The sequence below is a fragment of the Geodermatophilus sp. SYSU D00079 genome, from assembly GCF_054050635.1.
The window spans coordinates 1-56,900 of the sequence record NZ_JBJGZS010000029.1; the positions used below are offsets into that span (position 1 = coordinate 1).

Here is a 56,900-nt window from a genome sequence, read left to right on the forward strand (position 1 = left end):
CGCCCCCCGCCCCCCCCGGGCGCCCCCCCCCCCCCCCCCCCCCCCCCCCCCCCCCCCCCCCCCCCTCGACGAGGACGAGCAGCGGGCCTGGCGCGCGTGGCTCTACAGCTCGCTGCTGCTGCAGGACCGGCTCGACCGGGAGCTCACCCGCGAGACCGGCATCTCCCATGCCTACTACGAGATCCTCGTCGCACTCTCGGAGGCCCCCGAGCGGCAGATGCGGATGAGCGAGCTCGCCGACAGCTGCCTGTCCTCCCGCAGCCGCCTGTCGCACGCGGTCTCCCGGCTGGAGGAGCGCGGCTGGGTGCGCCGCCAGGTCTGCGCGGAGGACGGGCGCGGCCTGCTCGCCGTCCTGACCGACGAGGGGTTCGCCGCACTGGAGGCCGCCGCGCCGGTGCACGTCGAGGGCGTGCGCACGCACCTGTTCGACCAGCTCACCCCCGAGCAGGTCGCCGCGATGCGCGACCTCGGTGAGACCCTGCTGCGCCACCTCGGCCCGCGCTGAGCCTCGCCCCCCGGTCGGACGCGCGGGTCATCCCCGGGGTGGACGACGGCCGCGACACCGCTGCCTAGGGTCGGCGTGATGGACGGCCGGCCACCCCTCGAACGCCTGGAGGCCCTCCTCCGCGACCACCCGTTCGGCGTCGACGTCGTGATCGCGGCGCTGGTCTGGTTCCTGACCGTGCTGCTCCCCTACCGGTCGTACTGGCCGGCGGAGGCCACCGCCCTCGTCGTCGGCACGCTGCTGGTGGCGCCGCTGGCCTGGCGGCGGCGCCGTCCGGTCCGGGCCGCCGGCGTGGTCATCGCGGCGGGGTTGCTCGAGCTGGTGGTCGTCGAGGACTTCCTGGCCGCGAACGTCGCCGCGCTGCTCACGGTGTACGCGCTCGCCGCCTACGCCCCGCGCTGGGCCGGGCGCGCCGGCCTGGCGGTGGGCCTGCTCGGGGCGGTGCTCGCCGCCCTGCGCTACTTCTCCCTCGGCGCCAGCGACGCGCTCCTCCCCACCGCCGGGTCGATCGGGGTGGCGGTCGTCGCCGCGTGGGCCCTGGGCGACCTCCGCCGCGCCCGCGTGCGGCGGCTGGGCGACCTCCGGGAGCGCGCGCGGCTGCTGGAGCTGGAGCGGGACCAGGAGATGCGGCTGGCCGCCACCGCCGAGCGGGCACGCATCGCCCGCGAGATGCACGACGTCGTCGCCCACTCGCTGTCGGTGGTGATCGCCCAGGCCGACGGCGGGCGCTACGCCGGGCGCAGCGATCCCGCGGCCGCCACCACCGCGCTGGAGGCGATCGCCGCGACCGGCCGCCAGGCGCTGTCGGACATGCGTGGCCTGCTGGGCGTGCTGCGGGAGGACGGCGGCGAGGCCTACGCGCCGCAGCCGGACGTCGCCGCGATCCCCGGCCTGGTCGCGGACGTGCGGACCAGCGGCCTGGACGTCGACCTGCTCGTCGAGGGCTCGCCCCGGGACCTGCCCGCCGGCCCCCAGCTGGCCGCCTACCGGATCGTGCAGGAGTCGCTCACCAACGTGCTCAAGCACGCCGGCCCGGCCAGCCGGGCCTGGGTGCGGCTGCACTGGCGGCCCGACGCCCTGGAGCTGTCGGTGCTCGACGACGGCCGGGGCGCGTCGGCCGCGGTCATGCAGGAGGGCGGCGGGTCCGCCGCCGACGGCCGGGGGCAGGGGGTGCTCGGCATGCGCGAGCGGGCCCAGCTGCACGGCGGGCGCCTGGACGCCGGCCCCCGCCCGGGCGGCGGCTTCGGGGTGCACGCGGTGCTCCCCTACCCTGCGCGTCGATGAGTGGGCAGATCCGGGTCGTGCTCGTCGACGACCAGCAGATGGTCCGGGCCGGCTTCCGGATGGTCATCGACTCCCAGCCCGACCTGACCGTCGTCGGCGAGGCCGGCACCGGCGCCGACGCGGTGGAGCTGCTGGCCCGCACCCGCGCCGACGTCGTCCTCATGGACGTCCGCATGCCGGGGATGGACGGCATCGAGGCCACGCGGGAGGTCACCGCGCAGCCGGAGCCCCCGCGCGTGGTGGTGCTCACGACGTTCGACCTCGACGAGTACGTGGTCGCCGCGATCGGCGCCGGGGCCAGCGGCTTCCTCCTCAAGGACGCCCCGCCCGAGGAGATGCTCGCCGCCGTCCGGACGGTGCACGCCGGGGACTCGGTGATCGCCGCCAGCTCCACCCGCCGGCTGCTGCAGCACGTGGCGCCGATGCTGCGCGGCAGCGGGGTGGCCCGGCCGGGGGCCCCGGTCGGGGGCGGCGAGCTGGCCGAGCTGACCCCGCGGGAGCGGGAGGTGCTCGAGCTGATGGCCTTCGGCGCCACCAACACCGAGATCGCCGGGAGGCTGTTCGTCAGCGAGGCGACGGTGAAGACCCACGTCGGCCGGGTGCTGGCCAAAACCGGATCCCGCGACCGCGTGCAGGCCGTCGTCCTCGCCTTCCGCACCGGCCTGGTGCAGCCGGCCGACCTGCTGCGCGACGCGTAGACCCGCGGTCGTCAGCCCCCGGGCGGACGCCGGGTCGCACCGGGGTCGGACGCCGGGATCAGCTCCCGCTCCGACGCGCGGGACCTCCCCCGACCGGCAGCGTGGTCGCCGTTCCCGACCACTCCCGGAGGTTGCCCGTGTCCGCTCCCGTCCCCGTCATGACCGTCCCCGGTGAGCCGCCGTCCTCGGCCGCCGCCGTGCGGGCCCGTGGCCTGACGAAGACCCACGGCAGCGGGGAGACCGCCGTGCACGCCCTCGCCGGGGTGGACGTCGACTTCGACCGCGGGGCCTTCACCGCGATCATGGGCCCGTCCGGGTCGGGCAAGTCGACGCTCATGCACTGCCTGGCGGGGCTGGACGCGGCCACCGGCGGTGCCGTGTGGCTGGGTGACACCGAGCTGACCGGCCTGCGCGACGACGAGCTGACCCGGCTGCGCCGCGAGCGGATCGGCTTCGTCTTCCAGGCGTTCAACCTGCTGCCCGTCCTCGACGCCCGGGAGAACATCGTGCTGCCGCTGCAGCTGGCCGGCCGGCGTCCGGACCCGGCCTGGTTCGACGCGGTGGTGGCCCGCCTGGGGCTGCGGGAGCGGTTGCGGCACCGCCCGCACGAGCTCTCCGGCGGACAGCAGCAGCGGGTCGCCGTCGCCCGGGCGCTGCTCCCCCGCCCCGACGTCGTCTTCGCCGACGAGCCGACCGGCAACCTGGACTCCCGCGCCGGCGCGGAGGTCCTGGACCTGCTGCGCAGCAGCGTCCGGGAGACCGGCCAGACCGTCGTGATGGTCACCCACGACCCGATCGCCGCCGCCTACGCCGACCGCGTGGTCCTGCTCGCCGACGGCCGGCTGGCCGGCGAGGTGCAGCGCCCCACCGCCGACTCCGTCGTCGCCGCCCTGCGCGGCCTGGGGGTCTGAGGTGCGACCGGTCGTCCTCGCCCAGCTCCGCGCGCACGCCGCGCGGCTGGTCGCCTCGACGCTGGCCGTGGTCATCGCGGTCGGCTTCGTCGTGGCCACCCTCGTCCTCAACGAGACCGCCCGCAGCACCGTGCTGCAGGCGGTCGGCGCCCAGTACGTCGACACCGCCGCCGTCGTCACCTCCGACGACGGCAGCCCCCTGGACGACGACGTCGCCACCCTGGCCGTCCTGCGCTCGGTGCGTGCGGTCGCGCCGACGTGGGAGACGTCGGTGCAGGCGGCCGTCCCCGACCGCACCGGGTCGCAGTTCCTGGTCATCGGCACCGTCGCCGACGACCCCGCCCTGCGCTGGCAGCACCTGTCCGCGGGCCGCCTGCCCGACCGCCCCGGCCAGGTGGCGGTCACCGACCGCGCGCGGGCCGAGGTGGGCGACGTCCTCACCGTCACCTCCACCGACGCCGACGGGCAGCAGTCGGCCACGCAGGTCACCGTGACCGGCATCGTCGACCTGCGCGGTGACCCCGAGGCCGGCCTCTACGGCCGCGGCTTCGTCGTCCCGGAGCAGGCGCGGGCCTGGGGCGCGGTCGCCCCCGTCGAGCTGCGGGTCGCCGCGGCCCCCGGGGTCTCCGACGACCAGGTGCGCCTCGACGTCGCCACGGCGCTGCGGGACTCGGCGGTCACCGTCCGCACCGGCGAGCAGCAGTCGGTCCGGGCCGCCGCCGCGATGATGGGCAACGCCTCGGCGCTGGCGGCCGTGCTGCTGGTGTTCGGCACCGTCGCGGTCCTCGTGGCCGGGCTGGTCATCGCCAACACCTTCGCGGTGCTGCTGGCCCAGCGGACCCGCGAGCTGGCCCTGCTGCGCTGCGTGGGTGCCACCGCCCGGCAGGTGCGGCGCAGCGTGCTCGGCGAGGCACTGGTGACCGGGCTGGCCGCCTCCGCCCTCGGTGCGGTCGCCGGCGTCGGACTGGCCGCCGCGGTGTCGGCCGCGGTCGGCGACCTGGACTCCCCCATCCCGCTCGCCGGGGTGTCGGTGCCCTGGTACGCCGTGGTCGTCGGGGTCGGCGTCGGCACGCTGACCACGCTGCTGGCCGCCCTCGCCCCGGCCCGCGCGGCCACCCGCGTCGCCCCGCTGGCGGCCCTGCGGCCGGCCGACCAGGCGCCGCTGCGCTCGCGGCCGGGGGTGCTGCGGCTGCTGCTCGGGCTGGCGCTGCTGCTGCCGGGCGTCGCGCTGCTGGCGCTCGGGGTGGTCATGGCGTCGGTCCTGGTCGCGCTGCCCGGCGGGGTGCTGAGCTTCCTCGGCGTCGTGCTCCTCGCGCAGCGCGGCGTCCCCCCGGTGGTCGCGGCGGCCGGCCGGCTGGCCGCGTGGTCCGGCGGGGTGCCGGCGCGGCTGGCCGCGGGCAACGCGACCCGCAACCCCCGGCGGACGGCGGCGACCGCGACCGCGCTGCTCATCGGCGTCACGCTGACCACGGCGATGGTCGTCGGCGCGGCCTCCACCAAGGCCTCGGCGACCGCCGGGCTGGAGGCGGAGTTCCCCGCCGACGTCGTGGTCGAGGGCCTCTCCTCGCCCCTGCCGGCCGGCCTGCTGGCCGACCTGCGGGCGCTGGACGGCGTCGCGACCGGCACCGTGCTGACCGCCGCCGAGGTCACCGGTCCCGACGGCGAGGTGTGGGAGGCCACCGGCGTGGACCGCACGACCGCGCTGCCGGCGCTGCGCTCGACCGACGACCTGGTGCTGCCCGACCCCGGCGAGGTGCTGCTGCCGGAGTGGCTGGCGGAGACCTGGGCGGTCGCCGACGGCGACCGGGTGCAGCTCACCGCGGGCGGGCGCACCGGCTCCTTCCTCGTCCAGGTCGCGGGCGGGGTGCCGCTGCTCGTGACCGCCGCGGACCTGGCCACCCTCGCGCCCGACGCCGGGGTCGGCACCCTCTGGCTGCGGCTGGAGGACGTCGGCGACGAGGCGCAGACCACCGCCGTCGACGCGGTCACCGACACGGTGGGGACGACGGCCTCCGACGCCTCGGTCACCGGCATCGTCACGGTGCGCGCCCAGGTCGCCCAGGTGCTCGACACCCTGCTGCTGGTCGTGACCGGCCTGCTCGGCATCGCCGTGGTCATCGCGCTGATCGGCGTGGGCAACACCCTGGCGCTGTCGGTGGTCGAGCGGCGGCAGGAGAACGGGCTGCTGCGGGCGCTGGGCCTCACCCGGCGGCAGCTGCGCGGGCTGCTGGCGTGGGAGGCGGTGCTGGTCGCCGGGGTGGCCGCGGTCCTCGGGGTCGTGCTGGGCGGCGCGTACGGGCTGATCGGGTCGGCGTCGGTGCTGGGGCAGGTCGCCGACACCGTGCTGGTCGTCCCGTGGCTGCAGGTGGCTGCGATCGTCGTCGTCGCCACGGTGGCCGGGCTGCTCGCCTCGGTGCTGCCGGCCCGCCGCGCCGCCCGCACCTCGCCCGTGGCCGCCATCGCGGGCTGAGCGCAGCCGGGTGGAGTGGGAGGGCGCGGGATCCGCTCCCCTCCCACTCCACTCACGGGCGGGGCTTGGCGCGACGGGTGGGCACCGCGGTCGCCGGGTCCTCCGGCCAGGGGTGTCGCGGGTAGCGGCCGCGGAGCTCGGCCCGGACGCCCGGGTAGCCGGTTCCCCAGAAGCCGGCGAGGTCGGCCGTGGTCGCCACCACCCGGCCGGCCGGGGAGAGCAGCTGCAGCCGCAGCGGCCGGCCCGCCACCACGGGCGCGGCCGCCCAGCCGAACACCTCCTGCACCCGGACCGACAGGGTGGGCACCGCGGGATCGGTGTAGTCCACCCGCACCCGCGAGCCGGTCGGCACCTCGACCCGCTCGGGCACCAGCTCGTCGAGCCGCCCGGCCACCTGCCACGGCACCAGCCCCCGCAGCGCCGCGACGAGGTCGATCCGGGTCAGGTCGGCGCGGTTGCGGGCGGCGGAGAGGGCCGGGGTGGCGGCCAGCGCGGCGCCCAGGGCGTCGTCGTCCACCGCGGGCCAGGGGTCCCCGAGGCCGGCGTGCGCGGCGGCCAGCCGGTCGCGCAGCGCCCGGGCGGCGGGGGTCCAGCGCAGCAGGGCCAGCCCCTCCCGGCGCAGCCCCTCGGCGACCGCGGCGGCGACCGCGGCCGGATCGGGGTCGGGCAGCGGGCGCTCGGTGAGCACGATCGCGCCCAGCCGCTCGACGCGGGCCGCCACCACGTCGCCGTCCCGCCAGGCCACCTCCGGCCCGTCGACGACGGCACCCACCTCCCGCGCGGTGGCCTCGCCGACCACCACGGCCGAGCGCACCCGCGCGTCCCGCCGGCCGGGCTGCCGGTCGGCGGCGGCCACCGCCAGCCAGGACGCCCCCGCGAGCGCGGTGCCCGGGGACAGCTCCGCGCCGGTGCCGGCGGCCAGCAGGTAGGTGCGCTCGGTGCCCGGACGCCGGCGGGCCAGCCACTCCGGGTGGGCGAGGCCGACGACCAGGCCCGCGGCGACGTCGTCGGGCACGCCGGGGTCGGGGGTGGGCGGCACCGCGCGGGCCAGCCGGGTGGCCTCCTCCCGCCAGCGGGCGGCCGCCCCGCCACGGCCCCCGCGCAGCGCCCGCCACTCGGCGACCAGGTCGTCGGAGCCGGCCGGCAGGTCCGCCGACAGCAGCGCCACCACCTCCGCGGCACGGCGGGCACCCACCAGCCCGGCCCCGTCGAGCAGCGCCCGGGCCAGGCGCGGGTGCGCACCGACGGCGGTGAGCGACCGGCCGCGGGCGGTGACCCGACCGGCGTCGTCCACCGCCCCCAGGTCGTGCAGCGCGGCCCGGGCGACGGCGAACGCAGCGGTCGGTGGCGGGTCGGGCAACGCCAGCCCGGTGCCCTCCGGCGCGCCCCAGCAGGCCAGCTCCAGGGCCAGGCCGGTCAGGTCGGCGACGGCGATCTCCGGTTCCGGGGCGGCCGGCAGGCGGGCGTGCTCGGCCTCCGACCACAGCCGGTACACCCTCCCCGGGCCCTCCCGCCCGGCCCGGCCCGCCCGCTGGGTCGCCGACGAGCGGGAGACCCGCACGGTGGCCAGCGCCCCCAGCCCCCGGGACACGTCGAACCGCGGCACCCGGGCCAGCCCCGCGTCGACGACCGTGCGCACCCCGGGCACGGTCAGGCTGCTCTCGGCGACGTCGGTGGCCAGCACCACCCGCCGCCCCGGACCGGGGGTCAGCGCGGCGTCCTGGTCGGCGGCGGGCAGCCGCCCGTGCAGGGGACGGACGTCGGCGTCCAGCCCGCGCAGCCGGCCGGCGACACCGGCGATCTCGGCCGCGCCGGGGAGGAAGACCAGCACGTCCCCCTCGGTCTCGGCCAGCGCCCGCCGGGTGGTGGCGGCGACGGCGTCGAGCAGCCGGGGGTCGACCCGGCTGCCGTGCGGGGGCGGCAGCGCGGGCTCCGGCGGGCACCACTCCGCCGCGACGTCGTGCAGCATGCCGGTCGCCTCCACCACCGGCGCCGGGTCGGCCCCGCCCAGCAGGAGCGCCAGCCGGCCGGCCTGGGCGGTGGCCGACATCGCCAGCAGGTGCAGGTCCGGGCGCAGCGCGGCCCGCGCGTCGAGGGTGAAGGCCAGGGCGAGGTCGGTGTCCAGGTGCCGCTCGTGGCACTCGTCGAGGACGACGGCGGCCACCCCGGCCAGTTCCGGATCGGCCTGCAGCCGGCGCACCAGCAGCCCGGTGGTGACGACCTCGACGCGGGTGTCCTCGCTGCGCCGGCTGTCCCCGCGGACGCTGTAGCCGACCGAGCGGCCCACCGGCTCCCCGAGCAGCGCGGCCATCCGGCGGGCGGCGGCGCGGGTGGCGACTCTGCGCGGTTCGGCCACCAGCACCCGTCCCGGCAGCGTCCCGGCCAGCGCCAGCGGCACCAGGGTCGTCTTCCCGGTGCCCGGCGGGGCGACCAGCACCGCGCTGCCGGTCCCGCTCAGCGCGGCGTCCAGGGCCGGCAGCACCGCGCGGACCGGGAGGTCGGTGCCCGGCGTCCCCGGCGGTGGCAGCACGCCGCCAGTCTGTCGGAGTGGGAGGGCGCGGATCCCGCGTCCCTCCCACTCCGCTACGGCCGGAAGAACTTGTCGGGGGTGATCGGCAGGTCGCGGACCCGCCTGCCCGTCGCGTGCCAGTAGCCGTTGGCGACGGCGGCCGCGGCCCCGGTGATGCCGATCTCGCCGATGCCCTTGAGGCCGAGCTCGTTGACGTACGGGTCGTCCTCGTCGAGCCAGGAGATGTCGATCTCGCCGACGTCGGCGTTGGTCGCGATGTGGTACTCGGCGAGGTCGTGGTTGGCGTAGTGGCCGAACACCTCGTCCTGCACCGACTCCTCGTGCAGCGCCATCGACAGGCCCATGCAGAAGCCGCCGAGGAACTGGGAGCGGGCGGTCTTGGCGTTCACGATCGTGCCCGCGGCGTACACGCTGGTCGCCCGCGGCACCCGCACCTCGCCGGTGTCGGCGTCGACCCGCACCTCCCCGAAGTGGGCGCCGAAGGAGTGCATCGACCGCTCCTGCGCGTGCGGCGACGGGCCCGGGACGCCGCCGTCCACGGTGACCCCGTCCGGCGGCAGCTGGCCGCCGTAGGACTCCTCGAGCCGGCGCTGCAGGTCGCGGGCGGTCAGCACGATCGCCGACCCCCACGACGCCAGGCCGGTGGAGCCACCCGCGCCACCGGCGAAGGGCAGCCGGCTGTCGCCGATCCGCAGCTCGACGTCGGCCATGCCCACCCCCAGCGCGTCGGCGGCGATCTGGGTCAGCGCCGTCCAGGCACCGGTGCCGATGTCCGAGCCGTCGATCTCCACCGTGTAGCGACCGCGCCCGTCCACGGAGATCCGGCAGTCGGCCTTGCGCCGCCGCGCCGGGTAGGTGGCCGCGGCGACGCCGGTGCCGACCAGCCAGCGGCCGTCGAGGCGGACGCCGGGTCGCGGGTCGCGCCCGGCCCAGCCGAACCGCTCGGCCCCGGTGCGCAGGCACTCCACCAGCGACCGCGACGACCACGGGATCCCCCGCTCGGGGTCCTCGGCCGGCTCGTTGCGCAGGCGCAGCTCGACCGGGTCGATGCCGAGCTCGGCGGCCAGCTCGTCCATCGCCGACTCCAGCGCGAACATGCCCGGGGTCTCCCCCGGCGCCCGCATGATCGTCGGCGGTGGGACGTCGAGCCGGGCCAGCCGGTGCGTCGTCCGCCGGTTCGGCGCGGCGTACATGACCCGCGTCGGCGTGGCCGTCTGCTCGGCGAACTCGTTGACCCGCGAGGTGTGCTCGACGACCTCGTGGCTGATCGCGGTCAGCCGGCCCTCGGGGTCCGCCCCCAGCCGCAGCCGCTGGATGGTCGGCGTCCGGTGACCGACCAGGCTGAACATCTGCTGCCGGGTCAGCTCCAGGACGACGGTGCGGCCCACCACCCGCGCGGCCATCGCGGCCACGATCTGGTGGGGGTGGGTGAACGCCTTGGACCCGAACGCGCCGCCGACGTAGGGCGAGATGATCCGCACCTGCTCCCCGCCGGACAGGCCGAAGCCGGTGACCAGGTCGTTGACGATGTTGTGCGGGCCCTGGTTGGCGTCCCACATGGTCAGCTCGTCGCCGTCCCACCGGGCCATGGACGTGTGCATCTCGATGGGGTTGTTGTGCTGGGTCGGCGTCTCGTAGGTGGCGTCGACGGTGACCGCCGCGGCGGCCAGCGCGGCGTCGACGTCCCCGATCACCGAGTCGGTCTCGTAGCCGGCCATGATCTTCTCCGGCGCGTAGAGGTCCGGCCGGTCCACGGCCAGCCGCACGTCCGGCGGCTCGGCGGCGTACTCGACGGACACCTCCCCCACCGCCGCCTTGGCGACCTCCGGGGTCTCGGCCACGACCACCGCGACCACCTGCCCGTGGTAGTGCACGTCGAGGGACTGCAGCACCGGGAGGTCGGAGGCCAGCTCGCCGGACAGCCGCGGGGCGTTGGCCGGGGTGAGGACGGCGAGCACGCCCGCCGTCGCCTCGGCGCGGGTGGGGTCCAGCTGCGTGATCCGGCCGCGGTTGACGGTGCTCTGCACCAGCGCGACGTGGGCGATCGGCTCGCCGGGGTCCTGCTCGTAGGCGTAGGGCGCGGTGCCGCGGACCTTGGCCGGCCCGTCGATGCGGTCGATCCCGGCGCCGACGACGCGGTCGACGGTGGTCATGCGGGGGCTCCCGTCAGCTGGGCCAGCGTGCGGACGACGACGTTGCGGGCCAGCGGCACCTTGTAGCCGTTGTCGGGCAGCGGGGTGGCCGCGGCCAGCTCGGCGTCGGCGGCCGCGGCGAAGGACTCCTCCGTGGCCGGCCGCCCGCGCAGCGCCTCCTCCGCGGCGGTCGCCCGCCACGGCTTGTGCGCGACCCCGCCGAGGGCCAGGCGCACGTCGGCGACCACGCCGTCCTCCACCCGGAGCGCGGCCGCCACGCTGACCAGTGCGAAGGCGAACGAGGCCCGGTCGCGCACCTTGCGGTAGCGGGAGGGCATCCCCAGCGGCGGGAGGTCCACGGCGGTGACCAGCTCGCCGTGCCGCAGCGTGGTGTCGCGGGAGGCGTCGTCCCCGGGCAGGCGGTGCAGCTCGCCGATCGGGATGCTGCGCTCGCCGTCGGGCCCGAGCACCTGGACCACGGCGTCGAGGGCCACCATCGCCACCGCCATGTCCGAGGGCTGGGTGGCCACGCAGGTGCCCGGGCCCTCGAGGGTCTGCCCCAGCACCGCGTGGTTGCGGTGCAGGCCGCGCAGGGCGCCGCAGCCGCTGCCGGGGCTGCGCTTGTTGCACGGCTTGGTGACGTCGGTGAAGTAGCTGCAGCGGGTGCGCTGCAGCAGGTTGCCGGCGGTGGTCGCGCGGTTGCGCAGCTGCCCGGAGGCGGCGGCCAGCAGCGCCTGGGCGAGCACCGGGTAGCGCTCACGCACCCGGCGGTCGGCGGCGAGGTCGGCGTTCGGGACGCCGGCGCCGATGCGCAGGCCACCGTCGGGCAGGCCGGTCACCTCGCGGGAGGTGAGCGTGCGGACGTCGACCAGCAGGCTCGGTGTGGCGACGCCGAGCTTCATGAGGTCGACCAGGTTCGTGCCCCCGCCGAGGAAGGCGCCCGACCGCTCCCCCGCCATCAGCGCGACCGCGGCGGCGGGGTCGGCCGCGGCCTCGTAGCGGAACTCCCTCACCGGCGCACCCCGCTCGCCCGCGCCACGTCGGCCACCGCCGGGACGATGTGGGCGTAGGCCGCGCAGCGGCAGAGGTTGCCGCTCATCCGCTCGCGGATCTCGGCGTCGGTGAGCTCGGCGCCGTCCGCGGTGAGGTCTGCGGTGACCGCGCTGGGCCAGCCGGCCCGGGCCTCCTCTATGACGCCCGCGGCCGAGCAGACCTGGCCGGGCGTGCAGTAGCCGCACTGGAAGGCGTCCCGCTCGACGAACGAGCGGTGCAGCGGGTGCGGCTCGCCGTCGGCGGCCAGCCCGTCGGAGGTGGTCACCTCCGCGCCCCCCACGGTGACGGCCAGCACCAGGCAGCTGTTCACCCGGCGGCCGTCGAGCAGCACCGTGCAGGCGCCGCACTGGCCGTGGTCGCACCCCTTCTTTGGGCTGGTGTTGCGCAGCCGGTCGCGCAGGGCGTCCAGCAGCGTGGTGCGGGTGTCGACCGTCAGCGGGTGCGCCGCCCCGTCGACCCGCAGCGTGATCTCGGTGTCCACACCGACGCTCCTGCCCGGGCGACCGGTGTGGCCAAACCGGGGCCGCCGGAGCGGCGCGCGACCCCTACGGCGTCACGTCGGGCGGGGGCTGCGGCCAGCGGGGGACGCCGGCGACCGCGCCGTCCCCCAGCGGGGCGGCGAACCGCGGCGGCCGCTTGGCGAGGAACGAGGCGACCCCCTCCGCGGCGTCCGGCCCGGCGCCGAGCTCGAGCAGGGCCCGGGACTCGGCACGGTGGGCGTCCCACGGTGAGGCCGCGCCGAGCATCGACCACAGCAGCTGCCGGCTCGCGGCCACCGCGACCCCGGAGGTGTTGTCGGCGATCTCCCGCGCCAGCTCCCGCGCGGTGGGCAGCAGGTCGGCGTCCGGGACGACGCGGGAGACCAGCCGCCCGCGCAGCGCCTCGGCGGCGTCGAACACCCGGCCGGTCGCCACCCACTCCATCGCCTGGCTGATGCCGACCACCCGCGGGAGGAACCACGTCGAGGCCGCCTCCGGCACGATGCCGCGGCGGGCGAAGACGAACCCGAAGCGCGCGGACTCCGCGGCGATCCGGACGTCCATCGGCAGGGTCATGGTCGCGCCGATGCCGACCGCCGGGCCGTTGACCGCGGCGACCACCGGCTTGCGCAGCGCGGCGAAGGGCAGCGACGCGATGCCGCCCCAGTCCCGCGGGACGCCGTCCACCGTCCCGCGGGCCACCGGGTCGGGGCGGCCCCGGTCGCGGAACGTGCCCTCCCCGCCGCCGAGGTCGGCGCCGGCGCAGAACGCCCGCCCGGCCCCGGTCACGACGACGACCCGGACGGCGTCGTCGGCGTCGGCCGCGGCGGCCGCGGCGGCCAGCTCGGTGGCCATGACGGCGGTGAACGCGTTCATCCGGTCGGGCCGGTCGAGGGTGATCGTGGCGACGCCGTCGGCCACCTCGTACCGCAGCTGGGTGGGGGTCATCCGAGCGCGCCGGCCACCGCGAGCCGCGCGACGGCGTCGAGGTGCTCGGCCGCGTCGCCGAGCAGCAGCCGGTCCACCTTCGCCCGCCGCCAGTACAGGTGGGCGTCGTGCTCCCAGGTGAAGCCGATGCCGCCGTGCACCTGGATGCAGGTCTCGGCGGCCCGCTCCAGGACCTCGGCCGCGCACGCCTTGGCCGCCGACGCCGCCAGCGGCAGCTCGTCGGGCGCCGCGTCGGCGGCCCACGCCGCCCACCACACCAGCGAGCGCAGCTGGTCCACGCCCACCCACGCGTCGACCAGCAGGTGCTTGACCGCCTGGTAGGAGCCGATGCGGCGGCCGAACGCCTCGCGCTGCTGGGCGTAGGCGACGGCCAGCTGCACCGCGCGGTCGGCGGCGCCGAGGTCCTCGGCGGCGAGCACGACGGTGGCCACCTGGCGGGCGCGGGCCCACAGCGCGCCGGCGTCCTCGGCGAGCACCCGGCGGGAGGTGAGCCGGACCGAGGCCAGCCCGCGGGTGGCGTCCAGCGGGGGGCCGGCCGTCGCCTCGCCGTCGCCGACCACCAGCGCCCCGTCGTCCAGGCCGAGGAACAGCGTCGCCCCGGCCGCGTCGATCGACGGCGCCGAGCCGGTGACCGGGCCGTCGAGGACGGCGAACCGCGCCGACCCGTCGGCCAGCCGGGCGACGAGGTCGGGGTGGTCGGCGAGCAGGACCGCGGCGCGCGCCGCGGGGACCAGCGACGGGCCGGCCAGCACCGCACCGCCCTGCTCGGCGACGACGGCCAGGTCCAGCAGGCTGCTCCCGGCGCCGCCCGCGGCCTCGGGCACGGTGATGCCCAGGAAGCCGATCGTCGCCAGCGCCTCGTGGCCGGGCTCCACCGGGCCGCCCTCGAGCGCGGCCCGGGCCGCGGCCGGCGACGCCGAGCCGCGGTAGAACTCGCGCGCACCGGCGGCGGCGTCACGCTGGTCGGGGCCCAGGTCGAAGTTCACCGCCGACCTCCCGAGAAGGGCGCGTCCTTGTCGCCGCGCGGTTCCGGCGGCAGCCCCAGCACCCGCTCGCCGAGGATGTTGCGCAGCACCTGGTCGGTGCCGCCGGCGATCGCCAGGCCCGGCAGGTACCCCTGGCTGCGCTGCCAGGTGTCGTCACCGTCGGCGGTGGCGGCGTAGACCGCGTCGTCGCCCAGCAGCCGGACGCCGGCGTCGGCGACCAGCTTCGCCGCGGCCGTGCCGGCCAGCTTGCCGGCGCTGGCCTCCGGCCCCGGCAGCCCGCCCTGGCTGAGCACGGTGAACCGGCGGTAGCCGGTGTAGCGGGTGGCCAGCGAGGCGACGACGGCGCGGCCCACCGCCTGCCGGGCCAGCACCTGCCGCTCGGCGTCCAGCTGCGGCAGCCGCGCGCGGGCCAGTGCGGCGAGCTGCTCCACCGGGACGCCGAGGTCGCTGCCGGCCCCGCCGATGGTCACCCGCTCGTTCATCAGCGTGGTGATCGCGACCCGCCAGCCCTCGCCGGGCTCGCCCAGCCGCTCCTCGTCGGGGATGCGGACCTCGTCGAGGAACACCTCGTTGAACCCGGCCGACCCGACCATCTGCCGCAGCGGCCGGACGGTCACCCCGGGGGCGTGCATGTCGACGACGAACATGGTCAGCCCGGCGTGCTTGGGGCGGTCGGGGTCGGTGCGGGTCAGCAGGATCCCGAGGTCGGCGACGTGCGCCAGCGTCGTCCACACCTTCTGCCCGGTGACCACCCACTCGTCGCCGTCGCGCACCGCGGTGGTGCGCAGGGCCGCGAGGTCCGAGCCCGAGGCGGGCTCGCTGAACAGCTGGCACCAGACGTCGTCGGCGCGCAGCAGCCGGGCCAGGTGGCGGCGCTTCTGGTCCTCGCTGCCGTGCGCGATGACCGTCGGTCCGCACATCCCCAGGCCGATGTGGTTGATGAGGGTGGGCACCCCGGCGCGGGCCAGCTCCTGCTGCACGATCGCCTGCTGCACCAGCGTGCCGCCCTGCCCGCCGTACTCGCGCGGCCAGGTCACGCCCACCAGGCCGGCCTCGGCGAGGACCCGCTGGGTGCGCCGCAGCCCGGCCTCGTGCGTGCGGGCGTCGACCGCCTCCTGCCCCGCGCCGACGTGCAGCAGGTCGGCCGCCCGCTTCTCGAGCACCTGCCGGACCGAGGCCCGGTAGGCCGCTTCGTCGGGGGTGTCGTCGAAGTCCACGGGCGTCGCCTCTCTGCGGTGGGCGGGTCGGCGGCAGCGTGGCAGCGGCCCCCCGGAACGGTCAACGGTGACTGTTCGGCGGTCCGCACCGCCCCTACGCTCGCGCGGTGACCGCCGACCCCGCGGCGCCCGGCGCGCCCCGGTCCCGCTCCGCGCGGAGCGCCGACAGCCGGGCGCTCATCCTCGACGCGGCGGTCGCCTGCCTGGTCGAAGACGGCTACGCCGGCGCCTCCACCCTGGCCGTCCAGGCGCGGGCGGGGGTCTCGCGGGGGCGTCTGCTGCACCACTTCCCGTCGCGGGCCGAGCTGCTGGTGGCCGCCGCCGAGCACCTGTCGACCACCGTGCTCGCGGGTGTGCGCCGGCGCGCGGCGGCGCTCATGGCCGACCAGCCGGCCGGCCGCGAGCGGGTGGACCGGGCGATCGACCTCATGTGGGCGACGTTCCAGGAGCCCCCGTTCTGGGCGGCGGTCGAGCTGTGGACGGCGGCCCGCACCGACCCCGGGCTGCGGGTGGCGCTGCGGGACGGCGAGCGCCGGCTGCGGGCCGCGATCCGGGCCGTGGCCGACGGGATCTGGGGCCCGGAGATCGCCGCCGCCGAGCTGTACGCCGAGACCTGCGAGCTGCTGTTCACCAGCATGCGCGGGGTGGCGATCGTCTACGCCTTCGAGGACCGGCCGCCGGTCACGGACCCGCACCTGGCGCTCTGGAAGCGGGTCGCCGAGCGGATGCTGTCCAGCTGACCACCCGCCCCGCCGTCGTCTTCGGCACGCGACGCGAGGACGGCGACGGTGCGCCGGGGACGGCGACCACGGGCGCCGGCAGGCGGGGTTGACCGCTCCGGAGGGCCCGGCCAGCATGACGCGCGTCACACCCGACGCGCGGCAGGAGACCTCCGTGAGTGTCGAGATCCCCCGACTCCTGGGCCGCGGCATGACGATGGCCGACCAGCTGGCCCGCTGGGCGCGGCGCACCCCGGAGGCGCTGGCACTGGTCGTCGAGGGCACGCGGCGCAGCTACGCCGAGCTGGACGAGCGGGTGACCCGGCTGGCCCGCGCCCTGGCTGAGCGCGGGGTGGCGGCCGGCGACCGGGTGGCCGTCCTCGGGCTCAACGGCCCGGAGGTGTGGGAGGCCTACCTCGCCGGGGTGCGGCTGGGCGCGGTCGTCGTCCCGGTCAACTTCCGGCTGGTCGCCGACGAGGTCGCCTACGTGCTCACCGACAGCGGCGCCACCGCCCTGGTCGTCGACGGCGCCATGGCGGGGCTCGCGGCCAAGGCCCGCGAGCAGGCGCCCGGCGTGCACACCGTGCTGACCGTCGGCGAGGAGTACGAGGCGGCGCTCGCCGCGGCGGGCGGCGGGCCGCTCGACGTCGAGGTGGACGAGGACGCCGCCGCCTTCATCATGTACACCTCGGGCACGACCGGCCGTCCCAAGGGCGCGGTGCTCACCCACCGCAACCTGCTCATGCACGTGTTCAGCATGGTGGTCCACCTCGGTGCCGACCCCGGCGACCGGGTGGGCTGCCCGGGCGCCCCGCTGTTCCACATCGCCGGGCTGGCCGGGGGCCTGCCGCCGCTGCTGCTCGGCGGCACCCACGTGGTCCTCCGCTCCGGCGGGTTCGACCCGGTGGCCACCCTGGACCTGATCGAGCGGGAGGGGATCACCAACATCTTCCTCGTGCCGGCGATGTGGGCGGCGGTGGTCGCGGTGCCCGACATCGCCCGGCGGGACCTCTCCTCCCTCCGGCGCATCTCCTGGGGCGCGGCGCCGGCGTCGACCACGCTGCTGCGCACGCTGATCGACACCTTCCCGCAGGCGGAGGTGGTGACCGCGTTCGGGCAGACCGAGTGCAGCCCGGTCACCTGCTTCCTCCGCGGCGAGGACTCGGTGCGCAAGATCGGCTCGATCGGGACCCCGATGCTCAACGTCGAGGTCCGCATCGTGGACGACGCGATGCACGACGTCCCCCGGGGTGGGGTGGGCGAGATCGTCTACCGCAGCCCGATGGTGATGAAGGAGTACTGGGGCCGGCCGGAGGCCACCGCCGAGGCGTTCGCCGGCGGCTGGTTCCACTCCGGCGACCTGGTCCGCGAGGACGAGGACGGCTACCTCTACGTCGTCGACCGCAAGAAGGACATGATCATCACCGGCGGGGAGAACGTGTACTGCGCCGAGGTCGAGGACGTCCTGGCCGGGCACCCCAAGGTCGGCGAGGTGGCGCTCATCGGCGTGCCGGACAGCCGCTACGGCGAGGCACCCCTGGCCGTCGTCGCCCCGCGGGACCCCGCCGCCCCGCCCACCCCGGCCGAGCTCGCCGCCTGGTGCCGGGAACGGCTGGCGCACTACAAGAACCCGCGGGAGTACTCGCTCGTGGACGTCCTCCCGCGCAACCCCAGCGGCAAGGTGCTCAAGACCCGCCTGCGCGAGGAGCACTCGGCCGGGTCGCTGGTCGCCGACCCCGCCGTCTGAGGCCGGACTCAGCCCCGCCAGGCCTCGGCGACCTCCGCGGCGACGCCGGCGGCCTGCGCGCGCCCGGCGCGGGCGGACCCGGCGCGGGCGGCCGGGTCGAGCACGTTGCGGCCGATGGCGGCGCGGCTGCCCTCGTCGGGCGAGACGACCGCGACGCGCGCGACCATCCCGGTCACCTGCGCGTCGACGCTGGCCATCGGACCGAACCCCCGGGGGATCGGCGCGAGGACCACGACCCGCTCGTACCCCTCGGCCAGGTCGGCGTTGGCCGCCGAGCGCATGCCGCCGTCGACGTAGCGGCGGCCGTCGATCGTCACCGGCGGGTACACGCCGGGCACCGCGCAGCTGGCCGCCACGGCCAGCAGCAGCGGGACGCCGGAGTCCCGGTCGAGGGCGCGGAACTCGCCGGTGTGCGCGTCGACCGCGGTGACGGTCAGCGCCCGGTCCGGCCACTCGGTGCTGACCAGCCGGCTGCCGATGACCTCGAGCCGCTCCTGCTCCGACGGGGTCAGCCCCGCCTGCTCGGCGGCCAGCGCCAGCGCGCCGACCCGCCGGCGGAACTCGACGTCCCGGCTGCGGCTGCGCAGCGCCGCCCAGGCGTACCGGGCCAGCGCGGCGCGGGTCATGCGGGCGACCCTTTCGTCGGCGGGCGGCTCGAGCTGGCGGGCGAACAGCGCCTCGAGGTCCGCGCCGCTGGTGACCTGCGCGCCGACCACCGAGCCCGCCGACGTGCCGACGACGAGGTCCGCGCCGGTCAGGTCGACGCCGGCCTCCGCCAGGCCGGCGAGGACGCCGATCTCCCACGCGATGCCGGTGATCCCGCCGCCGCCGAGCACGAGGGCCGCGCGCTGGTCGCTCATGCCGCCATCCTCACCCACGGTGGGGCCTCGACACCGGTTGTGACCTGCGCCACGCTGGGACCCCCGGACAGGAAGGCCCCGCATGCCCGCGACGCAGGCTCCGCCGACCCCCGCAGCCACCAGCTGGCCGCCCGGCCTGCCGCGCTCGCTGGAGTACCCGAACGTGCCGGCCGGCTCGATCCTGCGCGCGGCGGTGCGCCGCTGGGGCGACCGCGAGGCGTTCGTGGACCACGACGTCCCGCTGACCTTCACCGAGCTCGGCGCGCGGGCGCACGCGGTGGCGAACTGGCTGGCTGACGCCGGGATCGGCCGCGGGGACGTCGTCGCGGTGCACATCCCGAACTGCCGGCAGTACCCGGCGGTCTACTACGGGATCCTGCTGGCCGGGGCGACCTTCTCCCCCACCAACCCGCTGCTGCCCGCCGCCGACCTCGCCGCCCAGCTGACCGACGCCGGCGCCCGCGCGCTCGTCACCTGGGACCAGGTGCTGCCGCTGGTCCGGACGGCGCTGGCCGGCACGCCGGTACAGACCGTCGTCGTCACCGGGGAGGCGCACACCCTCGACCTCGCCGCCCGTCTCGACGGCCTGGCCGACGGCGACGTCGACCTCGCCGACCTGCTGGCCGCCGACCCCACCGACCGGCACCACGACGCCGCCGTCGACCCGGCGACGGACCTCGCCCACCTGGCCTACACCGGCGGCACCACCGGGGTGAGCAAGGGCGTGGAGCTGCTCCACCGCAACGTCGTCACCAACGTGCTGCAGTCGGCGTGCTGGACGTCGGGGTCGGTGCCGGAGCTCGACGCGGCCGGCGACGTGACGCTGCGCCAGGTCCTCGGCCCCGAGGAGCACCCGACCCGGCTCGGCGAGGCCCGCATCATCAACCTCACCCCCTGGTTCCACGCCATGGGCGCGATCGGCTACCTCAACGGCCTGGTCATGAGCGGGACGACGACCGTGGTGCACATGCGCTTCGACCCCGTGCGGTACGTGGAGGACGCCGTGCGGTACCGGGTGACGTCGATCGGCGGGGCGCCCCCGGTGTTCGTCGCGCTGCTCCAGGTCCCCGGCATCGCCGAGGCCGACCTGTCGTCGGTGCGCGGCATCTCCAGCGGCGCGGCGCCGCTCCCGGTCCCGCTGATCGAGAAGCTGACCGCCCTGCTGCCGGACGCGGTGATCGGCGAGGGGTACGGCCTGACCGAGGTCACCATGCAGGCCACCGGCAACCCGTCGTTCCGCTCCGGCACCCGCAAGGCCGGCACCGTGGGGGTGCCGGTCTTCGACACCGAGATCACCATCCGCCCGCTCGGCGGGGGCGACCCGCTGCCGCCCGGGGAGCGGGGCGAGGTCTGCATCCGGGGGCCGCAGGTCATGCGCGGCTACGCGCACCGGCCGGAGGCCACCGCGGAGGCGATCGACGCCGAGGGCTGGTTCCACACCGGCGACGTCGGCGTCCTCGACGGTGACGGCTACCTGGCCATCGTCGACCGGACCAAGGACATGCTGCTCTACAAGGGCTACAACGTCTTCCCGCGCGAGCTGGAGGAGGTCCTGTTCGGCGTCCCCGGGGTGGCGGGCGCGGCGGTGGTCGGCCGGCCGGACGAGGAGGCCGGCGAGCTGCCGGTCGCCTACGTCGTCCGCCGGGCCGACGACGCCGGCGCCGCACTCACCGCGGAGTCGGTGATGGCCGCGGTCAACGAGCGGGTGACGCCCTACAAGCGGCTGCGCGACGTCGTGTTCATCGACGCGATCCCGGTCTCGGCGGCGGGCAAGGTGCTCAAGCGGGAGCTCGCCGCGCGGGAACGGGCCGCGGCACCCGGGAGCTGACTCACCCCGACGGGTGCGGCGCGGACGCGGGAGTGGCGGCGGCTCACTATCGTCCCGCGGGTGGAGAGCGACAGCGGCCTCTCGGAGACCGAGCACACCGGCGTACGGATCGCCCACGTCGAGCAGTCGCCGGTGCGGCAGGTCTGGCAGCGGGTGCTCCTCGCCGCCTTCTTCCTGTCGCTCACCGTGCTCATCGTCTGGCTGGACCGCGACGCGTACCGCGACGGCGACGAGGTCGGCATCTCGCTGCTCGACGCGATCTACTACTCGACGGTCACGCTCTCCACGACCGGCTACGGCGACATCACGCCGCTGACCGACGGCGCGCGGCTGGTGAACATCCTGTTCATCACGCCGCTGCGCATCATGTTCCTGATCGTCCTCATCGGGACCACCCTCGAGGCGCTGACCGCGCGCTCGCGGGAGGAGTTCCGCATCCGTCGCTGGAGGTCCCGCGTGCGCCAGCACGTCATCGTGTGCGGCTACGGCACCAAGGGCCGCAGCGCGATCCGCTCGCTGCAGGCCACCGGTACGCCGCTGGAGCAGATCGTCGTCGTCGACCCCGAGCCGCGGGCCATCGACGAGGCCAACTCCGTGGGGCTCACCGGCATCGTCGGCGACGCCGGCCGCACCGAGGTGCTGCGGCGGGCCTCGGTGGAGCGGGCCCGGGCGGTGATCGTCGCGGCGAACCGGGACGACGCCTCGGTGCTGATCACCCTGACCGTCCGCCAGCTCAACCCGAGCGTCCCGATCACCACCTCGGTGCGGGAGGAGGAGAACGCCAACCTGCTGCGCCAGTCCGGCGCGGACACGGTCATCACCACGTCGGCGACCTCCGGGCGGCTGCTGGGCCTGTCCACCGACAGCCCGCGCGTGGTGGCCGTGGTCGAGGACCTCGTCACCGGCGGCCAGGGGCTGGACCTCGCGCAGCGGCGGGTCACCGCCGGCGAGGTGGGGCTGGGCCCGCGGCAGCTGCGCGACATCGTGCTGTCGGTGACCCGCGGCGGGCGCACGCTGCGGTTCGACGACCCGCTGATCGGCACCCTGCAGGCCGACGACGTCCTCGTGGTGGTCAAGTCCCACGCGAAGGGGCCGGTGCAGACCGGCGGCCAGGCCGCCACGGTCTGACGGCGGACCCCGTCCTCACCGCCCGCAGGCTCGCGGCGAACCCCTGGACGGGGCCGGCCGGGGACCGTGGGTGGCGGGGTCCTCCCTCAGCCGACGGTCAGCACCCAGGTCTGCGTCGGCTCGTCCCGGCCGCGCAGCTCGACCACCGTGCCGGGCGCCCAGTGCTGCGCCTCGTGGCCACGGGCGGCCCGGATCACGTTGTTCGACACCACGGCCCGGCCGGGGTGGTCCTTGGCCAGGTCGGTGAGCCGGGCCGCCTCGTTCACCGGGTCGCCGATCACCGTGTACTCCAGCCGGCTGGCCGCGCCCACCTGACCGGCCCACACCGGCCCGCAGGCGCCCCCCACGCCGACGTCGACCTCCCCCGCGGCGGCGACGGCGGTGCAGATGCGCCGGGCCGTCCGCAGCGCCGCACCGGCCGGGTCCGGGTGGTCGGCGGGGGCGCCGAAGACGCACAGCGCGGCGTCCCCCTCGAACTTGTTCACCAGGCCGCCCTCCTCCTCGACGGCGGCGACGACGATCGTGAAGAAGCGGTTGAGCAGGCCCACCATCTCCTCCGGCCCGGTGCGCCGCACCAGCATCGTCGAACCGGCGATGTCGACGAACAGCGCGGCCACCGTGCGCACCTCGCCACCCAGCGAGACGCCGGTGTCGAGGACCCGCTCGGCGACCGTCGTCCCGACGTGCCGGCCGAACAGGTCGCGCAGCCGCGCCCGCTCGGCGAGCCCGTCGACCATGGAGTTGACGCCCTCCTGCAGCAGGCCGATCTCCCCGGCGTCGTCCACCGGGACGCGCACGTCGTGGTCCCCGAGGCCCACCCGCTGCACGGCACGGCGCAGTTCCCGCAGGGGCATCCCGACCGAGCGTCCGGCCTGGTTGGTCGTGTACAGCCCCACCACCAGCGCGACGAGGACGAGGAACACCAGCGCGTCCTCGGGCGGGCCCTCGGGGTTGCTGGGGTCGAGGAACAGCAGCGCCAGCCCCATCAGCGGGACGCCGCTGGTCAGCGACCAGGACAGCAGCAGCCGCGGCCGGACGCCGAGGACCAGTGCGCCGGCCGGCGGGTGGGCGGCCAGCGCCCGGGTGGTGAGCCCGCGGGCCAGCCGGATGGTGAGCAGGTAGCAGTGACCGGCCGCGGCCACCCCGCCGAGCAGGGCGGCCAGCGCCACGCGCAGCCCGACCAGGGACAGGTTCGAGGCGACGGCGCCGACGATCCCCACGAGCACGCCACCGGCCAGCCAGCCGACCCCGACGACGAGGGCGACGTCGGCCGGCAGCCGGAGCGCCTGGGCCGCCTCCTCGGCGGTCGGTGACCGCCCGGCGCGCAGCCAGGCCGTGGTCAGCCGCTGGCGGCGCAGCACGGCGAGGACGCCGAGCGGGAGGGCCGCGACGAGGTAGCCCGCCGCACTCAGCACGATGGCCGCGCGGCCGGCGGGGTCGCGCGCACCGGCCGAGAGCCCCCACAGGAGCAGCGACACGACGCCGAGGGCGACCAGGTTGGCGCCCAGGACGTGCAGGACGATGTACGGCACCGCCCGGCGCCCCCGCGGTGCGAACTCCAGCGCCGCGTCCACCCGCCGCAGCGCGGCCCCGTTCACGACTCCCCCGGCCGGCCGGCGCGACCGGGGGTCACCACCGGGCCCGCCGGGCGGTCTCGGTCATCTCCGCCGCGTCGGCGCCGGCCTGACCGGGGTCGTCGGGCCACTGCTCCACCTGGTTCGTCGCCCAGTCCGCCCAGTCGGCCACCAGCCGGTAGAAGTCGGTGAGGAACCGGCCCACCAGCAGGTGCTCGGCCGACCGCTCGGGGAAGGGCCCGTCGCCGGCCGCGTACGCCTCGGCCGCCGCGCGGTTGGCCACGTTGCGCTCCTCGGCCCAGCGGCGAGCGGCGGCGAGGGTGGCCAGGGCGTCGGCCGTCGTCCCGTGCTCGGCGAAGGCCAGCTTGAGCAGCTGCTCGAACTCCAGCACCGGCCCGCTGCCGGGCTCCCGGTGCCAGGCGGCCAGTGCCGTGCGCCCCTCGTCGGTGATCGCGTAGATCGTCCGCGAGCGCTGCCCGACCGGCTCCGACCGGGACGTGGCCAGACCGTGGGCGACCAGCTTCTTGGGCTCCTCGTAGAGCTTGCTCTGCGCGCGGGGCCACATGCGCCCGATGCTGCGGTCCATCTGCCGGGTCAGCTCGTAGGTGCTCCACGAGGGCCGCACCGCGAGCAGGCTGAGGATGGCGTAGGAGGTGGTGGTCAGCGCCCCCGGGGTTGACATCTTCCTCCCTATGGGAGTAGGCCGTGCGACATGGTCCCCAAGGGAGCAGACTAGCTGCCGAGAAGGTGAGCGCGATGACGGAGACCCCACTCCGGATCGACCCCGGGAACACCGAGCAGGCCCGCGCCTGGGACGGCGGCGAGGGCGCGTACTGGGCTGCGAACGCCGACCGGTACGACGACGCCGTGCGCGCCCACCACCCGCTGGTCATGGCCGCGGCGCGGATCACCGCCTCCGACGAGGTCCTCGACGTCGGCTGCGGTGCCGGGCGCACGACGCTGGACGCCGCGCGCGCCGCCGTCGACGGGCACGCGCACGGGGTCGACCTGTCCGCGCCGATGCTCGAGGTGGCCCGCGCCCGGGCCCGGGCGGAGGGGCTCTCCAACGTCACCTTCACCCAGGCCGACGCCCAGGTGCTGCCCTTCCCGCCGGCCGCCTACGACGTGGCACTCAGCCGCAGCGGGGCGATGTTCTTCGCCGACCCCGTCGCCGCACTGGGGAACGTCGCGGGCGCGCTGCACCCCGGCGGCCGGCTGGTGCTGATGACCTGGCAGCCGTACGAGCGCAACGAGTGGATCGCCGCGTTGACGTCCGCCCTCGCCGCGGGCCGCGAGCTGCCGCTCCCCCCACCCGGCCGGCCGGGCCCCTTCGGGCTCAGCGACCCGGACCACATCCGCGCCGTCCTGCCCGCCGCCGGCTTCACCGACGTGCGCCTGGAGTCGCTGGAGCTGCCGGTGCACCTCGGCCGGGACGCCGCGCAGTCCGAGGAGTTCGTGCTCGGGCAGCTGGGCTGGCTGCTCGAGGGCCTGGACGCCGCGGACCGCGAGCGGGCCCGGGAGTCGCTGCGGGCGTCGCTCACCGCGCACGAGACCGGTGACGGCGTCGCCTACGGGTCGGCCGCCTGGCTGGTCACCGCGCGTCGGGCCGGGTGAGCCGGCGGGTCAGCCGGGCCCGCGGCCGTCGTCCCGGGGCGCGACGCCGGTGTTCATGACCTCCAGGATCGTGTGCGCGTCGAGGTGCCGGCCGGTCAGGCGGGCGCAGATCCGGCCGTCGTAGAACACGACGACCTCGTCGCAGACCGCGGCCAGCTCCCGCGGGTCCGACGACGCGACGATCTGCACCGCACCGCGCTCGGACAGCCCGCGCAGCAGGTTGTAGATCTCCGCCTTGGCGCCGACGTCGATGCCCCGCGTCGGGTCGTCGAGCAGCAGGACCGACGGCGCGGCCTCCAGCCACTTGGCGAAGACCACCTTCTGCTGGTTGCCACCCGAGAGCAGGCCGACCTCCTGGTCGACCGACGGCGTCTTGATGCCCAGCCGCGCCACGTGCTCCTGGGCCCGCTCCCGCAGCCGGCCGGACCGGACGAACGCCCCGTCGCGGCGCAGCGCCACGGACCCGACCTGGCCGACGTTGTCCCAGATGGGCTTGTCCAGCATCACGCCGAAGCGCTTGCGGTCCCCGGAGACGATGGCGACGCCCTGGCTGATCGCGCCGCGGATGGTGGGCTTGAGCGGCGCACCGTCCGGCAGCACCACCCGACCCTCGTCGGGCCGGACGACCCCGGCGGCGACGCTGAGGACGGCGCGGTGCCCGGAGCCGGCCACCCCCGCGAGCCCCACGACGCGGCCGCACGGGACGGCCAGGTCCACCTCCCGCAGCTGCCCCGCGACGGTGACCCCCTCGAGCCGCAGCGCCGGCCCGGTCTCGTCGACCGACTGCCCCTGGTGGGAGCGCTCCTCCACGATCGCCGCGACCTTGTCACCGAGCATGTGCGCGACGATCCGGTCGACGGTCAGCGTGTGCGCCGGCACCGAGGGCACCGCGACCCGGCCGTCCCGCATGATCGTGACCTCGTCGCTGACCGCGAGGACGTCCTCCAGGTGGTGGGACACGTAGAGGACGGCGACGTCGCGGTCCCGCAGCCGCCGCACCACGTCGTGCAGCCGGTCGGCCTCCTCGGCGTGCAGGGCCGAGGTGGGCTCGTCGAGGATCAGCACCCGCGGCTCGGTCACCAGCGCCCGGGCGATCTCCAGGAGCTGGCGCTGGTCGAGCGGCAGGTGCTCGACCGGCTCGTCCAGGGCGACGTCGAGGCCCAGCTCGGCCAGCACCGGCCGGGCCCGCTCGGCCATCCGGCGCCGGTCCACCAGCGGGCCGCGGCGCAGCTCCCGCATCGGGAACAGGTTGGACAGCACGTCGAGGTCGGGGAACAGGCTCAGTTCCTGCGACACCACCGCGATGCCCTGGTCGACGGCGTCGGCCGTCGTGCCGGACCGCAGTTCGCGCCCGTCGAGGCGCAGGACACCCGCGTCCGGCCGGACGGCGCCGACGAGCACCTTGATCAGCGTCGACTTCCCGGCACCGTTCTCCCCCAGCAGCGCGTGCACGCGCCCCGGCCGGACGGTGAGGTCGACGCCGGCCAGGGCGACGACCCCGCCGTAGGCCTTGCGGATGTCCTGCGCCTCGAGCACGGCTAGTTCACCTCGGAGAGGTCGCGGATCGGCGGGTCGGCCAGCTGCTCCTCGACGAGGTCGGCGTAGTACTCCACCTTCGCGTCGTTGCCGCCCTCCTGGCGGGCCTGGATGTCGGCCACGTTCTCCTGGGTGACCAGCTCCGCGGTGCTGACCCACCAGCCCTCGAACAGCTCCCGCTCGCCGAGGGCGTTCTCGATGAGCATGCGGGTGGCCAGGTAGCCCTTGAGGAAGTGCTGCGGATCGGCGGCGGCGAAGTTCGTGCCGTCGGCCACCGCCTCGAGGCCGGCCTCGTTGAGGTCGAAGGCGCCGGTGAGGAACTGCCCGCCGTTGTCGCGGTTGATCCGGGCCAGCGAGGCGAGCGCGGCGTCGCCGGCGTCGAGGAACACCGAGGCCCCGCTGTTGGCCTGCACCAGGTTGTTCCACGCGGCGAAGTTGCCCGTGGGGTCCGGGGCGCTGGCCACCGGGCCGACGACCTGGAAGCCGGGCAGGTTCTCCTCGAACGCCTGCTTCATCCCCAGGGCCCGGTTGTCGAGGGTGGGGATGCCCGGGATGGGGCTGGCGACGACGGCCGAGCCCTCGGTGGTCCCCGCCTCCTCCAGCCGGCGGATCGCCTCCTCGGCGAGCATCGAGCCCGCGGCGATGTTGTCGTTGCCGATGTAGGCGGTGACCTCGGACCCGGGCAACGGCGGGGTGTCCACGGAGATCACCGGGATGCCCTGCTGCACCGCGCGGGCCTGGGCGCGCACGAGCAGGTCGGGGGTCAGGGTCTCGACCGCGATGCCGTCGGTGGCCGTGCGGATCGCGTCCTCGAGCATGCGCACCTGCGCCGGCCCGTCGAGGGTCGTGGGCGCGATGACCTGGACGTCGACGCCGAACTCCTCACCGGCCGCCTCGGCGCCGGCCATCATCTCCTGGGCGAAGTTCTGGCTGCCGTCGGCACCGATGAACGCGATGTTCAGGTCGGCGGCGTCACCGCCGCCACCTCCGCCTCCGCCTCCGCCGCCGCCCCCGCCTCCGTCGTCGGTGCCGCCGCACGCGGCGACCAGAACGACCATGGCGGTGGCGACCAGCGCGCGGGGGACCCGCGACGCCGGACCGGTGCGACCGGTCCCCGCCGAACGTGTGCGCACGATGTTCCTCCTGGGGGAGAGTGCCCGTTCCCGGGCAGGGTGGGGGCACCCCGGGTGGCGGACCGACGGCCCGCCCCCCGGGGAGTCGGGGGTGATCTGGGTGGGGCGCTCTAGAGCTGGGGAGCCCGGGCGCGGCTGGCCTGGCGTCTCCGGCGGACGACGCTGTCGAGGGAGACCGCGGCGAGGATGACCGCGCCCGTCGCGAACTGGTTCCAGTTGATCGGGACGCTGAAGTAGGCCAGGCCGCTGCCGACCACGCCGAGCAGGACCGCGCCCAGCGCGGCGCCGACGATGGTGGCCTTGCCACCGGCCAGCGACGTGCCGCCGATGACCGCGGCCGCGATGGCCAGCAACTCGTAGCCGGTGCCGGTGTTGGGGTCGGAGGCGCCCAGGTAGCCGATGGTCAGGACGCCGGCCAGGCCGCCGAGCGCGCCGCTGAGCACGAAGGCCTGCATCCGGACCCGGTTGACGGGGATGCCGCTGAACGCCGCGGCGTCCGGGTTGGACCCGATCGACCGGACCCGGTAGCCGAACGGCGTGGCCCGCAGGACCACGGTGAGCAGCAGCGCCACCAGGACCAGCACGATGCCGGGCACCGGGACGCCGGCCACGTCGCCACCGATGACCTGCGAGAAGGAGTCGTCGATGGGCGGCCCGAGCACCTGGGTCCCGTCGCTGAGCGCGAGGGTCAGGCCGCGGAACATGGCCAGGGTCGCGAGGGTGGCGACGATCGACGGCAGCTTGAAGTACTGGATCAGCAGCGCGTTGAACAGCCCCAGCAGCCCGCCGACGACGATGGCCAGCAGTGCGCTCAGCCACGAGTCGACCCCGCTCTGCACGAACATCGCGCAGGCCAGCGCGGTCAGCGCGTAGATCGAGCCGACCGACAGGTCCAGCTCGCGCATGGCCAGCAGGAACGCCATGCCGCAGGCCAGGATCCCGATGTAGGTCGCCTGGTTGAGGATCGACATCAGCTGGTCGAACTGCAGGAACCGCGGGTAGAACGCGCCGATCGCCAGGATCAGCACGACCGTGGCGATGAGCACCCCGAGGTACTCCTGGGAGAGCACCGCCCGACCCGCGCGGCGCAGCGAGCGGCTCTGGCCGGGGCCGCTCCCCGCGGGTCCGGGCTCGGCGCCGGCCGCCGGCTGCGGCGACAGCGCGGCCTGGCTCACGGTCGCGGAGTGGCCGGGAGCGGCCGGTCGCTGGCGAGGTCCACGTGGTTCTCCTCCGTCGTCCCCGGGTGGGGTGGTCGGCGGTACGGCGGTCCCGGGCACGCCGCCCGGTTCGCACTGCGAACACTTGTCCGCGTTTGGTGGAGGACCCTGAGCGAGCTCCGGTGTGTTGTCAAGCACAGGTGTGAGACGCGTCTCGGGATCGTTATCGACGCCTCCGAGGGGCCCCGACGGGTCGCGCGATCCGGACAGCGACCCCGCGATCGGGATAGCCGGGCACGCGGTCAGGCCCTAGTTTCCGCGGGTCAGCCGGGGGCGCGACCGCCTCCGCGACCGGCGACCAGGAGGCGACGTGGCCGACTACAACCCGTTCTCCAGCGGCGTGGACCCCGCTCCGACGACGCGGAAGGTGCGCCGCCTGGTCACCGGGCTCGACGCCGAGGGCCGGTCGACGATCGTCATGGAGGACGTCGGGCGGCACGCGGCCGCCGGCCACGGCGTGCCGACCTACGTGGCCACCCAGCTCTGGCGGACCGAGGACTCCCCCGCGGACAACACCGGCCCGCTGCGCGACCCCTACGACACCGACCAGCCGCTGAGCGTCGGGCCGCCGCAGCGGGGCACGATCTTCCGCACCCTCGAACTGCCGCCGGACCGCGAGTGGCGCTTCGACGCCGACGGCAACGAGATCCGCCCGCTGGCGTTCCACACGACCCGCTCCATCGACTACGCGATCGTGCTCAGCGGTGAGATCTGGGCGGTGCTGGACGCGACCGAGGTCCGGATGACCGCGGGCGACGTGCTGGTGCAGCGCGGCACCGCGCACGCCTGGTCCAACCGGTCCGACGAGCCCTGCCTCCTGGCCTTCGTGCTGGTCGGGGGCAACCTCCCCGACGAGGGCTGAGCGGACCCTCAGCCGGCGCGCGTCCGCGAGGGCAGCTCCCCGAAGCGGGCCCGGTAGGCGGCCGAGAAGCGGCCGAGGTGGGTGAACCCGCAGGCCAGCGCCACGTCGGTGACGCTCTCGTCCCCTCCCGCCAGCCGCCGTCGCACCTCGTCGAGCCGGACGTCGCGCAGGTAGGTCATCGGCGAGACGCCGAACGCGGCGCCGAAGGCCTCCTGGAGCCTGCGCGCGCTCGACCCGGCCGCGGCCGCCACGTCGGTCACCGTCAACGGCTCGGCGTAGTGGTCGTGGATGAACTGCTGCGCCCGCCGGACGGTGCGCGGCCGCAACGGGCTCGCGGCGTCGGCGAGGGCCGCCGAGTAGCTGTGCGGCTGCGTGGCGAGGAGGCCGGCCACCAGGGTGCGGACCTGCCGCCGACGCACGTGCGGTGAGTCCATCAGCCCGGGCCGGTCGAGCTCGGCCAGGGTGAACTGGACCAGCGAGAGCCAGGAGCGGCCGGCGCCGGAGCGCAGGTCGAAGGCGGCCGTCCACCGGACCGGGCCGGTGACGGGGCGCCCGAGCATGCCCTCCAGCTCCCCCTCCACGAGAGCGCGCCCGAACTTCATCCCGACCAGGGCGCTCCCGGCCCGTGCGCGCAGCTCGTGCCGCTCCCCGGCGCCGTGCACCGCCGCCAGCCCCGGCTGCACGAGGACCTCGTCACGACCGCTGACCGCGACCACCGCGCCGGAGAGGGCCAGGTTGACGTGGTACGTGGTCGACCCCTGGTCCGGGACCACGTGCACGCCGCCACCGGGACGGATGTAGCCGAGCGTGAAGTCCGGCTCGTGCAGCGCCTGCAGCACCGAGGGGGCCGGGAAGCGGCCGGTCGCCTCGGGCTCCACCCGCGCCGGGTAGTAGACGGCGTTGAGCCGTGCGGTGAACTCGGAGACGTCGCTCGAGCGGCAGAGCGGGAAGCGCTGCAACGGCGGTGCCGAGGTCATCGGGCCCCTTGCGACGTGACGGTGGACACAGTGGCGACCCACGGTAGATGGCCGTCCGCCGACACGACAGGTCCGGCGTCTGACACCGGCCCGTGTCGCCCGGTCGTGTCATCCCCCAGGGCCTCGCGGTTTCCGGCCACCCCTCGCGCTGACCGGACAGGACCGGCCCCCCGCCGCGGCTAGCGTGACCGGGCTCACGCCACCGAGGAAGGGTGTCGCCCGCTGATGTCGCCGCTGCCGCCGTCCCCCGAGCACGTCCCGCCCGGCTACGACCGACCGCCCCAGTACGAGGGGATGGTCGTCGAGAAGGACGTGTACGTGCCGATGCGGGACGGCGTCTCCCTGTGCGTCGACGTCCACCGGCCCGACACCGACGAGCCGCTGCCGGCGCTGCTCGCGTTCGCGATCTACAACAAGGACATCCAGGGGCCCGACACGGCCGCGGCGGTCCCGCCGCAGCCGGCCTGGTCACCGCTGTGGAGCGGACCGATGGAGGCCGGCGACACCCGCTTCCTGGTCTCCCGCGGCTACGTCCACGTCATCGGGATGCCGCGTGGGGTGGGCAAGTCCGAGAGCGGCGGCTCCCGCACCTGGGACTCCTACGACCTCATCGAGTGGATCGCGCAGCAGCCCTGGTGCGACGGCAACGTCGGCATGGTGGGCATCTCCGGCTTCGGCGCGGAGCAGATGCACGTCGCCCGCCAGCGGCCGCCGTCCCTGAAGGCGGTGTTCCCGTTCGACCCGCGCGGGGCCTACGGCGAGCTCGGCGGCTTCCGCGAGGAGTACCCCGGCGGCGTCGTCCACCTGTTCCGCTACCTGGTGGGGCACTTCGGCACGTTCCACCAGAACCGGACGGCGCCCGGGGAGCTGTCGCCCGAGCGTGAGGCGCTGTGGCGCGAGGCGATGGCGAACCCCGACTACAAGATCCACCCGCACCTCTACAACGTGGTGACGATGAAGGGCCAGCTGATGCCGGCCTTCTTCAACGTGCTCATCGACCCGTACGAGGCCGAGGGCGTGCTCGAGCAGAGCGAGGCGGAGTTCGGGCAGATCGACCTGCCCGTCTACACCGGCTCCGGCTGGTACGGCTACACGTACAAGACGCACCTGCAGGGCGCGCAGACCTACTGGCGGCACATCCCCAGCACCGACAAGAAGCTGCTCTTCGCCGGCCCGGCGCACCTGGAGCGGCCCTTCCACGGGCTGCACTCGGAGATCCTGCGCTGGTACGACCACTGGCTGAAGGGCATCGACACCGGCGTCCTCGACGAGCCGCCGGTGCGCTACTGGGTGACCGGCGCCAACGAGTGGCGCACCGGCACCGACTGGCCGCTCCCCGAGACGCAGTGGACGCCGTTCTACCTCAACAGCTGGGAGCGGCTGCGGCCGCAGCCGTTCGTGCCGTCGTCGGTCGACGACACGATCCCGCCGGACGCGTTCGTGCAGATGCCGCTCACCCACACCCGCAAGGTGACCGGGCTGCGGTACGTCAGCGAGCCGCTGAGCGAGCCGATGCTCGTCGCCGGGCCGGCCGTGCTGCGGCTGTTCGCCGCGATCGACCAGGACGACACCACCTGGATCGTGTCGCTCAAGGACATCGGGCCCGACCCGCACGTGATGACCGTGCGCGAGGGCGAGCGCGAGCTGCGCACCGACCTGCCCGAGCGGGAGCTCACCCGTGGCTGGCTCAAGGCGTCCAACCGCGCGCTGGACCCCGAGCGCAGCACCGAGTGGAAGCCGTTCCACAAGCTGACCCGCGCCGCGGCCGAGCCGGTACCGCCCGGCGAGGTCGTCGAGTACGAGATCGAGATCCTCGCGACGGCCAACCTGTTCGAGCGGGGCCACCGGATCTGCGTGGAGATCAGCAGCATGGACGTGCCCACGGGGGTGGCCGGGGCGACCAACGCCGAGTACGTCCCCTACCACGTGACCAGTTCACGGACGACGCTGCACTCCGTCTACCACGACACGGCGCGGCCCTCGGCCCTGCTGCTGCCCGTCATCCCGCTCGACGCGGCGTCCACCGGAGGTACCAACCCGTGACCGACCTGCACAGCGCCCACCGCGACCCGGCCGTCGAGCCGGAGGACATCACCGAGGAGACCGTCACCGACGCCACCGTCGACAGCTTCGCCGGGACCCCGGACCCACGGCTGCGGGAGCTGCTGTCCGCGGTCGTCCGCGGCCTGCACGCCGCGGTCCGCGAGGTGGAGCCCACGCTCGCCGAGTGGGAGACGGCGATCGACTTCCTCACCCGCACCGGCCAGAAGTGCGACGACGTCCGGCAGGAGTTCGTGCTGCTCTCCGACGTCCTGGGGGTGTCGGCACTGGTGGAGAACATCAACCACCGCAAGGTCGCCGGCGCCACCGAGGCCACCGTGCTCGGGCCCTTCCACATGACCGTCTCCCCGCGCCGCGACAACGGCGACTCCATCGACGAGGTGGGCGGCGCGGAGCCGTGCGTCGTCGAGGGGCGGGTGCTGTCGGTCTCCGGGCAGCCGCTGGCCGGCGCCACGGTCGACGTGTGGCAGGCCGACGAGGAGGGCTTCTACGACGTCCAACAGCCCGACGTGCAGCCGCCGGGCAACGGCCGCGGGCTGTTCACCACCGACGACGAGGGCCGCTTCTGGTTCCGCACCGTCGTCCCGGCGCCCTACCCCATCCCCACCGACGGCCCGGTCGGGGAGCTCCTGGCGGCCACGGGCCGGCACGCCTACCGACCGGCGCACATCCACTTCATCGCCGCGGCGGCCGGGCACGTGCCGGTGACGACGCACATCTTCGTGGCGGGCAGCCCGTACCTGGACTCCGACGCGGTGTTCGCGGTGAAGCACAGCCTGGTGCGGGACTTCGCCCCGGTCGACGACCCGGACCAGGCCGCCCGCCTCGGGGTGACCAACCCGTTCCGGCACGCGGTGATCGACCTGGTCGTCCAGCCGGAGGGAGCGCCACACCCGTGACGACGACGGTGCCCGACCGGCTCGTCGGGCAGCCGGTGCGCCGGCAGGACGGCGACCTGTACCTGACGGGGCGGGCGGTCTACACCGCGGACGTCGCCCTGCCCGGCACCACGTACGCGGTGCTGGTGCGCTCGCCGCACGCACACGCGCGCATCGTCTCCGTCGACACGGCCGCGGCCCGCGCGCTGCCCGGGGTGGTCGCCGTCGTCACGGGGGCCGAGGCCGCCCGGCACTGCGAGGAGATCCCGCACGGGCTGGACGCCGGGCACCTGGGCGGCCACCACGCCGTCGTCCGTCCCCTGGCCGAGGGCACCGTCGTGTACGCCGGCGAACCCGTGGCCGCGGTCGTCGCCGAGACCGCCGCCGACGCCGTCGCGGCGGCCGCCGCGGTGGCGGTCGGCTACGAGCCGCTGCCCGCGGTGCTCGACGCCGAGGCGGCGCTGCGCCCCGGGGCGCCCCTGCTCTACCCGGAGTGGGGCGACAACCTGCTCATCGAGCGGGAGGTGGGCCCCGACGACTTCGCCGCCGCCTCGGCCGGCGCGGCGCACCTGCTGGAGGGCGAGGTGCGCGCGCACCGCGGCACCGCCGCGCCGATGGAGCCCCGCGCCTCGGTGGCCTCCTGGGACGCGGCCACCGGTCGGCTGACCGTGCACGCCACCACGCAGAACCCGCACGTGCTGCGCACCGTGCTGGCGGCCTGCCTGCGCCTGGACGAGGAGCAGATCCGGGTGGTCACGCCGCGGCTGGGCGGGTCGTTCGGGTTGAAGATGTACGGCAACCGGGAGGACTTCCTGGCCCCGCTGCTCACCCTCCTGGTCGGCCGACCGGTGACCTGGGTGGAGGAGCGCTCGGCGACGCTGCAGGCGGGCACCCGCGAACAGGTGCTGCGCTACCGGGTGGCCTTCGACGACGACGGCCGGCTGCGTGCGGTGGACGTGCACGCGATCTCCGACCACGGCGCGGCCGCGGCCACCCACGGGTGGGGCATGGCGCACGTGGGCGCCCTGGCCACGGGGCTGGGCTACGCGCTGACCTCCTGCCACGTGCGCTACCAGGTCGTCGTCACCAACAAGACGCCGTGGGTGGGCACCAAGCCGTTCGGCAAGGACGGGGCGACCCTGCTGCTCGAGCGCATCCTCGAGCGGGTGGCCGCCACGACCGGCCTCGACCCCGCCGAGGTCCGCCGCCGCAACTTCGTGCCGCCCGGCGCGTTCCCCCACGCGCACACCTCCGGCCTGGAGCTCGACAGCGGCGACTACGCCGCGGCCCTCGACCTGACCCTGCGCCGGCTGGACCTCCCCGCCGTGCGCGCGCAGCAGGCGGCGGCCCGCCGCGAGGGACGGCTGCTCGGCGTCGGCCTGGCCTTCGAGCTCATGCCCGAGAGCGCGGACATCCCGGGGGCCATGGTCGCCGCGTTCGACACCTCCACGGTGCGGGTCTCCCCCACCGGGCGGGTCACCGTCCTCACCGGGGTGACCTCGCCGGGCACCGGCAACGACACCGCCATCGCCCAGCTGGTGGCCGACGAGCTCGGCGTCCCCCTCGACGCGGTGACCGTCGTCCAGGGCGACACCGACCGGTGCCCCTACGGGTTCGGCAACATCTCCAGCCGGTCGATCATCACCGGCGGCAACGCCGCCGTGCTCGCCGCCCGCGACGTGGCCGCGAAGCTGCGCACCGCGGCGCGGGCGCTGCTCGGGGCGGGGCCGGAGGAGCCGGTGCGGTTGGCCGGCGGGACGGCCGAGGTGGCGCCGGGGCGGGCGGTGCCGATCAGCGCGGTCGCGCACGCCGTCGCGACGTCGACCTACCGCCTCGGCCTCGACCTCGAGCCGCACCTGGAGGCCACCCGCACCTACCGGCCGGGCAACGTCTCCCAGCAGCCCGACGCCCTGGGCCGGATGCAGACGTACACGACCTACCCGTACGCGGTGCACGCGTCGGTGCTCGAGGTCGACGCCGAGACCGGGGTGGTCACCCTGCTGCGGCACGTGGTCACCCACGACTGCGGCACCGTGGTCAACCCGATGTTCGTCGACGGCCAGGTCACCGGCGGGGTGGCGATGGGGATCGGGGCGGCCCTCGGCGAGGAGCTGCGCTACGACCCCTCGGGGGTCCCGCTCAGCACCGGCTTCAAGACCTACCTGCTCCCCCGCGCGGCCGACCTGCCGCGGGTCGAGCTCGAGCACCTGAGCACCCCCGCCCCCGGCACGCCGCTGGGGGCGAAGGGGGTCGGCGAGGCCGGCTTCTCGGGCGCGCTGGCCGCGGTGGTCAACGCCGTGAACGACGCACTGGCACCCCGGGGCGCGGCGCTGGAGTCCACGCCGGTGAGCCCGCCGCGCGTGCTGGCGGCCCTCGCGGAGGCCGGCGCGTGATCCCGGCCCGGTTCGACTACGTCGCCCCGCCGGACCTCGCCGGCTGCCTGACCGCCCTGGCCGGCGGCGGCCGGGTCCTCGCCGGCGGGACCTGGGTGCTGCCGGAGATGGACCGCGGCGAGTCCGCCCCCGCCCGGCTGGTCGACCTGCGCCGGGCCGGCCTGGGCGGGGTCACCGCGACCGCGACCGGGCTGTGGCTCGGTGCCACCTGCACCTACGCCGACCTGCTCGCCAGTGCCGAGGTGGCCGCGCACGCGCCGCTGCTGCGCACGATGGCCGGCGGCATCACCGGCGGCTGGGCGCTGCGCAACCAGGCCACGGTGGGCGGTGCCGCGGTCGCCGCCCGCCCGCAGTCCGACGTCCCGGCCGCGCTGGTCGCCTCCGGCGCGGTCGCCCTGGTGGCCGGTCCCGACGGTGAGCGCGCCGTTCCCGCGCACGAGCTCTTCACCGGGGCGATGCGGTCCAGCGTGGGCCCCGGTGAGCTGCTGGCCGGGTTCGACCTGCCGTCCGCGGCCGGCGCCGGGCACGGCTACGTGAAGCTCAAGCGCGGCGCCAGCAGCTGGCCGATCGCCACCGCGGCCGCGCTGGTGCGGCTCGACACCGCGGGGGTCTGCACCGCGGCCACGCTGGTGCTCGGCGGGGTGGCCGCCGTCCCGGTGCGGGCGGACGTGTCGCCGCTGGTGGGGGCGGTCCCCGGCGAGCCGGAGCTGCGGGCCACGGCGGAGCGGGCCGCGGCCGCGGTGACCGATGCGTGGGAGGACGTGCTGGCGCCGGCGTCCTACCGGGTCGCGGTGGCCGCCCCGGTGGCCCGGCGCGCACTGGCGGCGGCGGTGGCCACCGCCCGGGAGACCACCGCGCGGGAGAGCACCGTCCGGGGAGAGGGAGGACGACCGTGACCGGGGACGACCGGGTGGAGCTGACGCTCACGGTGGACGGCAGGCGGCGCACCGCCGCGGTCGACCCCCGCGCGCTGCTGCTCGACGCGCTGCGCGACACCTTCGGGGCGACCGCCCCCAAGGCCGGCTGCCGCACCGGGGACTGCGGCGCCTGCAGCGTGCGGGTGGACGGCGCGATCGCCAAGTCCTGCCTGCGGCTCGCCGTCGCCGAGGACGGCGCCGAGGTGACGACGATCGCGTCCATGGCCGACGGCGACCGGCTCACCGCGCTGCAGCAGGCCTTCTGGGACGCCAACGCCTTCCAGTGCGGCTTCTGCCTGTCCGGGATGCTGCTCGCCGCCGAGGACCTGCTCGAGCGGGTGCCCTCGCCGGGCGAGGCAGAGGTCCGCGAGGCCCTCAGCGGCAACCTGTGCCGGTGCACCGGCTACGACGCGATCGTCGACGCGGTGCTGCGCTGCCGCCCCGACGGCGGCTGACCGCGCCGGTCGGACCGGCCCGCGGACGGGCCGGAGGGACTCAGGCCAGGACGGCGTCGGCGGCCTCGGCCTGCAGGACGAGGTCCGCCGCGGTCGTGAGCCAGCCCGCGACCAGCAGCAACGGCCACGGCCGCTCGTCGTCCAGGGACGCCGTCCCCGCGCTCAACCCCGCCTGCGCCACCGCCCGGCACGCCGTGTTCCTCATGCCAGAGGGATCGGCACCCCTGTAGCCGGATCCAGCCGCGACACACGAACGTCATCCCGAAGGGGCAGGCGGCGTCGCCTCCGCGGCCTCCAGTCGCTCGGCCAGCGCCGCCAGCCCGCCCCTGACCATCGCGCCGTAGGCGTCGTCCCCGAGCGCCGACGCGGCCTGCCTGCCCAGCTCGAGGTGGCGCCGCGCCGCGGTGAGGTCGCCGAGCTTGCGGTGGTCCTCCGCGAGGTTCAGGTGCAGCGACGGGTAGAACGCGGCCACCGGGCCGGTGGCGCCGGCCGCGGCGGCCCGCTCCTCGGTGATCGTCTCCGCGGCGGCCAGGGCCCGGAGGTCCCAGGCGAGCTCCTCCCAGGGGTCGTCCTGCACGTCGGCCATGTGGTGGGCCAGCGTGCAGCGGTGCAGCGGGTCGCCGCCGGCGTAGACCTCCGCCCAGATCTCGGCGAACGCCGCGCGCGCCTCGCCCCGGCGGCCCTGCTGGCCCAGGGCGATCGCCCGCCCGATGCGGGCCATGGTCTCGTCGCCGTCCGGTGGGGTCGATGCCATGGCCGGACGGTAGGGGCGGGGTACGACAGCCCGGCGCCGTCCGGACCCGTTGACCTCCCCGGCCGGCGCGCGCAGCATCGGACGGTGCTGCTCCTCCGCCACCGGGACGTCGCGGAGCTCCTCGACGTCCCCCAGCTGGTCGACACGCTCGCGACCGCGATGGTCGAGCTCTCCGCGGGCCGGGCGTCGGTCCCGCCGCGGGTCGCCGCACAGGTGCCGGACCGCGAGGCCGTGCTGGCGGCGATGCCCGGGTACAGCCCCGGCCTCGGCGCGCTGACGGTGAAGGTCCTGTCCGTCTTCCCGGGCAACCAGGCGCTCGAGGCCCCGACGCACCAGGCACTGGTCGTCCTCCTCGACCCCGACGCCGGGACCCCCCGGGCGCTCATGGACGGCAACGCGATCACCGCCGCGCGGACCGCCGCCGGCTCCGCGCTGTCCATCCGGCTGCTCGCCCACCCCGAGGCCTCGGTGCTCGCCGTCCTGGGCACCGGCGTCCAGGCCCGCGCCCACGCGCTGGCCGCCCGCCTCGTCCGGGACCTCGAGGACGTCCGCGTCGCGGGGCGCCGTCCCGAACGCGCCGAGGCCCTGGCCGCTGAGCTGCGGCAGCACGGGCTCCCGGCGCGGGCCGTGGGGAGCTGGGAGGAGGCGACCCGCGGCGCCTCCGTCGTGTGCGCCGCGACCGCGTCCGAGGAGCCGGTGGTCCGGCGCGAGTGGCTGGACGACGGCACCCACGTCACCTCGGTCGGCTTCACCGCCGGCGGCCGCGAGGTGGACGACGACACCATGGCCGAGGCGCTCGTGGTCGTGGAGCACCGCGACACCTCGTTCACCCCGTACCCGGTGGGCAGCAACGACCTGACCGAGCCGGCCGCGCGCGGCCTCATCGCGCCCGAGGAGGTGGCCGAGATCGGCGAGCTGGTCGAGGGCCGCCGCCCCGGCCGGACGTCGGCCGACCGGATCACCGTCTACAAGTCGGTGGGCGTCGCCGTCCAGGACACCGCCGCGGCCGCCCTGGTGTACGCGGCCGCCTGCCGCCGCGGGGTCGGCCACCGCATCACGCTCTGACCGGCGCGGTCAGCCAGCCGGGACGTGCCCCTGGCGGGCCCCGTCGGTGAGGTCCCCGGCGGCCGCGGGCACCAGTGCGGAGCGCAGCTCGACGCACAGCTCCCCCAGCGCCTGCGGCGCGCTGCGGCACAGCCGGGGGAAGGCCAGGTAGCCGTGCGGCATCCCCACGTAGGTCGTCGTCCGCACCGGGACGCCGGCCGCCGTGAGGGCCGCGGCGTAGCGCAGGCCGTCGTCGCGGATCGGGTCGTGCTCGGCCACCTGGACCAGGGCCGGGGGCAGGCCGCTGTGGTCGGCGGCGAGCAGCGGGGAGACGTAGGGGTCCCGCGGGTCCTGGTTCCCGAGGTAGTGCGCGCGGAAGGCCTCCATGTCGCGCCTGGTGAGGATGGGGGCCTCGGCGTTCTCCTCGACCGAGGGGCTGCCCCAGGTGAGGTCGGTGGCCGGGTAGAGCAGCGCCTGGTGGGCGATCGCGGGGCCGGAGCGGTCACGGGCCATGAGCGTGAGGACGGCGGCGAGGTTGCCGCCGGCACTGTCCCCCATGACCGCCAGCCGCCCGGGGTCGGCGCCGAACCCGGCCGCGCGCGCCGCGACGTCGACCAGCGCGGCGTAGCAGTCCTCCGGCGCGGCGGGCCAGGGGTGCGTCGGGGCCAGCCGGTAGTCCAGCGACACCACGACGGCGCCGACCGTCGCGGCGACGTTGCTGCACAGCCAGTCGGCCTGGTCCAGCGAGCCGAGCACCCAGCCGCCGCCGTGGATGTTCACCACCAGCGGCGGCGTCCCGGCGGTGCGCTCCGGCCGGTAGACGCGGGCCGGGATCGGCCCGGTGGCACCGGCGACCGTGTCGTCGGCGAGGGAGACGCCGGGCGCCACCGCGCCGAAGAGCAGGTCGGTCACCGGGTTGTGGCCGGGCCGCGCCTGCTGCGCGCGGGCGATCCGGGCGTCGTCCATGCGGGCGATGGACGCTGCCCGCAGCGCTCGCCCCACCAGTCGTACGCGCAGGTCCATCTCGGCCACGTCCAGCTCCTCCCCGGCGGTCGCCCCTGGTCGCGAACGTAGCGGGCGCCGGCGGTCCCGGCCGGTCGGGCAGCCGCGGGAGAGCCCCGTGCGGACGGCGGTCCGCACGGGGCTCTCCTCGAGTGTCGCCGGGTCGGTCCCGGTCGCTCAGGCGGTCACGGGCGCCACATCTGGTAGGAGCCGCCGTTGACCGGCATCGTGTAGACCCGCCGCTCGTGGTTGCTGTCGAGGACGAAGCCGGTGGCCAGGTTCTGCAGCACGACGGTGTCGTAGGCGCCGGACTTGACCAGCCACTTCTGGAACGACCCGCCGTTGCAGCCGAGGGTGTAGACCTGCCGGTTCGTGTTGCTGTCCAGGCAGCGGTTGGTCGCGACGTTCCGCAACGTGACGGTGCCGTGGTCGGAGGGCGTCACGATCCACGACTGGTAGGCGCCGCCGTTGCGACCGAGGGTGTAGACCTCACCGCGGTGGTTGCTGTCCAGGACGAAGCGGGTCGCGAGGTTGTCCAGGGTCGTGACGCCGGGCAGGGCCGCGGCGGGTGCGGCGGCCGCGGTGGCCTGGGCCGGGGCGGCCGACGCGGGCGCGATCCCCACCAGGGCCGCGCAGGTCGCCATGAGGCCGAGCAGGGCGGTGCGTGAGAACCAGGACGGCTTGGACATTCGGTCTCCAGGTGTCGGTACGACGGGGACGCTGGAGAGGAGTCCGCACCGGGCGGTCCTGATACGCGGCGTGCTCAGCCGCCGGGTCTTCCACGGGACCGTGCGGCTGCTCACGGGCTGAACAGCCGGATCCGGGCGAGGCGTCAGGCCGCCCCCGACCACGGACGCGCGAGAGCCCCGCGAGGACGACGTCCTCGCGGGGCTCTCGTACAGGGGTGGAGGTGGCGGGAATCGAACCCGCGTCCTCCGACGCACATCCAGGGCTTCTCCGAGCGCAGTCCGCTTCGTCTCTGCTCGACCCCACCGATCTCACGGACGAGACGGTGTGACGGGCCCAGTCGCTGTGAGGTGTCCCGTGCGCGCCCGCGACCGGCACGCACGGTGAGTCATCTAGCTGATGCCAGGCACCGGGCCGATGACGAACCCGGGCTGACAGACCCGCCTACGCTGCCGTCAGGCAGCGAGGGCGAAGTCGCGCTGACTGGAGTCGGCGCTTGATTGGTTTGCAACGCGTGGTTAACGAGCTCATCGTTGCCTTCCTCGGCTCGCTTCCCCTGGCTACACGACCGAAGTCGAGACCATTCACCCCCTGTGTAGTTGTGCGACCAGGGTAACGGCACCGGCAAGCCGGTTGTTCCCCCGCCGCTCCCGGCGTCCGTCACCCCGTCGATCACGGAGTTCGTGCTGCGGGACACGCGCGAGCACGGCGTGTCGGCCGGCACGGGTCCGATGGTCGACGGGGAGGTGGGGAGACGGGCCCTCAGATCCAGCCGCGGCGCTTGAAGACGGCGTACAGGGTCACGCTCACCCCGACCATCAGCACCAGCGCGAACGGGTAGCCGAGGTGCCAGTGCAGCTCGGGGATCGAGTCGAAGTTCATCCCGTAGACGGTGCCCACCAGCGTCGGCGCGAAGAGGATGGCCGCCCAGGCGGAGATCTTCTTGACCTCCTCGCCCTGCGCGATCGAGGCCTCGGTGAGCTCGCGGATCTCCTCGTTCTGCCGCTGCGCCACCAGCGTCGCGTTGACCGTGAGGATGTCGCGCAGCTGCAGCCGGAAGCCCTCCACCCGCTCGTTGACGCTGGTGACGTGGTCGGCGACGTCGCGCAGGTAGCTGCGGAGGTCCTCGTCGACGCCGTACTTGTCGAACCCGGCGGTGATGGCGGCGAGGATGCCGGTCAGCGGCTGGGCGGCCCGCTGGAACTCCAGCACCTCCTGGGACAGCTCGTAGATGCGCCGGGAGACGCCGGGGTCGCCGCGGAAGACCTCGGTCTCGATCTCGTCGATGTCGTTGGCCAGCCCCGCGACCACCGGCGAGTACCCGTCGACGACGGCGTCCAGGATCGCGTAGAGGACCGCCTCGCTGCCCTTCTCCAGCAGCGCGGGCTCGCTCTCCAGCCGGCGGCGCACTCGGGAGAGGTCCGGGGACTCGCTGTGCCGGACGGTGATCGCGAAGTTCGTCCCGAGGAACAGGTGCAGCTCCCCGAACTCCACCTCCTCGACGGCGTCGAGGTACCGGGCGGCCTTGAGGACGACGAACAGGGTGTCGCCGTAGCGCTCGAACTTCGGCCGCTGGTGGGCCTTGATCGCGTCCTCGACGGCCAGCTCGGGCAGGTCGTACTGCTCGGCCAGCTCCCCCAGCTCGCCCGGCTCGGGCCGGTAGAGGCCCAGCCAGACCAGGCGCTCGGGGTCCTCGGCCAGCCACGCGTGGCTCTCCGCGACGGTCGCCGGCGTGGCCACCCGCCGGCCGGAGGAGTAGACGGCGTTGTCGACGATCAGCGAGTGCCGGTCCCGCTCGGTGGGGGCGGGCGCGGGCGCCGGCGGCGGCGCGAGGGTCAGCCCGGGCCGCGGACGGCGGCCGAGGGACAGGGCGGTGAGGGACGCACGGCGGCGGTCGGCCACGACGGACTCCCGAGGGGACGCTGGAGCGGGGGGACACACGGGGGTCCGCACCCGCGCGAGCGCGCTAGGCGGTGCCGACCCCGGTGCCGGTACTGGGCGGTTCGCTGCGCACGCGCTCGCACTCCTCCCGTCGTCCGGGCCTCAGGTCAGCAGGCCGTCCTCCATCGTGACACGCTCCGGTTGCCGGTCGCCGTCCGGCCGGTGGACATCACCCCACGGAGCCGAGGACCAGGTCGATCATCACCGGCAGGAGGACGACGATCAGCAGCGCGCCGAGGACGTCGAAGGAGATCCCCGACCGGATCATCCGGGTGATCGGCACGACGCCGGAGCCGTAGACGATCGCGTTCTGCGGCGTGGACACCGGCAGCATGAACCCGAACGACGCCGCGAACGTGGCGGCCAGCGCGGGCACGAACGGGTTGATCCCCGCGGCCACCGCCACGGGGATGATGATCGGCACCACGACGGCGGCCGAGGCGGTGTTGCTGGTCGTCTCCGAGATGACGATCGCGAGCAGCACCGCGAACACGGTGATCGCGAACGTGTTGGTCAGCCCGAGGGCGTCCGACGAGCTCGTCCCGATGGTCTCGGCCAGGCCGGTGTCGGCCAGCAGCGACCCGAAGATGATCCCGGTGCCGAACAGCAGGATCGTGCCCCAGTCGATCTTCGCGGCGTCCGACCAGTTGAGCGTGAACTCCCGCGCCTTCCAGTCCGTGGGCAGCAGGAACAGCAGCGAGGCCCCGAGGACGGCGACGATGCCCTCGTCGAGGCGGTCGCTGATCGTCGTGTACAGGTCCGACTCGGTGCCGGCGACCAGCGCGACCACGCCGGGGGTGATCCACAGCAGCACGGTGATGGCGAAGGCGACCAGCGTGTTCCGCTCCGCCCGGGTGACCGGCCCCAGCTCGGCGCGCTCCCGCTGCACGTACTCGTGCACGCCCTCGATCCGCCGGATCTCCGGGCGGTTGAGCAGCAGGAGGACGGCGGCCAGCGCCACGAACATCAGCGCGCAGATCGGCAGCGCCATGAGCATCCAGTCGAGGAAGCCGATCCGCTCGCCCGTCGCCTCCTCGATGAGGCCACGGCCGATCAGGTTGGGCGGGGTGCCCACCGGCGTGATCAGCCCGCCGACGCTCGCGCCGTAGGCCAGCATCAGCATCAGCGCGACGCCGACCCGCAGCCGCAGCGGGTCGAAGTCCGGCGCGACCATCTCCTTGTCCTGCAGCAGCTTGGCGATCACCGAGAGGATGCCGATCGCCGTGGGCAGCAGCATCGCCACGGTGGCGGTGTTGGAGACGAACGCCGAGAGCACGGCGGTGATGAGCCCGAACGCGATGACCACCCGGGCGGTCGAGCCGCCGACCCACCGCATCGACAGGATGGTCATCGCGAACCGCCGCGCGACGCCGTGCTTGAGCATCGCGGCGGCCAGGATGAACGCCCCGATGAAGGTGAACACCGTCGTCGACCCGAACGGTGCCAGCGCGTCGTCGGCCGGCACCACCCCGAGGACGACGATCGCCCCGACCCCGATGAGGCCGCCGACCGGGATCGGCACCGGCTCGGTGATCCACAGGACGATGACGCCCAGCAGCACGGCGGCGAGCAGGTGCTGGTCGCGCGGCAGGTCGAAGGGCAGCAGCGCGAAGGCGACGGTGACGACCGGGGCGAGGAACAGCCCCAGGGTGCGTCGTCCCTTCTCGAACCGCTCCTCGGCCGGGCTGAGGGTCTGCTCCCCCAGGCTCCGGTAGGTGGCGGAGCCGCGGAACGCCGCGTCGACGTCGGTCCGCTGCCCGGACCCGGTCCCCCGGTCGGTGGTGGTCATGACGCCTCCATCGAGACTGTGCCCCCGACCATAGGGAACTCCGCCCCTATCCGGTGACCTCTCCGTCCGGAGGCGGCACCTGCATCGCGACCAGGAAGCGCGACACCATCGCGTAGCCGGCCACCAGCGCGGTCAGCTCGACGACCTGGCGGTCGTCCAGCTGCACCCGGACGGCGGCGAACACCTCGTCGGGGACGGCGACCGCGCGGGTGGAGGCGTCGGTGAACGCCAGGACGGCGGCCTGCACCGGCGTCCAGACCGGCTCGGCGGCGGCGTCGGGCTGCCGCAGGACCCGCAGCTGCAGGTCGGCCAGCCCGGCGCGGCGGCCGATCGGCTCGTGGGCGGCCCACTCGAAGGCGGCGTCGTTGAGCACGGCGACCCGCAGCACCACCAGCTCGCGCAGGTCGGCCGGCAGCGTCGTCCCGCCGCGCAGCGCCCCGAGCAGCGCGTTCCAGCCCTCGGCGACCGGCGGGCTGTGCAGCAGCAGGCGGTCCAGCGTGGACAGCCGGCCGCCGCGGCGGACCCGTAGCAGGTCGGCGGTGGGCCCGTCGTCGGCGGCCTCGGGCAGGCGGGGCGCGTCGGTCACCGGGCGGCGAAGGTGCCGGACGGGTAGGCGCCGCCGGCGACCAGCCGGCCCGACAGCAGCCGGCCCAGCTCGACGACCCGCGCGGTGCGCTCCGCGCCCAGGTGCCGCCAGGGAGCCGCCGACAGCTCGTCGGTCTCGGCCTCGATCGTGGCCCGCAGCTCGCGGCCGGCGTCGGTGAGCGCCCCGTCGGCGAGCAGGCCGCGAGCGGTCAGCGCGTCCGCGGCGGCGGCCCACTCCTCGTCGCTCCAGCCGCGGGTGGCCTTGGCCGCGGCCTCGGTGAAGCCCCGCCCGGTGAGGGTGTGGGTGACCAGCGCCTCGAGGCCGGAGAGGCCGTGCCGCAGCAGCGCGGCGACGTGCCCGTCCCCGCGGTGCTCGCGCAGCAGGGTGGCGCCGTGCCAGAGGACCAGCAGCGGTTCGTCCGGCCAGGGCAGGTCCGCGTGGCCGGCGTACAGCGGCCGCCCCTCGGGGGTGAGCACACCGCAGGCCTCCCGGACCAGTCCGGCCAGCTCGTCGACCTCCGGGGCCCCCGGCGTCCCGAGCAGCCGGGTCAGGGAGGCCCGGGCCGCGGCCAGGCGGGCGGCGAGGACCTGCTCCGGGCCGGCCAGCGTCCAGGCCCGCGGGAGGTGGCGGGCCACGACCGTCGGCGCGAAGTTGTAGAACGTCGCGGTCACGAGGCCGGGGCCGACCGCGCCCATCGGTGCCGCCCGGCCGGCGACGTAGCACATCCGCCCCGGTCGCAGACCGGCCGCGGACAGGTGCTCGTCGTGCTCCGGCGCGAAGTAGAGGTGGTTGTGCAGCGGCTCCACGGCGCGGTGCGCGCGGGCGACGTCGGGGGTGGGCTGATCGGCGCTGACCATGCGGCGCACCCTAGCGAGGGCGGCCCGGCCCGCCGACCGAGCGCAGCCACCACCGCTGCCACGGCGTCTCGACCGCCCGTCGGTGGTACGCGGCGCGCACCCACCGGACGGCGTCCGCGGCCGGGAGCCCGTCGAGCACGGCCAGCGCGGCCAGCGCCGTGCCGGTGCGACCGACGCCGCCGGAGCAGGCCACCTCGACCCGCTCCCCCGCATACGCCCGCCGGTGTGCCTCCCGCAGCGCGTCGAGGGCGTCGGAGCGGTCGCTCGGCACCCAGAAGTCCGGCCAGCGCACCCGCCGGTGCGCCCAGGACGGGAGCGGGCCCGCGCCGAGCACGACGGTGAGGTCGGCCGGCTCCGCCGCCGCGCCCAGCCGCCGGCCCCGCACCCGCGCACCGCCGGGGAGGGTCACCACCCCGGCGCCGCTGCCCCACGACCCGTCGCCGGACACCGCTCAGCCCGCGGGCGGCAGCCGGTGCACCCACGAGGTGCGGGTGCGCACCGGCTCGAAGCCCAGCCGCGCGTACAGGGCGGGGGCGCCGGTGGAGTTCTCGCTGTCGACCTGCAGTCCCGCCGTCCCGCAGCCGGCCGCCGCGGCGGCGCGCAGGGCGGTCGCGATCGCCGCGGCGGCGACCCCGCGGCCGCGCGCCGGCCGCAGTACGCCCACCTGCCCGAGGTGGACCTGGCGGACGCCGGTGGCCCGGGTGTCGGCCGCGAAGACGTAGGCCAGCACGTAGCCGACCACCGCCCCGTCGGCGAGGGCGAGGACCGACAGGTCGGGACGGAACGCCCGCTGCCCGGTGAACGACGACCGCCACACCACCGGATCGCGCTCGGCGGAGCCGAAGTGCTCGGCGAAGGCCGCGTTGTGGGCCAGCCGGACCTCCTCGTCGCGGTCCCGGGTGAAGGGCACCAGCTCGATGCCGGGCACCGGCGGGACCTCCGGCAGGTCGCGCAGCGGCCGCTCCATGTCGCGGTACCAGCGTTCGGGGGTGAACGCCGCCCGCCGCAGCAGCCCCTCCAGCGCGGTCATGGCCGGGTACGTCGAGGCGGCCAGCAGGCCGGGCACCTCGGGGTGGCTGCGGCGGTGCAGCTCGGCTCCGCGCCGCAGCTGCCAGTCCAGCAGGGCCCGCCCGACGCCCCGGCCCCGGGAGCCCGGGTGCACCCGGCCCTCCAGCCAGACGCGGAAGCCGTCACGCACGCCCCGCGAGGCCGTCGCGGTCGCCCAGCCGACCACGGCGCCGTCCGGGTCGCACACCGCCAGGCCGTCCCGCGGCAGGTCGAGGAGGTCGCCGGCCCACCACTCGGTGAGGTCGTCGGCGTCGAGGTGCTCCCCGGTGCCGTCGAGCGGCTCCGCGGCGGCGAGCAGGACGGCGACCGCGCCGACGTCCCCGGGGATCAGCGGGCGCGCGGTGAGGCCCGCGGGCAGCTGCGCCACGGGTCGCAGCGTAGGGACGCCGCCCCGCCGTGGCGACCGGGTTGCGGCCGCCGGACGCCCGCCGCGAGCATCGCAGGACACCGCCGAGAGGAGGGCCCCGTGCCCCGCTTCCTCGTCATCGCCTCGTACTCACCGCAGGGGGCCCGGGCGGTGATGGCCGCGGGCGGGTCGGCGCGGCGCAGCGTGTTCGAGCACGCCGTCCTCGACCTGCAGGGGCGGCTGGAGACCTTCGACTTCGCCCTCGGGGAGGAGGACGTCTACGCGATCGTCGAGCTGCCCGACGCCGCCGCGGCCGCGGCCCTGTCACTGACCATCAGCGGCGGCGGGGTGGCGCGGGTGCGCACCGTCGTCCTCCTCTCCCCGGAGGAGCTGGACCGGGCCGCCGCGCTGCACCCGCACTACGCTCCCGGGCCGGGTTGAGGTCTCACGGGACGAACAGGCAGAACGGGTGCCCGGCGGGGTCCAGGCACACCCGGACGTCGTCCTGCGGCTGGAACCGCGCGACGGTCGCGCCCGCCTCGACGGCGACCGCGACCGCCGTGTCGAGATCGTCGACCTCGATGTCGAGGTGCAGCTGCATCCGGGGGTCGCCGGGGCCGGCCGGCCACACCGGGGGCACGTGCTGCTCCTCGCGCTGGAACGACAGCCCGGGGCCGCCGTCCCCCGGGCGCAGGGTGGCCCACTCCGGGTCGTCGTCGCGCAGCGGCCAGCCCAGCAGCCGCTGGTAGAAGCGGGCCAGCCCCTGCGGGTCGGGGGTGTCCAGCACGGTGGCGGTCAGCGCGAACCGCGGCATCAGGCCTCCACTCCGAACAGTCGCGCGCCGTTGCCCCAGAGGACCGCGCGCAGCCACTCCTCGCCCAGCTCCAGCCGGTGCAGCGCGGCCAGCTGGTGGGAGTAGTCGTAGGGGATGGACGGGAAGTCCGTGCCGAGCAGGACCTTGTCGCGCAGCGCGGCCAGCCGCGGCCGGTCGGCCGGGTCGAAGGGCATGAGCCGCTCGGTGAAGTCGGTGGCGAACATCGTGGTGTCCAGGTGCACCCGCTCGTACCGCTCGGCGAGGTCGAGGAACTCCCGGTACTCGGGCATCCCGAGGTGGGCGATCACCAGCTGCAGCCGGGGGTGGCGCTCCAGCAGCCCGGCCATCGGCTCGGGGCCGGTGTGCTCGCCCGCGAGCGGGCCGGAGCCGCAGTGGATGACCACCGGCGTGCCGGTCTCCTCCAGCCGCGCCCACACCGGGTCCAGCAGCCGGTGCCGCGGGTCGAACGCGCCGACCTGCACGTGCACCTTGAACACCCGGGCGCCGCGGTCGAGCGCCTCGGCGACGTAGTGCGGCGCCTCGGGCTCGGGGTAGAACGTCGCGGACTGCAGCACGCGCGGGTGCTCGTGCGCGAACGCCGCCGACCAGTCGTTGAGCCAGGCGGCCATGCCGGCCTTGTGGGGGTAGGGCAGCGTCGGGAACGCCCGGACGCCCAGCCGCTCCAGCACCGCCAGCCGCTCGTCGTCGGGCAGCGCGTAGCGGATCGGCCACGCCGCGCCGTAGTGGGTCTCCGCCGCCTCGAAGTACGCCCAGACCTTGGCCTGCACCCGCTCGGGCAGGAAGTGCACGTGCACGTCGACCAGGCCGGGCAGGCCCAGCTCGCGCCAGTAGCGCGGGACGTCGGCGTCGTCGACCGGCGGCGCCACCCCGTCCGGCCCGCTCATCGGAGCGTGACCACGACCTTGCCCCGCACGTGCCCGTCGGCGACGAGGGCCTGCGCGTCGGCCACCTGCTCCAGTGGGAACGCCTTGGCGATCGGCACCCGCAGCTGGCCGGCGTCGGCCATGCGGCCCAGCTCCTCGAGGTCGTGGGCATCGGGCCGGACGAAGACGTACCGGCCGCCCATGTCGTTGACCGCCGGGTCGACGACGCTGGCGATCCGCGCCCGGTCGCGCACCTGCCCGCGGGCGTCGGCCAGCGTCTCCCCGCCCACGAGGTCCAGGACGGCGTCCACCGGCTCGGACAGCTGCGCGCTGACCGGCCCGGCCGAGTAGTCGACGACCTCGGCGACCCCGGCGTCGCGGAGGAAGCCGTGGTTGCGCGGCGACGCGGTGCCGACGACGTGGGCGCCGAGGGCGACGGCGATCTGGACGGCGTTGAAGCCGACCCCGCCGGCGGCCCGGTGCACCAGGACCCGCTCCCCCTCGCCGACCGCGAGCACCTCGGTCAGCGCCTGGTAGGCGGTCAGCCCGGCCAGCGGCAGCGCCCCGGCCTCGGCGAAGGACAGCGACGCCGGCTTGTGCGCCAGGCAGCGCTGCGGAGCCGGCACCAGCTCGGCCATCGCGCCCCACTGGACGTCGTCGCGGCGGACGTAGCCGAAGACCTCGTCGCCGGGGCGGAAGTCCACGACCGCCGGGCCGGCCGCCTCGACGACGCCGGCCAGCTCCCAGCCGGGCACGATCGGGAAGTGGTGCGGGTAGGCGCCGGCGAGGAGGCCCTGGCGGATGGCCATGTCGACCGGGTTGACCCCGGCCGCGTGCACCCGCACCAGCACCGTGTCGGGGCCGACCGGCGGCTCGGGCAGGTCGGTGCGCACGGTCAGGACGTCGAGACCGCCGAAGCGGTCGTAGGCCGCACCCCTCACCGGCGGCCCTTCACGTACCGGCCGAACGCCTTCTGGATCTCCCGGCGGGAGTCGCGCTCGGCCATGTCGTGCCGCTTGTCGTAGGACTTCTTGCCCTTGGCGAGGGCGAGGGTGGCCTTGACCTTGCCGTCCTTGAAGTACAGGTCCAGCGGCACGAGGGTCAGGCCGCCCTCCTTGGTCTTGCCGATCAGCTTGTCGATCTCGGCGCGGTGCATGAGCACCTTGCGCTTGCGGCGCGGGGCGTGGTTGGTCCACGTGCCCTGCGTGTACTCGGGGATGTGCACGTGCTGCAGCCAGACCTCGCCGTCGTCCACCGTGGCGAAGCCGTCGACGAGGGAGGCACGGCCGGCACGCAGGCTCTTCACCTCGGTGCCGGTCAGCACCAGACCCACCTCGTAGGTGTCGAGGATCGAGTAGTCGTGCCGCGCCTTCTTGTTCTGGGCGATGAGCTTCCGCCCCTGTTCACGCGGCATGTCCCCAGGTTAGGCGACGGAACGGAGGGGGACCTCGCCGTTCTCCCGCAGCGCCTCGCCGCGGGACGGCGTCCGCCCCCGGGCCGCCGTCCAGGTCAGCATCAGCGCCGAGGTCACGCCCCAGCCTGCCGTGCAGGCCAGCCACAACGGGGCGACGGCGACCTCCACCGCCCGGTCCAGCGCGTTCACCGGCACTCCCCGCAGGGGCACAGCCCGGCCCACAGCCGCCGCAAGGTCCCCACCACCGCGCTCTCCGTTCTCCGGCAGTCGCCTCCACGCTGAGGCACGTCCCCCTTACCCGACGCGAACAGGGGGCAATCCCGGGTGTCCCTGACGACGTCGAGATCGCGGGATCTCGCACGGATCCGGGGGCCGGGGCGTGCGAGATCCCGCGATCTCGACGGGGAGGAGGTGCGGGCCTACAGGCGCACGTACAGGCGCAGGGTCACGTAGGCGGCGACCGCGGCCAGGCCGACCCCCGCACCGGCGATGATCGGGCTGATGAAGGCGATCGCGCCCCAGTCGACCGGGGGGATGATGCCCGCCTTGATCGGCCCGGCCAGCGTCTTGTCGACGAACAGCACCTTGGTGAGCACCAGCCCGCCGACGGCGAGCAGCGCACCGATCAACCCGGCCAGCGCGGCCTCGAGGATGAACGGCAGCTGGGTGTACCAGCGGGAGGCGCCGACCAGCCGCATGATGTTGGTCTCGTTGCGCCGGTTGAACGCCGCCAGCTGGATGGTGTTGGAGATCAGCAGCAGCGCCGCCAGCGCCTGGACGACGGCGACGGCGATCGTCGCGTTCCGGGCGCCGTTGAGCAGGCTGAACAGCCGGTCGAGGAAGTCGCCCTCGTCGCGGACCTGGTCCACGCCGTTCTGCCCGTTCGGGAACTCCGCGGCGATGACCTCGTAGCGCTCGGGGTTCACCAGCTCGACGCGGAAGCTCTCCGGCAGCGCGTCCGGCGGGGTGTTCTGCACGAGCTCCGGCTGCTGGCTGAACTGCTGCTGGAAGCGCTCGTAGGCCTCGTCCTTGGACTCGTAGAGGTAGGAGGCCACCTCGGGTGAGTCCGCGAGCTGCTGCTCGATCGACGAACGCTGGTCGTCGGTGACGTCGTCGGCCAGGAAGATGGAGACCTGCACCTTGTCGTAGTAGATCTCCTTCATGTCGGAGATCATCCCGGCGATCAGCAGGCCGGTGCCCATGAGGCCGAGCGAGATGGCCGTGGTCAGGATCATCGCGACCGTCATGGTCAGGTTGCGACGCAGCCCGGTGGCCACCTCGGAGAGCACGAAGTTGACGCGCATGGATTCCCTGTCTGGAGTTCAGCTGGCGGGGGTCGGCGACCCGGCGGGAGGGGCCGGGGTCAGCGACCGACGCCGTAGACGCCGCGCGACTGGTCGCGCGCGACGACGCCCCCGTTGAGCTCGATGACGCGGCGGCGCATGGAGTCGACGATGTGGTAGTCGTGCGTCGCCATGATCACGGTGGTGCCGGTGCGGTTGATCCGCTCCAGCAGCAGCATGATCCCCTCGCTGGTCTCCGGGTCGAGGTTCCCGGTGGGCTCGTCGGCCAGCAGCACCAGCGGCCGGTTGACGAACGCGCGGGCGATGGCGACCCGCTGCTGCTCACCACCGGAGAGCTCGCCGGGCAGCCGGTTGGCCTTGCCCTCGAGACCGACCATCTCCAGCACCTCGGGGACGACGCGCTTGATGGTGCGCTGGGGCTTGTTGATGACCTCCAGCGCGAAGGCCACGTTCTGGGCCACGGTGCGGTTGCGCAGCAACCGGAAGTCCTGGAAGACGCAGCCCATGGTGCGGCGCAGCTTGGGCACCTGCCACTTGCTCATGGTGTTGAGCGTCTTGCCGTTGACGGTGACGGTGCCGGAGGTCGGGTCGTCCTCCTTCAGCAGCAGCCGCAGGAAGGTCGACTTGCCCGAGCCGGAGGAACCGATGAGGAAGACGAACTCGCCCTTGTCGATCTCCGTCGACACGTCATCGAGGGCCGGCCGGGAGCTCGCCGGGTACAGCTTGGTGACGTGTTGCAGTTCGATCACGAGGCGCCACGGTACCTTCCCCGAGGCGCATCCTGGTCCGTTCGCCACGGAACGCCCCGGTACAGGATCCGCGCAGCGTGACGGTCCCCGGGGAGCCCCCGGGTGGCCGCTCACCCAGCGTGGCCCAATCCGCGCGAGGCCGTGCGAACGGTGTGACGAACGGGACGCCCGGGGCTCCTGCGCACGAGCTCCCGCGGCCGTCAGCTCGCCGCGACGGTCTCCTGCTGGCGGCGCCACCGGATGCCGGCCTCGATGAACCCGTCGATGTCGCCGTCGAGGACCGCGGCGGTGTTGCCGGTCTCCTGCTCGGTGCGGAGGTCCTTGACCATCTGGTACGGGTGCAGCACGTAGGAGCGCATCTGGTTGCCCCAGCTGCTGCCGCCCTCGCCCTTCAGCGCGTCCATCTCGGCCCGCTGCTCGGCCTGCCGCACGGCCAGCAGCCGCGCCTGCAGCACCCGCAGCGCCGCGGCGCGGTTCTGGATCTGGCTCTTCTCGTTCTGGCAGGAGACCACGATGCCGGTCGGCAGGTGGGTGATCCGGACGGCGGAGTCGGTGGTGTTCACGCTCTGCCCGCCCGGCCCCGAGGACCGGAAGACGTCGATGCGGATCTCGTTCTCCGGGATGTCGACGTGGTCGGTCTGCTCCACGACCGGGAGCACCTCCACCCCGGCGAACGAGGTCTGCCGGCGTCCCTGGTTGTCGAACGGCGAGATGCGCACCAGCCGGTGGGTGCCCTGCTCCACCGAGAGGGTGCCGTAGGCGTAGGGCTGCTTGACGGCGAAGGTGGCCGACTTGATGCCGGCCTCCTCCGCGTAGCTGACGTCGTAGACCTCGACGGGGTACTTGTGCCGCTCCGCCCAGCGCAGGTACATGCGCATGAGCATCTCGGCGAAGTCGGCCGCGTCGACGCCGCCGGCCTCCGAGCGGATGGTGACCAGCGCCTCGCGGGAGTCGTACTCGCCCGACAGCAGGGTGCGGACCTCGAGCTCGTCGATCGCCTTGCGCAGGCTCTCCAGCTCCCGCTCGGCCTCGGCGGTGGTGGCCTCATCGCCCTCCTCGGCGGCCATCTCGTGCAGCAGGCCGACGTCGTCGAGGCGGCTGCGCAGCTCCTCCACCCGCCGCAGGTCCCCCTGCAGGTAGGAGAGCCGGGAGGTGAGGGCCTGGGCGGCCTCGACGTCGTTCCAGAGGTCGGGGGCGGCGGCCTGCTGCTCCAGCTCCGCGACCTCGCGGCGCAGTCGGTCGACGTCGAGGACAGCCTCGATCGACTTCAGGGTCGTGTCGAGCTCGTCCAGGACGACGGAGAAGTCAGCGGCCACGTCGACCCAGGGTAGTGCGCTCCGGCGCGGGGTAGGTGGCCCGGCATGAGCGAGCCCCGTCGGCCCCGGTCGCGGGCCGACCACGAGCCGCGGTCCCGCGACGAGTACGCCCGCGGCCTCCCCGACCACCACGACCCCACCGCCGGCCTCGGTGGCGCGGCACCGGCGCAGTCGGCGCTCACCCTGCGGCTGGTGCTGGCCGCCTTCGGCCTGGTGGTCTGCGTCGCCGGGGGGCTCGTCTGGCTGGCGACGCCCCTGCCGGTGTGGCCCGCCGTGGTGCTGTTCGTGCTCGCCGCCGTGGCCGCCGTCGACCTGGTGGTCGTCGTGCGCCGCAAGCGGCGCGGCGAGCCGGGCTGAAGGAGGCCCCCAGCCGCGGGCGCGCGGCGCGCCCCTGCGGCGGGGCCGGTCCGCTGCTCAGCCGGGCACGCGACGGTGCTGCTGGTGGGCGGCCACCCAGTCGGCCACCTCGGCGGCCGGCATCGGCCGGGCGATGTGGAAGCCCTGCGCGAGCTGGCAGCCCAGCTCCACGGCCATCTGCAGCTGCTCGGCGGTCTCGACGCCCTCGGCCAGGGAGCGCGCGCCGCAGGCCTGGGCCAGGGCGACGATCGCGGCGACGGCGGCGGCCGCCTTGCTCCGCCGTCCCTCGGGGTACGCGACCAGGCTGCGGTCGATCTTGAGCACCCCGGCCGGCATGGTCACCAGCTGCGCCAGGGAGGAGAAGCCGCTGCCGAAGTCGTCGATGGAGACCTCGACGCCGGAGCGCCGCAGCTCGGCGAACTGGGCCGCGGCCCGCTCGGCGTCCTGGGCCACCGACGTCTCGGTGAGCTCCACGACCAGCTGCTCGGGCGGCAGCCCGGTCGCGGTGAGCGCGTCGTGGACGTCGCGGACGAGGGTGCCCGTGGCGAACTGGCTGGCGCTGATGTTGACGCTGGTGATCAGCCGCAGCCCGGCCCGGCCCCAGGCGACGGCCTGTCCGGCGGCCTCGCGCAGCACCCACCGCGCCAGGGGCGTCATGAGCTCGTGCTGCGCGGCGACGGGGAGGAACTCCGCGGGCTGGAGCAGTCCGCGCTTCGGGTGCTGCCAGCGCACCAGCGCCTCGACCCCGCTGCAGCGCAGGCTGGGCAGCCGCACGACGGGCTGGTAGTGCAGCACCAGCTGCTCGTCGAGGATCGCCTCCCGCAGCTCGCCGGCCACGGTGGCCCGTCGCTGGGCGGCGGTGCGCAGGTCGGCGGTGAACAGCCGCACCCGGTTGCGGCCGGCCGCCTTGGCCGCGTACATCGCGAGGTCGGCGTCCCGGACCAGGTCGGCGGACCGGACCTGCGGTGCCAGCGGGTCGGCGGCGGTGGCGATGCCGATGCTCACGCCCAGGCGCACCATGCGGCCGCCGAGGTCGAAGGGCCGGTCGACGCTGCTGCGGCAGCGGTCGGCCAGCGTCTCGGCGCCGCCGGTGTCGCAGTCGCGGCACAGGACGACGAACTCGTCACCACCGAGCCGGCCGACGGTGTCACCGGCGCGGGTCGAGCCGGTCAGGCGGCGGGCGATCTGGCGCAGCAGGTCGTCACCGGCCTCGTGGCCGAGGGAGTCGTTGACGTCCTTGAAGCCGTCGATGTCGAGGAAGAGCACCGAGACCGGCCCGCGGTCGGGCCGCTGCAGCTCGGCGTCGATGAGCTCGTGCAGGTGCGCCCGGTTGGGCAGCTCGGTGAGGGTGTCGTGGCGGGCCCGCCAGTCCGAGGCCCGCTCGGCCGCGACCCGGGAGGTGACGTCGGTGTGGGTCACCACCACCTGGCCCGCCTGGTCGACCCGGGAGGCCTGGAGGTGGAACCAGCGGGTGCCGTCGGGGTGCTCGAGGGCGTAGTCGGCCTGCACCGAGGCGCACTCGCCGCGGGACAGCGCCCGCAGCCGGTCGACCAGCGACTCGGTGCCGGCGTCACCGCTGAGCCGCCGCGCCATGGCGAAGTAGTCGCCGTCCACGCCGATCCGCATGCGGTCGTCGCCGAGCACGTCGGCGGCGTTCCCCCACGCGGTGTTGGCCAGCAGCACCGTGCCCTCGGCGTCGATGAGCAGCGTCGGGGACGGCAGCGCGTCGAGCACGGCCTCGACGACGACCGCCGAGCTGGTGGGGCCCTGCACCCGGCGGCGGACGTCGAGGGGCAGCTCGGGCTGCCCCGGGCGTCGTGCCACGTGCCCTCCTGCGGCGTGCGGGCCGCCCCTCGCGGCGGCGGGTCGGTCGGGTGGGGCGGCGGTGCGGGCGCCGGTGTGGCCCGCCCGGCGCGCGCGGTGCTGTCCGGCGGTCAGTGCTCCGGCTCCCTCGTCTCGGCGACCACCCACCGGAGGTACTCGGGGTTGCCGTCGACCAGCGGCAGGGCGATCACGCAGGGCACGTCGTAGGGGTGCAGCTCGACGGTGCGGGCGACGACGGCCGGGACCAGCGACCGCCGGGTGTGCAGCGCCACCCGTGCCTCCGGCTCGTCGTGCACGGCCCCGTCCCACCGGTACACCGACCGGATCGCGGCCACCTGGTGCCCGCAGGCCGCCAGCCGTTCCTCGACCAGCGTCCGGGTGTAGCCGGCCAGCCAGTCGGCGTCGGCGGCGGTCACGACGACCTCGCAGCACTCCTCCTGCACGGGCCCATCCTCTCCCCCGCCCTCGGGCGTGCAGCAGCCGCCGCGCGGGGTAGGGGCCTGCCATGAGCGACGAGATGAGCATCCGGCTCGACAGCGAGGAGTACGTGCTGCGGCCCGACGGGGCGAGCCTGCAGGTGGGACGCCGGGTGGGCGACGAGGTGACCTGGCTGGACGCCGTGGACACCGGTCTGCTGCCCGACGCGGCCCGCGGCGCGCTGGAGCGCGGGGACACCGACGACGCCCAGCTGCTCGCGGCCCTGCGCGGGGTGGTGCAGGCGGAGGTGCAGCGGGGCGGCTGACCGCCGTCCGGAGGTCAGGCCGGCAGCTCCACCGAGGCGCCGAGCGGCACCCAGCGGAACAGCGCGGCCAGCTCCCGCGGCGCGGCGGCCAGCTGCCGCTCGGCGGCTTCGCGGCCCTGCCGGAAGTGCGTCCAGCCCTCGTAGTGCACCGGGACGGCGGTGCGCGGGCGCACCACGCGGCACAGCTCGACCGCGTCGCGGGCGGTCATCGACCAGCGCAGCGGCCCGGTGACGGGGAAGCGGACCCCGCCCAGGTGCAGCAGCGCGGTGCCGACGCGGAAGCGCTCCCCCACGCGCCGGACCCCGTCGA

At 75.5% G+C, this 56,900-nt stretch carries 55 protein-coding genes and 1 other RNA gene (1 of these 56 running past the window's edge); 20 read left to right on the forward strand and 36 right to left on the reverse strand.

Going from position 1 to position 56,900, the window contains the following annotated elements:
* Positions 1-160: 160 nt before the first annotated feature.
* The 5 genes from ACI79E_RS19115 to ACI79E_RS19135 all read left to right on the forward strand — a co-directional run bounded on the left by ACI79E_RS19115 (position 161) and on the right by ACI79E_RS19135 (position 5,868).
* The gene (locus ACI79E_RS19115; protein WP_456934206.1) at positions 161-505 is read left to right on the forward strand and encodes a MarR family winged helix-turn-helix transcriptional regulator; all 345 of its coding nucleotides are present in this window, start codon (positions 161-163) and stop codon (positions 503-505) included.
* A gap of 78 nt (positions 506-583) precedes the next feature.
* The gene (locus tag ACI79E_RS19120) at positions 584-1,789 is read left to right on the forward strand and encodes a sensor histidine kinase (protein ID WP_456934151.1); all 1,206 of its coding nucleotides are present in this window, start codon (positions 584-586) and stop codon (positions 1,787-1,789) included.
* Positions 1,786-2,487: a response regulator gene (locus ACI79E_RS19125; protein ID WP_456934152.1), complete on the forward strand. Its 702-nt coding sequence runs from the start codon at positions 1,786-1,788 to the stop codon at positions 2,485-2,487. Before ACI79E_RS19120 ends, ACI79E_RS19125 begins: the two co-directional genes overlap by 4 nt.
* Before the next feature lie 137 nt (positions 2,488-2,624).
* On the forward strand, positions 2,625-3,398 hold the full coding sequence (locus ACI79E_RS19130) for an ABC transporter ATP-binding protein (RefSeq protein WP_456934153.1): 774 nt from the start codon (positions 2,625-2,627) through the stop codon (positions 3,396-3,398).
* A gap of 1 nt (position 3,399) precedes the next feature.
* A complete protein-coding gene (locus ACI79E_RS19135) occupies positions 3,400-5,868 on the forward strand; it encodes an FtsX-like permease family protein (RefSeq protein ID WP_456934154.1) in 2,469 nt (822 codons plus the stop codon).
* Positions 5,869-5,920: 52 nt separating this feature from the next.
* On the opposite strand, the gene hrpB is transcribed toward ACI79E_RS19135, so the two are convergent.
* From hrpB to ACI79E_RS19170, 7 genes are all read right to left on the reverse strand, one after another.
* A complete protein-coding gene (gene hrpB, locus ACI79E_RS19140; protein WP_456934155.1) occupies positions 5,921-8,398 on the reverse strand; it encodes an ATP-dependent helicase HrpB in 2,478 nt (825 codons plus the stop codon).
* Positions 8,399-8,451: 53 nt separating this feature from the next.
* Positions 8,452-10,551 (reverse strand): xanthine dehydrogenase family protein molybdopterin-binding subunit, encoded by a 2,100-nt coding sequence (locus ACI79E_RS19145; RefSeq protein ID WP_456934156.1) that lies wholly within the window; start codon positions 10,549-10,551, stop codon positions 8,452-8,454.
* Positions 10,548-11,543, reverse strand: a complete 996-nt coding sequence (locus ACI79E_RS19150; RefSeq protein ID WP_456934157.1) for an FAD binding domain-containing protein — start codon at positions 11,541-11,543, stop codon at positions 10,548-10,550. Before ACI79E_RS19150 ends, ACI79E_RS19145 begins: the two co-directional genes overlap by 4 nt.
* Positions 11,540-12,064 (reverse strand): 2Fe-2S iron-sulfur cluster-binding protein, encoded by a 525-nt coding sequence (locus ACI79E_RS19155; RefSeq protein WP_456934158.1) that lies wholly within the window; start codon positions 12,062-12,064, stop codon positions 11,540-11,542. Before ACI79E_RS19155 ends, ACI79E_RS19150 begins: the two co-directional genes overlap by 4 nt.
* Positions 12,065-12,128: 64 nt before the next feature.
* Positions 12,129-13,010, reverse strand: a complete 882-nt coding sequence (locus ACI79E_RS19160; RefSeq protein ID WP_456934159.1) for an enoyl-CoA hydratase-related protein — start codon at positions 13,008-13,010, stop codon at positions 12,129-12,131.
* Entirely contained in the window at positions 13,007-13,996 is a 990-nt protein-coding gene (locus ACI79E_RS19165; protein WP_456934160.1) for an acyl-CoA dehydrogenase family protein, read from the reverse strand. Before ACI79E_RS19165 ends, ACI79E_RS19160 begins: the two co-directional genes overlap by 4 nt.
* The gene (locus ACI79E_RS19170; protein ID WP_456934161.1) at positions 13,993-15,213 is read right to left on the reverse strand and encodes an acyl-CoA dehydrogenase family protein; all 1,221 of its coding nucleotides are present in this window, start codon (positions 15,211-15,213) and stop codon (positions 13,993-13,995) included. The genes ACI79E_RS19165 and ACI79E_RS19170 overlap by 4 nt, the downstream gene beginning before the upstream one ends.
* Positions 15,214-15,320: 107 nt before the next feature.
* Here ACI79E_RS19170 and ACI79E_RS19175 point away from each other — a divergent pair, with 107 nt between their 5' ends.
* Together ACI79E_RS19175 and ACI79E_RS19180 are read left to right on the forward strand one after the other, a co-directional pair.
* A complete protein-coding gene (locus ACI79E_RS19175) occupies positions 15,321-15,953 on the forward strand; it encodes a TetR/AcrR family transcriptional regulator (RefSeq protein ID WP_456934162.1) in 633 nt (210 codons plus the stop codon).
* 154 nt (positions 15,954-16,107) lie between these two features.
* The gene (locus ACI79E_RS19180; RefSeq protein ID WP_456934163.1) at positions 16,108-17,679 is read left to right on the forward strand and encodes a long-chain-fatty-acid--CoA ligase; all 1,572 of its coding nucleotides are present in this window, start codon (positions 16,108-16,110) and stop codon (positions 17,677-17,679) included.
* A gap of 8 nt (positions 17,680-17,687) precedes the next feature.
* On the opposite strand, the gene ACI79E_RS19185 is transcribed toward ACI79E_RS19180, so the two are convergent.
* Complete coding sequence (locus ACI79E_RS19185; protein WP_456934164.1) at positions 17,688-18,539, reverse strand: patatin-like phospholipase family protein; 852 nt, start codon at positions 18,537-18,539, stop codon at positions 17,688-17,690.
* Positions 18,540-18,621: 82 nt separating this feature from the next.
* On the opposite strand from ACI79E_RS19185, the gene ACI79E_RS19190 reads away from it, so the two are divergent.
* Positions 18,622-20,367: a class I adenylate-forming enzyme family protein gene (locus tag ACI79E_RS19190; RefSeq protein ID WP_456934165.1), complete on the forward strand. Its 1,746-nt coding sequence runs from the start codon at positions 18,622-18,624 to the stop codon at positions 20,365-20,367.
* A 60-nt stretch (positions 20,368-20,427) separates the two neighbouring features.
* Positions 20,428-21,495: a potassium channel family protein gene (locus tag ACI79E_RS19195; protein ID WP_456934166.1), complete on the forward strand. Its 1,068-nt coding sequence runs from the start codon at positions 20,428-20,430 to the stop codon at positions 21,493-21,495.
* Between the two features lie 86 nt (positions 21,496-21,581).
* Here ACI79E_RS19195 and ACI79E_RS19200 read toward each other — a convergent pair whose 3' ends face one another.
* Positions 21,582-23,093, reverse strand: a complete 1,512-nt coding sequence (locus ACI79E_RS19200; protein ID WP_456934167.1) for an adenylate/guanylate cyclase domain-containing protein — start codon at positions 23,091-23,093, stop codon at positions 21,582-21,584.
* Positions 23,094-23,124: 31 nt separating this feature from the next.
* Complete coding sequence (locus tag ACI79E_RS19205; RefSeq protein ID WP_456934168.1) at positions 23,125-23,751, reverse strand: PadR family transcriptional regulator; 627 nt, start codon at positions 23,749-23,751, stop codon at positions 23,125-23,127.
* Positions 23,752-23,825: 74 nt separating this feature from the next.
* Here ACI79E_RS19205 and ACI79E_RS19210 point away from each other — a divergent pair, with 74 nt between their 5' ends.
* Positions 23,826-24,683, forward strand: a complete 858-nt coding sequence (locus ACI79E_RS19210; RefSeq protein WP_456934169.1) for a class I SAM-dependent methyltransferase — start codon at positions 23,826-23,828, stop codon at positions 24,681-24,683.
* A gap of 9 nt (positions 24,684-24,692) precedes the next feature.
* Here the strand turns inward: ACI79E_RS19210 and ACI79E_RS19215 are convergent, their stop codons facing one another.
* The 3 genes from ACI79E_RS19215 to ACI79E_RS19225 all read right to left on the reverse strand — a co-directional run bounded on the left by ACI79E_RS19215 (position 24,693) and on the right by ACI79E_RS19225 (position 28,527).
* A complete protein-coding gene (locus ACI79E_RS19215) occupies positions 24,693-26,219 on the reverse strand; it encodes a sugar ABC transporter ATP-binding protein (RefSeq protein ID WP_456934170.1) in 1,527 nt (508 codons plus the stop codon).
* A gap of 2 nt (positions 26,220-26,221) precedes the next feature.
* Positions 26,222-27,352, reverse strand: a complete 1,131-nt coding sequence (locus ACI79E_RS19220; RefSeq protein WP_456934171.1) for a sugar ABC transporter substrate-binding protein — start codon at positions 27,350-27,352, stop codon at positions 26,222-26,224.
* 110 nt (positions 27,353-27,462) lie between these two features.
* A complete protein-coding gene (locus tag ACI79E_RS19225; RefSeq protein WP_456934172.1) occupies positions 27,463-28,527 on the reverse strand; it encodes an ABC transporter permease in 1,065 nt (354 codons plus the stop codon).
* Between the two features lie 352 nt (positions 28,528-28,879).
* Between ACI79E_RS19225 and ACI79E_RS19230 the strand changes: the two genes are divergently transcribed.
* Positions 28,880-29,431 carry a cupin domain-containing protein gene (locus ACI79E_RS19230; RefSeq protein WP_456934173.1) on the forward strand — a complete coding sequence of 184 codons (552 nt, stop codon included), beginning with the start codon at positions 28,880-28,882 and terminating at the stop codon, positions 29,429-29,431.
* An 8-nt stretch (positions 29,432-29,439) separates the two neighbouring features.
* Here ACI79E_RS19230 and ACI79E_RS19235 read toward each other — a convergent pair whose 3' ends face one another.
* Positions 29,440-30,408 (reverse strand): AraC family transcriptional regulator, encoded by a 969-nt coding sequence (locus ACI79E_RS19235; RefSeq protein WP_456934174.1) that lies wholly within the window; start codon positions 30,406-30,408, stop codon positions 29,440-29,442.
* A gap of 225 nt (positions 30,409-30,633) precedes the next feature.
* Here ACI79E_RS19235 and ACI79E_RS19240 point away from each other — a divergent pair, with 225 nt between their 5' ends.
* The 5 genes from ACI79E_RS19240 to ACI79E_RS19260 are packed head-to-tail and all read left to right on the forward strand — an operon-like array spanning position 30,634 to position 37,112.
* A complete protein-coding gene (locus tag ACI79E_RS19240; protein ID WP_456934175.1) occupies positions 30,634-32,451 on the forward strand; it encodes a CocE/NonD family hydrolase in 1,818 nt (605 codons plus the stop codon).
* Positions 32,448-33,368 (forward strand): dioxygenase family protein, encoded by a 921-nt coding sequence (locus ACI79E_RS19245; RefSeq protein WP_456934176.1) that lies wholly within the window; start codon positions 32,448-32,450, stop codon positions 33,366-33,368. Before ACI79E_RS19240 ends, ACI79E_RS19245 begins: the two co-directional genes overlap by 4 nt.
* Positions 33,365-35,740, forward strand: a complete 2,376-nt coding sequence (locus ACI79E_RS19250; protein ID WP_456934177.1) for a xanthine dehydrogenase family protein molybdopterin-binding subunit — start codon at positions 33,365-33,367, stop codon at positions 35,738-35,740. The genes ACI79E_RS19245 and ACI79E_RS19250 overlap by 4 nt, the downstream gene beginning before the upstream one ends.
* Positions 35,737-36,636, forward strand: coding sequence for an FAD binding domain-containing protein (locus ACI79E_RS19255; RefSeq protein WP_456934178.1), 900 nt, complete (start codon positions 35,737-35,739; stop codon positions 36,634-36,636). Before ACI79E_RS19250 ends, ACI79E_RS19255 begins: the two co-directional genes overlap by 4 nt.
* Positions 36,633-37,112 carry a (2Fe-2S)-binding protein gene (locus ACI79E_RS19260; RefSeq protein WP_456934179.1) on the forward strand — a complete coding sequence of 160 codons (480 nt, stop codon included), beginning with the start codon at positions 36,633-36,635 and terminating at the stop codon, positions 37,110-37,112. Before ACI79E_RS19255 ends, ACI79E_RS19260 begins: the two co-directional genes overlap by 4 nt.
* Before the next feature lie 40 nt (positions 37,113-37,152).
* Here ACI79E_RS19260 and ACI79E_RS19265 read toward each other — a convergent pair whose 3' ends face one another.
* Entirely contained in the window at positions 37,153-37,317 is a 165-nt protein-coding gene (locus ACI79E_RS19265) for a hypothetical protein (RefSeq protein ID WP_456934180.1), read from the reverse strand.
* Positions 37,318-37,368: 51 nt separating this feature from the next.
* On the reverse strand, positions 37,369-37,866 hold the full coding sequence (locus tag ACI79E_RS19270; RefSeq protein WP_456934181.1) for a hypothetical protein: 498 nt from the start codon (positions 37,864-37,866) through the stop codon (positions 37,369-37,371).
* 84 nt (positions 37,867-37,950) lie between these two features.
* Here ACI79E_RS19270 and ACI79E_RS19275 point away from each other — a divergent pair, with 84 nt between their 5' ends.
* On the forward strand, positions 37,951-38,931 hold the full coding sequence (locus ACI79E_RS19275) for an ornithine cyclodeaminase family protein (protein WP_456934182.1): 981 nt from the start codon (positions 37,951-37,953) through the stop codon (positions 38,929-38,931).
* A gap of 9 nt (positions 38,932-38,940) precedes the next feature.
* Here the strand turns inward: ACI79E_RS19275 and ACI79E_RS19280 are convergent, their stop codons facing one another.
* The 9 genes from ACI79E_RS19280 to ACI79E_RS19320 form a co-directional block, all read right to left on the reverse strand.
* Positions 38,941-39,933 carry an alpha/beta hydrolase gene (locus ACI79E_RS19280; protein WP_456934207.1) on the reverse strand — a complete coding sequence of 331 codons (993 nt, stop codon included), beginning with the start codon at positions 39,931-39,933 and terminating at the stop codon, positions 38,941-38,943.
* A gap of 164 nt (positions 39,934-40,097) precedes the next feature.
* Entirely contained in the window at positions 40,098-40,601 is a 504-nt protein-coding gene (locus ACI79E_RS19285; protein ID WP_456934183.1) for an RICIN domain-containing protein, read from the reverse strand.
* A gap of 213 nt (positions 40,602-40,814) precedes the next feature.
* Positions 40,815-41,191: a transfer-messenger RNA gene (gene ssrA, locus ACI79E_RS19290) on the reverse strand.
* 170 nt (positions 41,192-41,361) lie between these two features.
* Positions 41,362-42,501: a magnesium and cobalt transport protein CorA gene (locus ACI79E_RS19295; protein WP_456934184.1), complete on the reverse strand. Its 1,140-nt coding sequence runs from the start codon at positions 42,499-42,501 to the stop codon at positions 41,362-41,364.
* 208 nt (positions 42,502-42,709) lie between these two features.
* Positions 42,710-44,329, reverse strand: coding sequence for an SLC13 family permease (locus ACI79E_RS19300; RefSeq protein ID WP_456934185.1), 1,620 nt, complete (start codon positions 44,327-44,329; stop codon positions 42,710-42,712).
* A 46-nt stretch (positions 44,330-44,375) separates the two neighbouring features.
* On the reverse strand, positions 44,376-44,915 hold the full coding sequence (locus ACI79E_RS19305) for a carboxymuconolactone decarboxylase family protein (protein WP_456934186.1): 540 nt from the start codon (positions 44,913-44,915) through the stop codon (positions 44,376-44,378).
* Positions 44,912-45,772: an SCO6745 family protein gene (locus ACI79E_RS19310; protein WP_456934187.1), complete on the reverse strand. Its 861-nt coding sequence runs from the start codon at positions 45,770-45,772 to the stop codon at positions 44,912-44,914. Before ACI79E_RS19310 ends, ACI79E_RS19305 begins: the two co-directional genes overlap by 4 nt.
* Positions 45,773-45,782: 10 nt before the next feature.
* Positions 45,783-46,220: a protein-tyrosine phosphatase family protein gene (locus ACI79E_RS19315; protein ID WP_456934188.1), complete on the reverse strand. Its 438-nt coding sequence runs from the start codon at positions 46,218-46,220 to the stop codon at positions 45,783-45,785.
* A 3-nt stretch (positions 46,221-46,223) separates the two neighbouring features.
* Complete coding sequence (locus ACI79E_RS19320; protein ID WP_456934189.1) at positions 46,224-47,207, reverse strand: N-acetyltransferase family protein; 984 nt, start codon at positions 47,205-47,207, stop codon at positions 46,224-46,226.
* Between the two features lie 99 nt (positions 47,208-47,306).
* Here ACI79E_RS19320 and ACI79E_RS19325 point away from each other — a divergent pair, with 99 nt between their 5' ends.
* Positions 47,307-47,627: a GYD domain-containing protein gene (locus ACI79E_RS19325; RefSeq protein ID WP_456934190.1), complete on the forward strand. Its 321-nt coding sequence runs from the start codon at positions 47,307-47,309 to the stop codon at positions 47,625-47,627.
* A 4-nt stretch (positions 47,628-47,631) separates the two neighbouring features.
* Here ACI79E_RS19325 and ACI79E_RS19330 read toward each other — a convergent pair whose 3' ends face one another.
* The 8 genes from ACI79E_RS19330 to prfB form a co-directional block, all read right to left on the reverse strand.
* Positions 47,632-48,000, reverse strand: coding sequence for a VOC family protein (locus ACI79E_RS19330; protein ID WP_456934191.1), 369 nt, complete (start codon positions 47,998-48,000; stop codon positions 47,632-47,634).
* Positions 48,000-48,905, reverse strand: a complete 906-nt coding sequence (locus ACI79E_RS19335; protein ID WP_456934192.1) for an amidohydrolase family protein — start codon at positions 48,903-48,905, stop codon at positions 48,000-48,002. Before ACI79E_RS19335 ends, ACI79E_RS19330 begins: the two co-directional genes overlap by 1 nt.
* Complete coding sequence (locus ACI79E_RS19340) at positions 48,902-49,825, reverse strand: NADP-dependent oxidoreductase (protein WP_456934193.1); 924 nt, start codon at positions 49,823-49,825, stop codon at positions 48,902-48,904. Before ACI79E_RS19340 ends, ACI79E_RS19335 begins: the two co-directional genes overlap by 4 nt.
* Positions 49,822-50,298, reverse strand: coding sequence for an SsrA-binding protein SmpB (gene smpB / locus ACI79E_RS19345; protein ID WP_456934194.1), 477 nt, complete (start codon positions 50,296-50,298; stop codon positions 49,822-49,824). The genes ACI79E_RS19340 and smpB overlap by 4 nt, the downstream gene beginning before the upstream one ends.
* 9 nt (positions 50,299-50,307) lie before the next feature.
* The gene (locus ACI79E_RS19350) at positions 50,308-50,487 is read right to left on the reverse strand and encodes a hypothetical protein (RefSeq protein ID WP_456934195.1); all 180 of its coding nucleotides are present in this window, start codon (positions 50,485-50,487) and stop codon (positions 50,308-50,310) included.
* Positions 50,488-50,717: 230 nt separating this feature from the next.
* Entirely contained in the window at positions 50,718-51,602 is an 885-nt protein-coding gene (ftsX, locus tag ACI79E_RS19355; RefSeq protein ID WP_456934196.1) for a permease-like cell division protein FtsX, read from the reverse strand.
* A 59-nt stretch (positions 51,603-51,661) separates the two neighbouring features.
* Positions 51,662-52,351, reverse strand: a complete 690-nt coding sequence (ftsE, locus tag ACI79E_RS19360; protein WP_456923335.1) for a cell division ATP-binding protein FtsE — start codon at positions 52,349-52,351, stop codon at positions 51,662-51,664.
* 200 nt (positions 52,352-52,551) lie between these two features.
* On the reverse strand, positions 52,552-53,667 hold the full coding sequence (prfB, locus tag ACI79E_RS19365) for a peptide chain release factor 2 (protein WP_456934197.1): 1,116 nt from the start codon (positions 53,665-53,667) through the stop codon (positions 52,552-52,554).
* A gap of 45 nt (positions 53,668-53,712) precedes the next feature.
* Between prfB and ACI79E_RS19370 the strand changes: the two genes are divergently transcribed.
* Complete coding sequence (locus ACI79E_RS19370) at positions 53,713-54,024, forward strand: DUF6343 family protein (RefSeq protein ID WP_456934198.1); 312 nt, start codon at positions 53,713-53,715, stop codon at positions 54,022-54,024.
* A gap of 57 nt (positions 54,025-54,081) precedes the next feature.
* Here ACI79E_RS19370 and ACI79E_RS19375 read toward each other — a convergent pair whose 3' ends face one another.
* Together ACI79E_RS19375 and cutA are read right to left on the reverse strand one after the other, a co-directional pair.
* On the reverse strand, positions 54,082-55,848 hold the full coding sequence (locus ACI79E_RS19375) for a putative bifunctional diguanylate cyclase/phosphodiesterase (RefSeq protein WP_456934199.1): 1,767 nt from the start codon (positions 55,846-55,848) through the stop codon (positions 54,082-54,084).
* A gap of 110 nt (positions 55,849-55,958) precedes the next feature.
* A complete protein-coding gene (gene cutA, locus ACI79E_RS19380; protein ID WP_456934200.1) occupies positions 55,959-56,291 on the reverse strand; it encodes a divalent-cation tolerance protein CutA in 333 nt (110 codons plus the stop codon).
* Between the two features lie 62 nt (positions 56,292-56,353).
* On the opposite strand from cutA, the gene ACI79E_RS19385 reads away from it, so the two are divergent.
* Entirely contained in the window at positions 56,354-56,590 is a 237-nt protein-coding gene (locus ACI79E_RS19385; RefSeq protein WP_456934201.1) for a hypothetical protein, read from the forward strand.
* A 14-nt stretch (positions 56,591-56,604) separates the two neighbouring features.
* Here the strand turns inward: ACI79E_RS19385 and ACI79E_RS19390 are convergent, their stop codons facing one another.
* Positions 56,605-56,900, reverse strand: partial view of an MBL fold metallo-hydrolase gene (locus ACI79E_RS19390; RefSeq protein ID WP_456934202.1) — the 3' end only. Its footprint extends 502 nt past the window's final position; 296 of the gene's 798 nt are visible here — the last part of the coding sequence; its start codon lies off the right edge, out of view; its stop codon occupies positions 56,605-56,607.

Coding starts and splice junctions, on each gene's coding strand:
- ACI79E_RS19190 (WP_456934165.1), top strand. CDS start 18,622: ATGCCCGCGACGCAGGCTCCGCCGACCCCCGCAGCCACCAGCTGGCCG.
- ACI79E_RS19310 (WP_456934187.1), bottom strand. CDS start 45,772: ATGGTCAGCGCCGATCAGCCCACCCCCGACGTCGCCCGCGCGCACCGC.
- ACI79E_RS19385 (WP_456934201.1), top strand. CDS start 56,354: ATGAGCGACGAGATGAGCATCCGGCTCGACAGCGAGGAGTACGTGCTG.
- ACI79E_RS19235 (WP_456934174.1), bottom strand. CDS start 30,408: ATGACCTCGGCACCGCCGTTGCAGCGCTTCCCGCTCTGCCGCTCGAGC.
- ACI79E_RS19185 (WP_456934164.1), bottom strand. CDS start 18,539: ATGAGCGACCAGCGCGCGGCCCTCGTGCTCGGCGGCGGCGGGATCACC.
- ACI79E_RS19285 (WP_456934183.1), bottom strand. CDS start 40,601: ATGTCCAAGCCGTCCTGGTTCTCACGCACCGCCCTGCTCGGCCTCATG.
- ACI79E_RS19335 (WP_456934192.1), bottom strand. CDS start 48,905: ATGAGCGGGCCGGACGGGGTGGCGCCGCCGGTCGACGACGCCGACGTC.
- ACI79E_RS19280 (WP_456934207.1), bottom strand. CDS start 39,933: ATGGACCTGCGCGTACGACTGGTGGGGCGAGCGCTGCGGGCAGCGTCC.
- ACI79E_RS19160 (WP_456934159.1), bottom strand. CDS start 13,010: ATGACCCCCACCCAGCTGCGGTACGAGGTGGCCGACGGCGTCGCCACG.
- ACI79E_RS19210 (WP_456934169.1), top strand. CDS start 23,826: ATGACGGAGACCCCACTCCGGATCGACCCCGGGAACACCGAGCAGGCC.
- ACI79E_RS19145 (WP_456934156.1), bottom strand. CDS start 10,551: ATGACCACCGTCGACCGCGTCGTCGGCGCCGGGATCGACCGCATCGAC.
- ACI79E_RS19125 (WP_456934152.1), top strand. CDS start 1,786: ATGAGTGGGCAGATCCGGGTCGTGCTCGTCGACGACCAGCAGATGGTC.
- ACI79E_RS19205 (WP_456934168.1), bottom strand. CDS start 23,751: ATGTCAACCCCGGGGGCGCTGACCACCACCTCCTACGCCATCCTCAGC.
- ACI79E_RS19120 (WP_456934151.1), top strand. CDS start 584: ATGGACGGCCGGCCACCCCTCGAACGCCTGGAGGCCCTCCTCCGCGAC.
- smpB (WP_456934194.1), bottom strand. CDS start 50,298: ATGCCGCGTGAACAGGGGCGGAAGCTCATCGCCCAGAACAAGAAGGCG.
- ftsX (WP_456934196.1), bottom strand. CDS start 51,602: ATGCGCGTCAACTTCGTGCTCTCCGAGGTGGCCACCGGGCTGCGTCGC.
- ACI79E_RS19270 (WP_456934181.1), bottom strand. CDS start 37,866: ATGGCATCGACCCCACCGGACGGCGACGAGACCATGGCCCGCATCGGG.
- ACI79E_RS19330 (WP_456934191.1), bottom strand. CDS start 48,000: ATGCCGCGGTTCGCGCTGACCGCCACCGTGCTGGACACCCCCGACCCG.
- ACI79E_RS19240 (WP_456934175.1), top strand. CDS start 30,634: ATGTCGCCGCTGCCGCCGTCCCCCGAGCACGTCCCGCCCGGCTACGAC.
- ACI79E_RS19300 (WP_456934185.1), bottom strand. CDS start 44,329: ATGACCACCACCGACCGGGGGACCGGGTCCGGGCAGCGGACCGACGTC.
- ACI79E_RS19370 (WP_456934198.1), top strand. CDS start 53,713: ATGAGCGAGCCCCGTCGGCCCCGGTCGCGGGCCGACCACGAGCCGCGG.
- ACI79E_RS19265 (WP_456934180.1), bottom strand. CDS start 37,317: ATGAGGAACACGGCGTGCCGGGCGGTGGCGCAGGCGGGGTTGAGCGCG.